52 protein-coding genes and 3 tRNA genes (1 of these 55 cut by a window edge) are annotated in these 57,331 nt (G+C 65.1%); 18 read left to right on the top strand and 37 right to left on the bottom strand.

What is annotated here, in order from left to right:
* The 9 genes from mmsB to OM977_RS00235 all read right to left on the bottom strand — a co-directional run.
* Positions 1–4, bottom strand: partial view of a multiple monosaccharide ABC transporter permease gene (gene mmsB / locus OM977_RS00275; protein ID WP_264355577.1) — the 5' end (the start) only. 1,283 nt of this gene lie to the left of the window's left edge; 4 of the gene's 1,287 nt are visible here — the first part of the coding sequence; the start codon lies at positions 2–4; its stop codon lies off the left edge, out of view.
* A gap of 5 nt (positions 5–9) precedes the next feature.
* Positions 10–1,539, bottom strand: coding sequence for a multiple monosaccharide ABC transporter ATP-binding protein (mmsA, locus tag OM977_RS00270; protein ID WP_264355576.1), 1,530 nt, complete (start codon positions 1,537–1,539; stop codon positions 10–12).
* Between the two features lie 106 nt (positions 1,540–1,645).
* Positions 1,646–2,770 (bottom strand): multiple monosaccharide ABC transporter substrate-binding protein, encoded by a 1,125-nt coding sequence (gene chvE, locus OM977_RS00265; protein ID WP_264355575.1) that lies wholly within the window; start codon positions 2,768–2,770, stop codon positions 1,646–1,648.
* A gap of 253 nt (positions 2,771–3,023) precedes the next feature.
* The gene (locus OM977_RS00260; RefSeq protein ID WP_264355574.1) at positions 3,024–3,920 is read right to left on the bottom strand and encodes an aldose 1-epimerase family protein; all 897 of its coding nucleotides are present in this window, start codon (positions 3,918–3,920) and stop codon (positions 3,024–3,026) included.
* Positions 3,917–5,437: an L-arabinose isomerase gene (gene araA, locus OM977_RS00255; protein ID WP_264355573.1), complete on the bottom strand. Its 1,521-nt coding sequence runs from the start codon at positions 5,435–5,437 to the stop codon at positions 3,917–3,919. Before araA ends, OM977_RS00260 begins: the two co-directional genes overlap by 4 nt.
* A gap of 84 nt (positions 5,438–5,521) precedes the next feature.
* Positions 5,522–6,232, bottom strand: a complete 711-nt coding sequence (locus tag OM977_RS00250) for an L-ribulose-5-phosphate 4-epimerase (RefSeq protein ID WP_264355572.1) — start codon at positions 6,230–6,232, stop codon at positions 5,522–5,524.
* Positions 6,229–7,944, bottom strand: coding sequence for a ribulokinase (araB, locus tag OM977_RS00245; protein WP_264355571.1), 1,716 nt, complete (start codon positions 7,942–7,944; stop codon positions 6,229–6,231). Before araB ends, OM977_RS00250 begins: the two co-directional genes overlap by 4 nt.
* A gap of 112 nt (positions 7,945–8,056) precedes the next feature.
* Positions 8,057–9,079: a LacI family DNA-binding transcriptional regulator gene (locus tag OM977_RS00240; RefSeq protein ID WP_264355570.1), complete on the bottom strand. Its 1,023-nt coding sequence runs from the start codon at positions 9,077–9,079 to the stop codon at positions 8,057–8,059.
* A gap of 200 nt (positions 9,080–9,279) precedes the next feature.
* Positions 9,280–9,513, bottom strand: coding sequence for a zinc ribbon domain-containing protein (locus OM977_RS00235; protein ID WP_264355569.1), 234 nt, complete (start codon positions 9,511–9,513; stop codon positions 9,280–9,282).
* 132 nt (positions 9,514–9,645) lie between these two features.
* Between OM977_RS00235 and OM977_RS00230 the strand changes: the two genes are divergently transcribed.
* Entirely contained in the window at positions 9,646–9,981 is a 336-nt protein-coding gene (locus OM977_RS00230) for a hypothetical protein (RefSeq protein ID WP_264355568.1), read from the top strand.
* Positions 9,982–10,000: 19 nt separating this feature from the next.
* Here OM977_RS00230 and OM977_RS00225 read toward each other — a convergent pair whose 3' ends face one another.
* Complete coding sequence (locus OM977_RS00225) at positions 10,001–10,753, bottom strand: LysR family substrate-binding domain-containing protein (protein WP_264355567.1); 753 nt, start codon at positions 10,751–10,753, stop codon at positions 10,001–10,003.
* Positions 10,754–10,833: 80 nt separating this feature from the next.
* Between OM977_RS00225 and OM977_RS00220 the strand changes: the two genes are divergently transcribed.
* A complete protein-coding gene (locus OM977_RS00220; protein ID WP_264355566.1) occupies positions 10,834–11,238 on the top strand; it encodes a DUF5997 family protein in 405 nt (134 codons plus the stop codon).
* A 45-nt stretch (positions 11,239–11,283) separates the two neighbouring features.
* Here OM977_RS00220 and OM977_RS00215 read toward each other — a convergent pair whose 3' ends face one another.
* Positions 11,284–11,667 (bottom strand): VOC family protein, encoded by a 384-nt coding sequence (locus tag OM977_RS00215; RefSeq protein ID WP_264355565.1) that lies wholly within the window; start codon positions 11,665–11,667, stop codon positions 11,284–11,286.
* Positions 11,668–11,801: 134 nt separating this feature from the next.
* Between OM977_RS00215 and OM977_RS00210 the strand changes: the two genes are divergently transcribed.
* Positions 11,802–12,437, top strand: coding sequence for a hypothetical protein (locus tag OM977_RS00210; RefSeq protein WP_264355564.1), 636 nt, complete (start codon positions 11,802–11,804; stop codon positions 12,435–12,437).
* Positions 12,434–13,072, top strand: a complete 639-nt coding sequence (locus tag OM977_RS00205; RefSeq protein WP_264355563.1) for an NADPH-dependent F420 reductase — start codon at positions 12,434–12,436, stop codon at positions 13,070–13,072. The genes OM977_RS00210 and OM977_RS00205 overlap by 4 nt, the downstream gene beginning before the upstream one ends.
* Before the next feature lie 52 nt (positions 13,073–13,124).
* On the opposite strand, the gene OM977_RS00200 is transcribed toward OM977_RS00205, so the two are convergent.
* The 3 genes from OM977_RS00200 to OM977_RS00190 all read right to left on the bottom strand — a co-directional run bounded on the left by OM977_RS00200 (position 13,125) and on the right by OM977_RS00190 (position 16,884).
* The gene (locus OM977_RS00200; RefSeq protein ID WP_264355562.1) at positions 13,125–13,607 is read right to left on the bottom strand and encodes a pyridoxamine 5'-phosphate oxidase family protein; all 483 of its coding nucleotides are present in this window, start codon (positions 13,605–13,607) and stop codon (positions 13,125–13,127) included.
* A 154-nt stretch (positions 13,608–13,761) separates the two neighbouring features.
* Positions 13,762–15,288 carry an APC family permease gene (locus OM977_RS00195; RefSeq protein ID WP_264355561.1) on the bottom strand — a complete coding sequence of 509 codons (1,527 nt, stop codon included), beginning with the start codon at positions 15,286–15,288 and terminating at the stop codon, positions 13,762–13,764.
* Between the two features lie 132 nt (positions 15,289–15,420).
* Entirely contained in the window at positions 15,421–16,884 is a 1,464-nt protein-coding gene (locus tag OM977_RS00190) for a flavin monoamine oxidase family protein (protein ID WP_264355560.1), read from the bottom strand.
* Between the two features lie 190 nt (positions 16,885–17,074).
* Between OM977_RS00190 and OM977_RS00185 the strand changes: the two genes are divergently transcribed.
* Positions 17,075–17,764 carry a TetR/AcrR family transcriptional regulator gene (locus OM977_RS00185; protein ID WP_264355559.1) on the top strand — a complete coding sequence of 230 codons (690 nt, stop codon included), beginning with the start codon at positions 17,075–17,077 and terminating at the stop codon, positions 17,762–17,764.
* Between the two features lie 70 nt (positions 17,765–17,834).
* Here the strand turns inward: OM977_RS00185 and OM977_RS00180 are convergent, their stop codons facing one another.
* The 7 genes from OM977_RS00180 to OM977_RS00150 all read right to left on the bottom strand — a co-directional run bounded on the left by OM977_RS00180 (position 17,835) and on the right by OM977_RS00150 (position 24,863).
* A complete protein-coding gene (locus OM977_RS00180) occupies positions 17,835–18,611 on the bottom strand; it encodes an SDR family NAD(P)-dependent oxidoreductase (RefSeq protein ID WP_264355558.1) in 777 nt (258 codons plus the stop codon).
* A 27-nt stretch (positions 18,612–18,638) separates the two neighbouring features.
* Positions 18,639–20,018 (bottom strand): MFS transporter, encoded by a 1,380-nt coding sequence (locus OM977_RS00175; RefSeq protein ID WP_264355557.1) that lies wholly within the window; start codon positions 20,016–20,018, stop codon positions 18,639–18,641.
* Between the two features lie 133 nt (positions 20,019–20,151).
* A complete protein-coding gene (locus OM977_RS00170; protein WP_264355556.1) occupies positions 20,152–21,120 on the bottom strand; it encodes a 3-hydroxyacyl-CoA dehydrogenase family protein in 969 nt (322 codons plus the stop codon).
* Positions 21,121–21,137: 17 nt separating this feature from the next.
* Entirely contained in the window at positions 21,138–21,605 is a 468-nt protein-coding gene (locus tag OM977_RS00165) for a ribose-5-phosphate isomerase (protein ID WP_264355555.1), read from the bottom strand.
* Entirely contained in the window at positions 21,598–23,382 is a 1,785-nt protein-coding gene (gene dhaL, locus OM977_RS00160) for a dihydroxyacetone kinase subunit DhaL (RefSeq protein WP_264355554.1), read from the bottom strand. The genes OM977_RS00165 and dhaL overlap by 8 nt, the downstream gene beginning before the upstream one ends.
* Positions 23,383–23,458: 76 nt before the next feature.
* Positions 23,459–24,463 carry a sugar phosphate isomerase/epimerase family protein gene (locus OM977_RS00155; protein ID WP_264355553.1) on the bottom strand — a complete coding sequence of 335 codons (1,005 nt, stop codon included), beginning with the start codon at positions 24,461–24,463 and terminating at the stop codon, positions 23,459–23,461.
* A 317-nt stretch (positions 24,464–24,780) separates the two neighbouring features.
* A tRNA-Leu gene (locus tag OM977_RS00150) sits at positions 24,781–24,863 on the bottom strand.
* Between the two features lie 420 nt (positions 24,864–25,283).
* On the opposite strand from OM977_RS00150, the gene OM977_RS00145 reads away from it, so the two are divergent.
* The 7 genes from OM977_RS00145 to pknB are packed head-to-tail and all read left to right on the top strand — an operon-like array spanning position 25,284 to position 34,947.
* Positions 25,284–26,033, top strand: coding sequence for an FhaA domain-containing protein (locus OM977_RS00145; RefSeq protein WP_264355552.1), 750 nt, complete (start codon positions 25,284–25,286; stop codon positions 26,031–26,033).
* On the top strand, positions 26,030–26,512 hold the full coding sequence (locus tag OM977_RS00140) for an FHA domain-containing protein FhaB/FipA (protein WP_264355551.1): 483 nt from the start codon (positions 26,030–26,032) through the stop codon (positions 26,510–26,512). The genes OM977_RS00145 and OM977_RS00140 overlap by 4 nt, the downstream gene beginning before the upstream one ends.
* Before the next feature lie 2 nt (positions 26,513–26,514).
* On the top strand, positions 26,515–28,263 hold the full coding sequence (locus tag OM977_RS00135) for a PP2C family protein-serine/threonine phosphatase (protein WP_264355550.1): 1,749 nt from the start codon (positions 26,515–26,517) through the stop codon (positions 28,261–28,263).
* Entirely contained in the window at positions 28,260–29,711 is a 1,452-nt protein-coding gene (locus tag OM977_RS00130; protein ID WP_264355549.1) for an FtsW/RodA/SpoVE family cell cycle protein, read from the top strand. The genes OM977_RS00135 and OM977_RS00130 overlap by 4 nt, the downstream gene beginning before the upstream one ends.
* On the top strand, positions 29,708–31,165 hold the full coding sequence (locus tag OM977_RS00125) for a peptidoglycan D,D-transpeptidase FtsI family protein (protein ID WP_264355548.1): 1,458 nt from the start codon (positions 29,708–29,710) through the stop codon (positions 31,163–31,165). The genes OM977_RS00130 and OM977_RS00125 overlap by 4 nt, the downstream gene beginning before the upstream one ends.
* On the top strand, positions 31,162–32,991 hold the full coding sequence (locus OM977_RS00120) for a protein kinase domain-containing protein (RefSeq protein ID WP_264355547.1): 1,830 nt from the start codon (positions 31,162–31,164) through the stop codon (positions 32,989–32,991). Before OM977_RS00125 ends, OM977_RS00120 begins: the two co-directional genes overlap by 4 nt.
* Positions 32,992–32,997: 6 nt before the next feature.
* Positions 32,998–34,947, top strand: coding sequence for a Stk1 family PASTA domain-containing Ser/Thr kinase (gene pknB / locus OM977_RS00115; protein WP_270103055.1), 1,950 nt, complete (start codon positions 32,998–33,000; stop codon positions 34,945–34,947).
* Between the two features lie 74 nt (positions 34,948–35,021).
* Here pknB and OM977_RS00110 read toward each other — a convergent pair whose 3' ends face one another.
* Together OM977_RS00110 and OM977_RS00105 are read right to left on the bottom strand one after the other, a co-directional pair.
* Positions 35,022–35,663, bottom strand: a complete 642-nt coding sequence (locus tag OM977_RS00110; protein ID WP_264355545.1) for an aminodeoxychorismate/anthranilate synthase component II — start codon at positions 35,661–35,663, stop codon at positions 35,022–35,024.
* A 171-nt stretch (positions 35,664–35,834) separates the two neighbouring features.
* Complete coding sequence (locus OM977_RS00105) at positions 35,835–36,629, bottom strand: class E sortase (RefSeq protein ID WP_442960737.1); 795 nt, start codon at positions 36,627–36,629, stop codon at positions 35,835–35,837.
* A 184-nt stretch (positions 36,630–36,813) separates the two neighbouring features.
* Here OM977_RS00105 and OM977_RS00100 point away from each other — a divergent pair, with 184 nt between their 5' ends.
* The 3 genes from OM977_RS00100 (at position 36,814) to OM977_RS00090 (ending at position 39,890) form a co-directional block, all read left to right on the top strand.
* Positions 36,814–37,068: a cell division protein CrgA gene (locus OM977_RS00100; RefSeq protein ID WP_264355543.1), complete on the top strand. Its 255-nt coding sequence runs from the start codon at positions 36,814–36,816 to the stop codon at positions 37,066–37,068.
* 164 nt (positions 37,069–37,232) lie between these two features.
* Positions 37,233–37,838 (top strand): DNA-3-methyladenine glycosylase I, encoded by a 606-nt coding sequence (locus OM977_RS00095; protein WP_264355542.1) that lies wholly within the window; start codon positions 37,233–37,235, stop codon positions 37,836–37,838.
* Positions 37,839–38,687: 849 nt separating this feature from the next.
* A complete protein-coding gene (locus OM977_RS00090; protein ID WP_264355541.1) occupies positions 38,688–39,890 on the top strand; it encodes a hypothetical protein in 1,203 nt (400 codons plus the stop codon).
* A 99-nt stretch (positions 39,891–39,989) separates the two neighbouring features.
* Here the strand turns inward: OM977_RS00090 and OM977_RS00085 are convergent, their stop codons facing one another.
* Positions 39,990–40,871 carry a rhomboid family intramembrane serine protease gene (locus tag OM977_RS00085; protein ID WP_264355540.1) on the bottom strand — a complete coding sequence of 294 codons (882 nt, stop codon included), beginning with the start codon at positions 40,869–40,871 and terminating at the stop codon, positions 39,990–39,992.
* Between the two features lie 9 nt (positions 40,872–40,880).
* The gene (locus OM977_RS00080) at positions 40,881–41,426 is read right to left on the bottom strand and encodes a peptidylprolyl isomerase (RefSeq protein ID WP_264355539.1); all 546 of its coding nucleotides are present in this window, start codon (positions 41,424–41,426) and stop codon (positions 40,881–40,883) included.
* 154 nt (positions 41,427–41,580) lie between these two features.
* On the opposite strand from OM977_RS00080, the gene OM977_RS00075 reads away from it, so the two are divergent.
* Positions 41,581–42,504 carry a hypothetical protein gene (locus tag OM977_RS00075; protein ID WP_264355538.1) on the top strand — a complete coding sequence of 308 codons (924 nt, stop codon included), beginning with the start codon at positions 41,581–41,583 and terminating at the stop codon, positions 42,502–42,504.
* Positions 42,505–42,695: 191 nt separating this feature from the next.
* Entirely contained in the window at positions 42,696–43,571 is an 876-nt protein-coding gene (locus OM977_RS00070) for a glycosyltransferase (protein ID WP_264355537.1), read from the top strand.
* 21 nt (positions 43,572–43,592) lie between these two features.
* Here OM977_RS00070 and OM977_RS00065 read toward each other — a convergent pair whose 3' ends face one another.
* Positions 43,593–44,507, bottom strand: a complete 915-nt coding sequence (locus tag OM977_RS00065) for a DMT family transporter (RefSeq protein ID WP_264355536.1) — start codon at positions 44,505–44,507, stop codon at positions 43,593–43,595.
* A 116-nt stretch (positions 44,508–44,623) separates the two neighbouring features.
* Here OM977_RS00065 and OM977_RS00060 point away from each other — a divergent pair, with 116 nt between their 5' ends.
* Complete coding sequence (locus OM977_RS00060) at positions 44,624–44,992, top strand: cupin domain-containing protein (RefSeq protein WP_264355535.1); 369 nt, start codon at positions 44,624–44,626, stop codon at positions 44,990–44,992.
* A gap of 75 nt (positions 44,993–45,067) precedes the next feature.
* Here OM977_RS00060 and OM977_RS00055 read toward each other — a convergent pair.
* From OM977_RS00055 to dnaA, 11 genes are all read right to left on the bottom strand, one after another.
* Positions 45,068–45,143, bottom strand: a tRNA-Ala gene (locus tag OM977_RS00055).
* Between the two features lie 72 nt (positions 45,144–45,215).
* On the bottom strand, positions 45,216–45,368 hold the full coding sequence (locus tag OM977_RS00050) for a DLW-39 family protein (protein WP_264355534.1): 153 nt from the start codon (positions 45,366–45,368) through the stop codon (positions 45,216–45,218).
* Positions 45,369–45,402: 34 nt separating this feature from the next.
* Positions 45,403–45,476 (bottom strand) — tRNA-Ile (locus OM977_RS00045).
* A 98-nt stretch (positions 45,477–45,574) separates the two neighbouring features.
* Positions 45,575–46,177 (bottom strand): DUF3566 domain-containing protein, encoded by a 603-nt coding sequence (locus OM977_RS00040; RefSeq protein WP_264355533.1) that lies wholly within the window; start codon positions 46,175–46,177, stop codon positions 45,575–45,577.
* A complete protein-coding gene (gyrA, locus tag OM977_RS00035) occupies positions 46,174–48,855 on the bottom strand; it encodes a DNA gyrase subunit A (RefSeq protein WP_264355532.1) in 2,682 nt (893 codons plus the stop codon). Before gyrA ends, OM977_RS00040 begins: the two co-directional genes overlap by 4 nt.
* A 59-nt stretch (positions 48,856–48,914) precedes the next feature.
* On the bottom strand, positions 48,915–50,999 hold the full coding sequence (gyrB, locus tag OM977_RS00030) for a DNA topoisomerase subunit B (RefSeq protein WP_442960674.1): 2,085 nt from the start codon (positions 50,997–50,999) through the stop codon (positions 48,915–48,917).
* 412 nt (positions 51,000–51,411) lie between these two features.
* Complete coding sequence (locus OM977_RS00025) at positions 51,412–51,975, bottom strand: DUF721 domain-containing protein (RefSeq protein ID WP_264355531.1); 564 nt, start codon at positions 51,973–51,975, stop codon at positions 51,412–51,414.
* Positions 51,972–53,177: a DNA replication/repair protein RecF gene (recF, locus tag OM977_RS00020; RefSeq protein ID WP_264355530.1), complete on the bottom strand. Its 1,206-nt coding sequence runs from the start codon at positions 53,175–53,177 to the stop codon at positions 51,972–51,974. Before recF ends, OM977_RS00025 begins: the two co-directional genes overlap by 4 nt.
* A gap of 26 nt (positions 53,178–53,203) precedes the next feature.
* The gene (gene gnd / locus OM977_RS00015; RefSeq protein WP_264355529.1) at positions 53,204–54,088 is read right to left on the bottom strand and encodes a phosphogluconate dehydrogenase (NAD(+)-dependent, decarboxylating); all 885 of its coding nucleotides are present in this window, start codon (positions 54,086–54,088) and stop codon (positions 53,204–53,206) included.
* A 103-nt stretch (positions 54,089–54,191) separates the two neighbouring features.
* Positions 54,192–55,316, bottom strand: a complete 1,125-nt coding sequence (dnaN, locus tag OM977_RS00010) for a DNA polymerase III subunit beta (protein ID WP_264355528.1) — start codon at positions 55,314–55,316, stop codon at positions 54,192–54,194.
* 593 nt (positions 55,317–55,909) lie between these two features.
* On the bottom strand, positions 55,910–57,331 hold the full coding sequence (dnaA, locus tag OM977_RS00005) for a chromosomal replication initiator protein DnaA (protein WP_264355527.1): 1,422 nt from the start codon (positions 57,329–57,331) through the stop codon (positions 55,910–55,912).

Genomic DNA, 57,331 nt, shown 5'->3' with positions numbered 1-57,331 from the left:
ACATGTTCGCTATTCCTTCTCTTTGGTCATGTAATGCATGAGGGTTTCCTGGGATGCTTCCGCGATCGGGACTTCACCGGTGATGTGCCCGGCGGACAGCGTGTAGATCCTGTCGCAGATTCCCAGCAGCTCGGGCAGCTCGGAGGAGATCACGATGACCGCCTTTCCTTCCGCCGCCAGCTTCGCGATGATCGTGTAGATCTCAAATTTCGCGCCGACGTCGATCCCGCGGGTAGGTTCGTCGAGGATGAGCACGTCCGGGTCGGAGAACATCCACTTGCTCAGCACGACTTTCTGCTGGTTGCCGCCGGACAGTTTGCCCGTGATGGCCGCGACCGACGGGGCCTTGATGTTCATGCTTTTCCGGTAGTCGTTGGCTACGACGGTTTCCTGGTTCTTGTCCACCCAGCCGCCCTTAACGAGCTTCCGGAGAGCGGCCATGGACACGTTTCGCTTGATGTCCTCGATGAGGTTCAGGCCGTAGCGTTTGCGGTCCTCGGTGGCATAGGCGATTCCGTGCTTGATGGCGGCGGAAACGGTCGAGGTGTTGATTTCAGTTCCGTGCTTGAAGACTTTTCCGGAGGTCGCCGTGCCGTAGCTGCGCCCGAAGACGCTCATGGCCAGCTCCGTCCTGCCGGCGCCCATCAGCCCGGCCAGACCCACCACTTCTCCCTTGCGGACGTTGATGCTTGCGTTCTTGACCACCATCCGGCTGTGGTCCTGCGGGTGCCGCACGGACCAGTCCTCGATTCTTAGGACCTCCTCGCCAATCCGGGGGGTCCGGTCCGGATACAGGCTTTCCAGGTCCCGGCCCACCATTCCGCGGATAATGCGTTCCTGGGTGATCTCGCCGTCGCCCAGGCGCAGCGTCTCGATGGTCTTGCCGTCGCGGATGATGGTGACAGCGTCCGCCACTTTGCGGATTTCGTTGAGCTTGTGGCTGATGATGATACTCGTGACGCCCTGGCCCTTGAGGTGCAGGATCAGGTCCAGCAGGTGGCCGGAGTCCTCATCGTTGAGGGCCGCCGTCGGCTCATCGAGGATGAGGAGCTTGACCTCCTTCGAGAGCGCCTTGGCGATTTCCACCAGCTGCTGCTTGCCCACGCTGATCTGTTGGACGGGGGTGACCGGGTTTTCGCTCAGGCCCACCCGGGCCAGGAGCTTCGCGGCCTCCAGGTTGGTTTTCCGCCAGTCCACCCAGCCGCGCGTGGCCTGTTCGTTGCCGAGGTAGATGTTCTCCGCAATGGACAGGTACGGGCTCAGCGCCAGTTCCTGGTGGATGATGACGATTCCGCGCTTCTCGCTGTCGCTGATGCTGGAGAAGTTGCAGGGTTCGTTTTCGAAGAGGATCTCGCCGTCGAAGGAATTGTGCGGGTAGACACCGGACAGCACCTTCATCAGGGTGGATTTTCCGGCGCCGTTTTCGCCGCAGATGGCGTGGACCTCGCCGCGGTTCACCTGCAGGGTGACGTCCTGGAGAGCCTTCACGCCGGGGAAGGTCTTGGTGATTCCTCGCATTTGAAGAATGGGTGTGTTCATCGCCAATTCTCACTGACTGGTAGTACCTGAGACCGCCTGCGGCTGCAGGGGGTCCACGGGAGGGGTGGCGGCCGGCCTCGACGGCGGCCGCCACCCCTCGTCGCAACTACTTGACGTCGGCCTCGGTGTAGTACCCGGAGTCGATCAGTTCCTTCTTGTAGTTCTCTTTGGTGATGATGACGGACTTGAGCAGGTAGGCGGGGACCACCTTGACCTTGTTGTTGTAGGTCTTGGTGTCGTTGACCTCGGGCTCCTGGCCCTTCAGCAGGGCGTCAACCATCTTCACGGCCTGAGCTCCGAGCTGGCGGGTGTCCTTGAAGATGGTGGAGTACTGCTCGCCCGCGGTGATGGACTTTACCGAACCCTTTTCGGCGTCCTGGCCGGTGACGACCGGCAGGCTTCCCTTGGCGTAGCCGCCCGTGCTGGTCAGCGCCGAGATGATGCCGATCGAGAGGCCGTCGTACGGGGAGAGTACGCCGTCGAGCTTGGTGCCGGAGCTGTAGGCCGCCGTGAGGATGTCCTCCATGCGCTTCTGGGCCACGGGTGCCTGCCAGCGCAGGATGGCAGCCTGCTCGAACTTGGTCTGGCCGCTGGGCACCTTAAGGGTTCCGGCGTCCAGGTACGGCTTGAGGGTGTCCAGCGCGCCGGTCCAGAAGAAGTTGGCGTTGTTGTCATCCGGGCTGCCGGCGAAGAGCTCCACGTTGAACGGGCCCTTGCCTTCCACCTTGTTGCCGCTGGCGTCGACGAGGCCCAGGCCGGTCAGCAGCGACGTGGCCTGCTGCACGCCCACCGTGTAGTTGTCGAAGGTGGTGTAGAAGTCGACGTTGGGAGTGCCGTTGATGAGGCGGTCATAAGCGATGACCTTGACGTTCTGTTCCTTCGCCTTGGCGAGGACGTCGGTCAGGGTGGTGCCGTCGATGGCGGCGATGATGAGGGCCTTGGCGCCCTTGGTGAGCATGTTCTCGATCTGCGCCACCTGGGTGGGGATGTCGTCGTTGGCGTACTGCAGGTCGGTCTTGTAGCCGAGCTTCGTCACGGACTCCGAGACGTTCTTGCCGTCGGCGATCCACCGTTCCGAGGTCTGGGTCGGCATCGAGATTCCGACGAGGGCGCCGGCAACGTCGGCGCTGGCGGACGGCGAGGCCGTGCCGGCCCGGCTGCCGCAGCCGGTGGCTCCGACAGTCACGGCGAGGACGACCGCAGCGGCGCCCAGGAGTTTCCTGATCTTCACAATTTTCTCCTTCCGCGGACCCGGGTCCGCGAAGTTTGCTCCTGATCGCAGTTCATCACGTCATTGTGTCCCCTGAGGGGCGGTAATAGCGGGAGGAATGCGGAGGTCTGGATGGAACGGGGGTTCAGCCTGCAGTGGGCTGCGGCTGATTGTTATCGCTAACAATATTGATAAAGATAGCTTCTTGTAACATGTGAGTCAACGCACATTCGGTGATTGTTCCTGCGGGCCGGGGCCGGCATCGTACGACCGGTCAGGCGGCATAGATGCGCCAGGACGCCTTGTGCGAGGCTCCGGGATCGAGCCGCACGAGGTCCGTGCCGCTGTTGAAGGCGTCCGGCGGGCAGGTCATTGGTTCCACGGCCAGCCCCAGCCGGTTGGGCAGCGGGGGTTCTTTGTCGCCGGTATAGAGCTGCAGCCAGGGAAGGCCCTGGTCCCAGGAGATCCCGGCGCCGGTGCCGCCCGGATCCCGGACGACGACGCTTGCCGGCCCGTCGCCGTCGAACACGATGTCCGTGAAGGCATGGTCGATCTCAGTGGAACCGATGGCGCGGGCGGCGCGGAAGTCGTATCCGTGTCCTGCGACGGGACGGGTGGCGAGCGGCAGCAGCCGGTCCGGCGTCACCTCAAGGAACGTCCATGCGGGGATTTTCAGGCTCCATTCGTCCAGCGGCGCAGGTCCTGCCAGCAGGTAGGGGTGCGGACAGACCCCGTAGGGCGCCGTCCGCTCGCCCACATTGGCTGCCGCGACGGTCGTGTGCAGACCGTCCCCGTCCAGCACATACGCGGCGGTGAGCGCCAGCGCAAACGGGTACCCCGGCGTCGGACCGATGGCGCAGGAGAGCACCAGGGCGGATTCCGTCCGGGAGTCCAGCTGCCAGTCCAGCTCCGGGGTGAAGCCGTGCAGGGCGCAGCCGCGGCCGGTTTCATTGACCGGCACCCGGTAGTCAACCCCGTCAAAGGTGTACTTGCCGTCCGGAATCCGGTTGGGCCAGGGTGCCACGAGAACGCCGCGAAAGTCCGGATTTGGCCCCCCGGCCGGGAACGGGACAACAAGATCCCGTTCCCGGTGCCGCAGTTCGCGGACGGCGGCCCCCCGGGCAGTGATGGTGGCGGCGTAGTCCCCCGCCCGGATGCCGTATTCGGTCACAGCCCGCTTGCCAGCTTGTAATAGGCAGCGTTCCAGGCCAGCTCCTTCTTGAACCCCCTGATGGTGGTGCCGTCGTCAATCGTCAACAGCTCCGTGCGGGCGATCTCGGCGAAGTCCTCGAAGACGTCCATGCCAACCGCGGTGGTCAGGACCGTGTGGTGGGCGGCCCCGGCCGTCAGCCAGGCGGCCGCGGAGGTGGTGAAGTCCGGCTTGGGCGACCAGAGCGCGCGGGCCACCGGCAGGTTGGGCAACGGCTCGTCGAGGTCCACGACGTCCACGGCGTTGGCCACGAGGCGGAAGCGGTCGCGCATGTCGGATAGGGCCACCACGACGCCGGGGCCGGCGTCAGTGTCGAAGACCATGCGGACGGGGTCTTCCTTGCCGCCGATGCCGAGCGGGTGGATCTCCACGCGGGGCTTGGTGGCGGTCAGGGAGGGGCAGACCTCCAGCATGTGCGCGCCAAGGATTTTCTCCTGACCCGGGACGAGGTGGTAGGTGTAGTCCTCCATGAGCGAGGCGCCACCGGGCAGTCCGGCGCCCATGACCTTGGCCGCCCGGACCAGGATGGCCGTCTTCCAGTCGCCCTCTGCCCCGAAGCCGTAGCCGTCGGCCATGAGCCGCTGGACGGCCATGCCCGGCAGCTGGCGGAGCGCACCGAGGTCCTCGAAAGAGGTGGTGAAGGCGGCGGAGCCGTTGGCTTCCAGGAAGCTGCGCAGGCCCAGTTCGATCCGTGCGCTGTAGCGCAACGACTCGTGGCGGGGCCCGCCGGCCTTGAGCTCGGGGGCCACATCGTAGAGCCGCTCATATTCAGCGACGAGGGTGTCGACGTCGGCCTCCGGGGCGCCGTGCACGGCGTCGGCGAGTTCGTTCACGGACCAGGTGTTCACCGAGACGCCGAAGCGCAGTTCGGCCTCGGTCTTGTCCCCCTCGGTGACGGCGACGTTGCGCATGTTGTCACCGAAACGGGTGAGCTTGAGGGTGCGGACCGCGGCCCAGCCGGCCGAGGCGCGCTGCCACGACCCGACCTGGCGGGATACCTCGGGGTTGGAGACGTGCCCGACGACGGTCTTGCGCGGAATGCCGAGGCGCGACTGGATGTAGCCGAACTCGCGGTCACCGTGTGCGGCCTGGTTCAGGTTCATGAAGTCGAAGTCGATATCCGCCCAGGGCAGTTCGACGTTGGCCTGGGTGTGCAGGTGCAGGAGCGGCTTGCGCAGCAGGTCCAGTCCCTGGATCCACATCTTGGCGGGGCTGAAGGTGTGCATCCAGGCGGTCACGCCGATGACGGAGTCGTCCGAGTTGGCCTCGAGCGCGGTGCGTCGGATGGCGTCCGCGTCGGTCAGCACGGGCTTCCAGACCAGCTTGACCGGCACCTCGGAGGAGGCGTTGAGGGCGGCGGCAATCTCCTGTGACTGCGCAGCCACCTGCTTGAGGACGTCCTCGCCGTAGAGGTGCTGGCTGCCCGTGAGGAACCAGACCTCGTACTGCTCAAGGGAGGTGTTGTTGGCGTTGGTCATGTTTTCTCCTGCGGAAGTTGAGGGGCGACGGCGGGTGGCGCGGCCTAGCGGCCGGTTGTTGGGCCTAGCGGCCGGCTGTTGGGCCTAGCGGCCGTAGACGTTCTGGTAGCGGGCGTACAGGGAGTCGATCTGGGCCTCGTCGATCGGCAGCGGTTCACCAAGCTGGCGGGAGACGTGGACCGTCCGGGCCACTTCCTCGCACATGACGGCGGCCTTGACGGCCGAGCGGGCGTCCTTCCCCACGGTGAAGGGGCCGTGGTTCTGCATGAGCACGGCCGGCGAGGTGGAGTTGGCCAGGGTCTCCACGATGCCGCGGCCGATCGAGTCGTCCCCGATCAGCGCGAAGGGGCCCACCGGGATGGGGCCGCCGAACTCGTCGCCCATCATGGTGAGCACGCACGGGATGGCTTCTCCGCGGGCGGCCCAGGCGGTGGCGTACGTGGAGTGGGTGTGGACCACTCCCCCGATCTCGGGCATGTTCCGGTACACGTAGGCGTGCGCCGCAGTGTCCGAGGACGGCGTGAGGTCCGGGTTGGTCCATGCGACCGTCGCGCCGTCGGCTCCGGCGGACAGGGAATTGACCGGGGTGCCGTAGAGGTCGGTGACCACCATCAGCTCCGGACGGAGATCGTCGTAGGAGACGCCGGACGGCTTGATCACCATGAGGTCATAGCCCGGGACCCGCGCGGACACATTCCCTGCGGTCCAGACCACCAGCTGGTAGCGCGTGAGTTCGGTGTGCAGGGCGCAGACCTCGCCGCGGATCCGTGCGATGGATTCCAGCAGCGCGCTCATGCGGACACCCCGGCGGGAAAGAGCGGGCGGACGGCGTCGCGCTGGATCGCCTTAAGCCGGTGCATGACCTCGTTGGTGCCCCTGCCGAAGTAGTCGTGGAGCGTCCGGTACTCGCGGAACAATGCCTCGTAGGCCGCGACGTTTTCCGGGACGGGGGTGAAGACGCCTCCTGGCTCGGAGCCCATCGCGGCGGCGGCGGCCCGAATGTCCGGGTAGTGACCGGCGGCCACGGCCGCGTGGATGGCCGAGCCCAGCGCCGGCCCCTGGCTGGAGCCGATGGTGGACAGCTGCAGGCCGGTGACGTCGGCGTAGATCTGCATCAGGAGCTCGTTCTTCAGCAGGCCGCCGGCGACGATGAACTCCTTGACGGGGACGCCGGCGTCGCGGAAGGCATCCACGATGGTCCGCGTGCCGAAGGCGGTGGCCTCCAGCAGCGCACGGTAGGTGTCCTCGGGCTTGGTCGCCAGGGTCTGGCCCACCACGATGCCGGAGAGCTCATGGTCCACCAGCACCGACCGGTTGCCGGAGTGCCAGTCCAGGGCCAGGAGGCCGTGTTCGCCGATGGCCTGGCCCGCGGCGAGCTCCGTGAGGTACTCGTGGATGCCGAGGCCCCGGGCGGCTGCGGCCTGATGGTATTCCGGCGGGACGCCATTCTGGGTGAACCAGCCGAAGATGTCACCCACTCCACTCTGCCCCGCCTCGTAGCCCCAAAGCCCGTCCACAATTCCGCCGTCCACCACACCGCACATGCCGGGAACTTCGTGCAGCTCGGCGCCATTCATCACGTGGCAGGTGGAGGTGCCCATGATGGCCACGAGCTGGCCGGGCTCCACGGCCCGTGCGGCCGGCGCCGTGACGTGGGCGTCAACGTTGCCGACCGCGACGGCGATGCCTTCGGGCAGTCCGGTCCACGCGGCAGCTTCGGCGGTGAGGTAACCCGCGGCGTCACCCAGCCGGCCGATGGTGTGCTGCAGCTTGGTGCTCACGAAGTCCTTGAACCGCGGGTTCAGCGCGGCCAGGAACTCCTCCGAGGGGTAGCGGCCGTCCTGGTAGATTCCCTTATAGCCTGCCGTGCAGGCGTTGCGGACGTAGTTGCCGCAGAGCTGCCAGACGATCCAGTCGGCCGCTTCCACCCAGTGGTCCATGGCGGCATAGCAGTCCGGGTCTTCCTCAAGGAGCTGAAGGCCCTTGGCGAATTCCCACTCGGAGGAGATCAGTCCGCCATAGCGCGGGAGCCAGGTCTCGCCCCTCTCGGCGGCCAGCGTGTTGATCCGGTCCGCCTGCGCCTGCGCGGCATGGTGCCGCCACAGTTTGACGTACGCGTGCGGCCGGCGGGCAAATTCCGTCACCTCGTTCAGCGGGGTGCCGTCAGCCTTGACCGGAACCATCGTGCAGGCGGTGAAGTCGGTGGCGATCCCCACGACCGCGGCGGGGTTGATGCCGGCGTCCGCGATGGCGGCGGGAACGGCGTAGCGCAGGACGTCCCGGTAGTCATTGGGCACCTGGAGGGCCCATTCCCCGGGAAGCCGGATGCCGGCGTCACCGGCAGTGTCCTCCGGCAGCTCGTCGGTGATAACGGCGTGGGGATACGCGAAGACGCCGCTGCCGAGCTCCTGGCCGTCCCGGACCCGGACGACGACGGCACGCCCGGACAGGGTGCCGTAGTCGACGCCAATGACAAAGTTTTCAGTTCCGTCCACTGAGACGTCCATCAAATCCTCCAATACGTTTCGCAGCGTTGCGAACCCCTATATTGTTAGCGCTAACAAACTGGCTGTCAAGAGCTGCCGCATCGTGCGTTTGCTCAGCAGGGCGTTTGGGCGCCTAAAGGTCCGGGGCTCGGGGTGAGGTACTGGCCCGAACCACGAGCTCGGGTTCGACCACCCGCGTGCCGCCGGCCGCACCCTCCTCGATCTGCGCGCGCATCAGGTCCATGCAGCGTTTACCGAGTTCCTCAAAGTCCTGGCGGACGGTGGTGAGCGGCGGCATGAAGAAGGCGGATTCGGGTTGGTCATCGAAGCCGACCAGCGAGACATCCTCGGGCACACGGACATCCTTTTCGCCGAACGCCCGCAGCAGCCCCAGCGCCATCTGGTCGTTGCTGACGAAGACCGCTGTGGCTGTGCGCTGTTCCGCCAGCTGCAGTCCGATCCGGTAACCGCTGCCCGCGCTCCAGTCGCCCTCCACCAGGAGGTCGGCGGTGAGGCCGGCATCCGTGAGCTCCTCGTGCCATCCGTCGACGCGGGCCTGGCCGTCGATCCAGTCCAGCGGCCCGGAGACATGGCCGATCCGCTGGTGGCCGAGGCTGATCAGATGGGCCACGGCCAGCCGCGCCCCGAGCTTCTGGTCAACCATGGCCCCGCTCAAGCGTCCCTCCCCGGCGCCCCCGACGACGATCACCGGAACACCCAGGTTCAGTTCCTCCAGCACCTGCAGCGTCCCGGCGTGCGGCACGATGACAATCATGCCGTCCGCGCCCTGGTCCGCCAGGTGGCGGACGGCATCGGAAATGGCGTCGGCTCCGGCCCCCTTGATGGCGGCGATGCTCACGAAATAGCCGGCCTCCCGGGCGGCCTGCTGGACCCCCAGCAGCGTATTGGCCGGGCCGTACTGCCCCAGCTCGGAGGCAAGAACGCCGATGGTCTGGGTCCGCCGGGTCACCAGGCTCCGGGCGGCGGTGTTGCGGCGGTAGCCGAGCTCGGCGATCGCCGCCTCGACCCGTTCCCGCGTCGGCTTGCTGACATTCGGGTGGCTGTTGATCACCCGGGAGACCGTCTGGTGCGAGACCTTGGCCCGGGCTGCGACATCCTCGAGTCGCGGCATTCGCCGGTCATTGCTGTTCCCCATGCGAGGCACCTTCCCTCCGTATGCGCGGACCCGCGTGGCATCGAGCTACCAGTCGTAGCCGCCCGACCGCGATTTACCCGCACCAGTTCTGTTAGCGCTAACGCTAGCGCATGTTGAGGCCTAGCGGACGTCTTCGGGGGTCAGGCCGAAGGGCATCTTGCCGCTGCGGCCGATGGTTCGAGGCGGTGCCTGAGGCGCCGCTACCGGCGGACCAAGGTGTTCTTCTGGCGGGCACTGATGCTGGACGTCCGCCCGCAGTTGGAGCACGCGATTCGGTAGGAACGGGAGGTCGTGAATACCGGGATGAAAAACACCGTTAACCTGGTGGACCGCTCCTCGAGGTGGTGGTGCGCGAAGGCATGGCAGTACTGGCAGCTCGCAGGCCGGCCCGGCAACTCCTTGGTTGTGGTCTTGAATCCGAAGAGTAGGAACATTTTCTGATGCCTTTCGGGGCCGGCCAGGATCGGTAAGTAAGCCTGCTTATTAGTTTACCCCAGCCTCCATCCACGCTCCCGTGACGCGTCCCCGCCGGGGTGACCTCCAGCTGCGCTTGTTAGGCTGGACGGATGAAACGCACCCTGACGGTCCTGTCCGCTGCAACCCTTCTGCTGATGCTGGCCGGCTGCGGCCAGGTGCAGGACGCCGCCAACAAGGCTGTAAGTGACGGTGCGTCCGCGGTCGCCACCACGGCAGCCGGCGAGGTCAAGAAGCAAGTGTGCGCCCTCGTGGAGGACGGCCTCGTCAGCATTAAGGACAAGGAACTCCTGGGCGGGCTGGTGGCCGGGGCGGAGACCGCCGGCGTCCCGACGGACATCACCACGCCGCTGCGGCAGATTGCCGCATCCGGTGATCAGGTGCCGGCCGAATCCGTCCAGGCCCTCCGGGATGCCTGCGCCGCATAGCTGAACCTGCCGGGCGGCTTTAGCGCTTGCCCTTTTTCCGTGATCCCTTGCCGCGGCCCTTGTCCGGGTTCGGCGCGTACCGCTGCGCCACCTTCGGCTTCTTGACCGCTGGGCCGCGCCGGTCCGGTTTCGGCTCCCGCTTGGGTTTCTCCTGCTGCGCGGAAGGCTGCCGGGAACTCGCTGCCGTCCGGCCCCGCACGATCCCGATGAACTCCTCGATCACCTCATCAGTGGTGTCGCTGGGCCAGGCCAGGGCAATCTCCGTGCCGGGCGCGCCGGTAAGCTTCCGGGCGACGGTGTCCTTGACGTTGAAGTGCCGCGCCACGGACATCGGCAGGATCACCAGGCCGGCGCCGGAGGCCACCACCTGCAGGGCCGTCTCTGGCCCACCCAGTTCCTGGACATCCAGCATGGTCTCCACGGACAGGTCGGCCAGCGCCACTTCCTCAAACACCGAGATCTCGTGGCCCTTCGGCGCAACGACCACTGGCTGCTCCTCGTACAGCGCGATGATGTTCAGGCCTTCGCGGTCCACCGGCAACCGGATGAAGCTGAGGTCCGCCGAGCCGTCGTGCAGCACCGCGAGCTGGGCGCCGTCGTCGGACATGAAGGAGCGCAATGGAACGTCCGGCATCCGCTCTTCCCACCGCCGGATCCACTTGCCGGGGGTCACACCGGGGACGTAGGCGAAGCGCAGCTCCCGTACCGCTGCCTCGGCCGGGGCGTCGGCGGTTTCGTCTGTAGTCTGGGGGGATTCATCTTCTGCGGACACAAGTTCACAGTACCGCCACAGCGGGCGTAGGGTTCCGCCGCTTGGTGTTCCGCCACCGCCGCGCCGGATACCCTTGAAGCATGACCTCTGCAAACTCCCAGTCCATGAAGCCGGCCACCGTTGCCAAGAAGCTTGGCATCTACCTGCCCGCAACACCCCAGGAGTTCCAGGATTCGGTCATCACCCGCGCCGATTTTGCCGAGCTCCAGGCCAACCCGCCGGAGTGGCTGGCGGAACTGCGCCGTAGCGGCCCGCACCCCCGCCCGGTGGTCGCGCAGAAACTGAACGTGTCCATCGCCGGCCTGGCCCGCGGCGGCGTCGAGGAAGCGCTCACGACGGCGGAAATCACCGCACTGCTGCAGGCTCCCCCGGCGTGGCTCGTGGCCGAGCGCTCCACCCACGCCGCCGTCCGTGCCGAGGCCCAGCGGGTCAAGGACGACGCCGCGAAGAAGGAAGCCAAGAAGGCTCGCGCCCAGGCCGAGTAGCCTTCCCGCGCCGCCGGCCCATCCGGACGGCCGCGCCGGACCTGCTTAGTCCTGGTGCAGTTGGACGAAGTTGCCGCAGCCGTCGTCCATCACTACGGACGTGCCCCCTGGCCCCTCGCTCGGTTCGCCCTGGAAGATCACGCCCTTTGCGCTGAGCCGCTTGTGCTCGGCCCTGACATCGGGAACACCAAAGACGATCGCGGGAATCCCGGCGTCGTGGAGGCCGTTCATGTAGGCCGCGCCGATCGGGTTGTCGCTGGGTTCCAGCAGCAGACCTGCCGACCCGCTCCCGGTACCGGGCGGATCCTTGACGATGTAGAGGTTGTGCTCGGGCAGGGCCATCAGGCTCTCAAAACCGAGGATCCCCGTGTAAAACTCGTGGGCGGCCGCGGGATCCTTGACGTGGATACTGCACATTTTCAGTCGCATGGGCCCAAGGCTACGCCGCGGCCGGCACTAGTGTGAAGCCGCCCTGTCGGCCCATTGACGGCCCGCCCGCCAGGGATTCCAATTGAATCAGCGGAATGCGCCCGCCCCGGGCAGCTTCCCTGGAGGTGTTTGGAATGCCGGCTCTCTTTGAATCCGCCCCCCTCGCGCTCTGGCAACTGCTTGGGCTGGCAATCCTCGTGGTTGGGACGGTTGCAGGCTCCGTGTATCTGGCACGTAAGCATCTGGCGTCCGACGCCGGGCTGCCGGACGCGGTGTTCTGGGACAGTTTCGCCGGGCTCGCGGTCGTCGTGCCGGCCGTAGTGGTGCCGTCCCTGGTTTCGCCGTGGGCCGGGCTGATGCTTGGGCTTCTCGCCGCGGGCACTGCCGGGGCGGCCTACCGATGGACTCCGCATCTGTTCAGCTGGCAGGATGCCCGCCGTTTGTCCCGGGAAACACTGGCATCAAATGAGGCGGCGGCCTCACGGCACCGCGAGGCCCTGGCCCGGTGGCGCCGTTATGAACTGGATCCCGGATACTGCATCGACTACCCCGCCATGAGTGATCCGGCCCGGCCGGAGACGGCGGCCCTGATCCGGGCAATGAAGGCAGCCGAGCAGCTCCGCGGCGGGTCCGAGGCCGGCTACGTCCCCGCCGTCGACCGGCTGGAGCGCGCCCTGGCCGAGGCGGAGCGTGCGGCCGGAGCAGCCGCAGTGTCCAGCCCTGATATTACCCAGCGGGCTCCGCGCATTTCAGCGGAGGGGTCACGATGACTGACATCACCATTATTGGCGGCGGCAACATGGCACGCGCCCTCGGGACCCGCGCCGTGGCCTCCGGACGTGCGGTCCAAGTTCTGGACCGCACGCCGGAGAACGCCGCCAAGCTCGCTGCTGAACTTGGCGGCGGCACTACCTCCGGCGGACTAAATGAAGTGCCAGCCGGAGATCTCGTGGTTCTGGCCCTGTACTTCGGGCCAGCCAAGGAGGTGGCCACCCATTACGGTGACACTCTCAGCGGTAAGACCGTGATTGAGATCAGCAACCCGGTCAATGCGGAGACATTTGACTCACTCCAGGTTCCCGCCGGGTCTTCCGCAGCCGAGGAGATCGCCGCCCTGCTGCCGGGCGCCTTCGTGGTGAAGGCCTTCAACACCACGTTCGCGGGACCGCTGACGGCGGGCACTGCCGGCGGCCTGCCGCTGGATGTCTTCATCGCTTCCGATTCTGCGAGGGCCCGAAGTGAGGTCGCGGCCTTTGCCGCAGCGGCGGGTCTGCGGCCGCTCCAGGTCGGAGGGCTCCACCACGCCAGGGAGCTCGAAGGCCTCCAGTTGCTCGTGATGGGACTCCAACTCAACCCCGAGTACGAGACTTTCAACTGGACCACGTCCTTGAAGGTCATCGACTGATCCACCCTCCAGTGAGCCTTTGGCCGTCCGGGGCTATCCGTCAGGGTCGGGCCTAGAGTTCGACGGTGCCGCTCTCGCCCACACTCATCCTGCTGTGCGTGACCTTCGACTTGATCCATTGCAGCACCGTTGCCGCGGTTCCGCCCGGGCTGGTCCAGTACTCGGCGGAGTCCGAGTCGACGTGGAGCAGGACAACTTCCGGGGTGTCGGGTCCGTCGGGGAACCAGGCTTCCACCACCTGGTTCCACATGTCGTGGATGAGTTGTCGGTCGGTGACGACTTCGGCGGTTCCGGCCACGGAGACCCATTCGGTGCGCTGACCGAAGGAGACGTTCACAGCCGGGTTGGCCCGAATGTGGGCCACCTGCGACGTGTTCGCCGATGTAAAGAACCACATGTCGCCGTCGTCCTTGACGTCCTGGACGGCCAGCGGCCGGCTGACGAGTGCGCCTTCTTCGTTGATGGTGGTGAACATTCCGATATGCGAATCGTTGATGATGTCCGTTACTTTGCTGATGCGTTCGGCGTCCGACATGCTGTCACCTCGTTCTCATTCCAACGGAGGAAGGTCCCCCTCCTGCCAGCCTATTGGTAAGTGTGCTTAGTTTCCAGTGCACAGTCACCCGGGCTGCCGGGAGGAGGACCTTGTTCGGCCCGCGAACGGTTCCGAAACGGCGGGCACGCCGCGCTCAGTTTCCCTTCGGGAGGACCTGCCCTTTGAAGAATTCCGGCCGGATCCTGGACATCACCAGCATGAGCACAACGCCCAGCAGGATGACGCCCATGCCAAGGACGAAGACGAGACCAAGGCCGCCGACGGATGATCCGGAGCCGTACTCCGGGTCCATCGAGTCATAGGCGGTCTTGAAGAACATCACCAGCAGGATGATGCCGCCCAGCAACGGTGCGAGGAACTTGAAGAAAAACGCCCGCGCCCCGCTGAACGCCTCGGCCCGGAAGAACCAGACGCAGGCCAGCGCCGTAATGCCGTAGTAGAAGCAGATCATCATGCCCAGGGCGGTAATGGTGTCCCAGAGTGCATTTTCCGAGGTGGTCCTGGTGATCACGTAGAACGCCGCGGCGGCTACGGCGGCTGCGATCGTGGCGTAGCTTGGGGACTTGTGTTTGGGGCTGACCCTGCCGAACTTGGGCGGCAGGGCACTGTAGTGGCCCATGGCGAGCAGCGTCCGGGCCGGAGACACAAAGGTGGACTGCAGTGAAGCGGCCGAGCTGCTGAGGATGGCCAGGGACATCAGGATGGCGAAGGGTCCCATCACCGGGCCGGCGAGGACGGCGAAGATGCTGCCCTGGTTCTCTGGGTTTCCGGCTCCCAGCCCTTCTTCACCGATGCCGGCGAAGGCCAGGGTGGAGAGTGCGACGGTCATGTAGATGACCACAATGACCAGCACCGTGACGGTGGCCGCGCGGCCCGGCGTCTTCTCGGGGTTCCGGGTTTCTTCGTTCATGGTCAGCGTGACGTCCCATCCCCAATAAATGAAGATGGAAAGCGAGACGCCGGCCGCGAAAGCCGAGAAGGAGCCGACCGCGAACGGATTGAACCAGTCCGGCGAGATCGCGGTGGCGTCGAAGGCCGTGCCGTTGGCGACGTGGCTGAAGGCCGCCACGGCAAACCACCCGAGCACCAGGAGCTGGAACGCCACCAGCACGTATTGCACGCCCTTGGTGGTCTCCATGCCACGGTAGGAAACCCAGCAGGCCAGCGCAATGAACACCAGCGTCGTGGCGATATTCAGCGGGAGGTTGGTGGACAAGTCGGCCAGTTCCGGATTCCCGAACAGCTGCGCCAGCATGAGGTAGAAGAAGTCCACCGCGACGGCCGCGAGGTTGGACAGCACGATGATGGTCGCAGCGATCAGTCCCCAGCCTCCCATCCAGCCGATCCACGGACCGAAGGCCCGGGAGGCCCAGGTGAAGGAGGTGCCGGCGTCGGGCATGGCGTTGTTCAGTTCGCGGTAGCCAAAGGCGACCAGCAGCATGGGGATGAAGCCGACGAGGAAGATCGCCGGAAGCTGGACCCCAACCTCGGAGACGGTGGGACCCAGGGCGGCGGTCAGCGTGTAGGCCGGAGCGATGCAGGACACCCCGATGACGACGGCGCCAATCAGCCCCACCGATCCGGCCTTGAGTCCCTTGGCGCTCAGTCCTTTGCGCTCTTCGTGGTGCGACGTCGGGGACGTTGCGTGGTCGGTGGTCATTTCTGTGCCTCTCCGCAGGTTAGTTCGACGCTGGATGTTCGACGCTGAATGGGTGGGTGCTTCAGTTCATAGCCGCCGGCTACAACGATCGGGGCACCGGCAGGACGCGCAGGAAGCGGGGCCGCCGGAAGCCTAGGGGGTGACGGACGAACGGTCCGCCGCGTTGACGATCCGGGCCGCGGTCTGGCGTCCCATCCGCACCGCGCCGTCGACATGCTGGTAGCCCTCGGCGGCAAGGTCGGAGGAGGACCAATAGATCGGCCCAACGGGGGCGTGCTGGTCCTTTCCGTAGCGGTGCAGGCCGCCCAGATCGTAGCTCGCGGCATAGGCGCCGCGGGTCCATTCCTCGGAGCCCCAGTCAGATTCGTAGTAGACCTCGGGCTCGAGGGCCTTCGGGCCGAGGAAGCCGCCGATCGATTCGAGGATGGCGCGACGGCGGTCCGCCGCGCTGAGCTCGAACACGGCGTCGGCCTTTTCGTCCGAGATGAAGCCGACCAGGGTGCCCCGCGGGTCCTCGTGGTTGGTGTTGTCATAAACCTCCTGGACCAGGGCGCCGGCACCAAAGCAGGTTCCGGACAGGCCGTCCTCCCGCCAGAACGGTGCACCGTAGACAGCGTGGACCTTGATGACCAGTCCAAGCGACTGGTGCTGGTGCATCTGGTGCTGGCGGCGCGGCAGCGGCGGATTGAAGGAGACCCGGGAGTAGAGGTTCGGCGGGACGGCCATGATGACGAACCGGGCGTGCACGGTGGCGCGTTCGGAAACGGCAGTCACCCGGTATCCTGCGTCGTTCCCGGCGGCATCTGCGGCGCTGTCGCCGGCGCCGTTTTCTCCTGTGCCGTTTTCTCCTGTGCCGCTTTCTCCTGCGGAGGTCTCCCAGTGGATCGTGCGTACCGGGCTGCCGAGGACGACGTCGTCGCCCAGTTCCGCGGCCATCAGCTGGGAAACCTGCTGCATGCCGCCGACGACGCGCTTGTCGAGGATGAAGTCTTCGTCCGTGAGGTGCGTGAACGACCCCGCGGACGCCGCCATCAACACGGCCTGCAGCGCCGAGAAGGCATGGGCCGGTTTGGTCAGCATGCCGCCGGCAATGAAGAGGCCGATGTTGTTGCAGGCTTCCTCATCGGATGAGTTCTGCCGGAGCCAGTGGTAGAAGGAAATGGTGTCCAGCTCGCGCGCCTTCGGGTGCGCCCAGGGCTCCGTGGGCCCGATTTCCGCGGCGAGGGCATCCAGCAGGACGGTGAGCTTGTCCATTTCCGCTGCGGTGGTTTCGCTGACAGGGAAGGTGTCCCCCGCGTACAGTGTGCGCTTGCCGTCAGCGCCGATGTAGACGGACTGGCCTTCGCGGTAGCGGGAGTATGTCTGCAGCCCCAGCTCGTCGAGCAGTCCGAGCAGTTCGGTCTGGTCCGGGGAAACCCACTGGCCGCCGATCTCGAGCATGGCGCCGTCAACGGTATCGGTCCAGGTCCGTCCGCCGACGCGGTCCCGCGCCTCCAGGACGGCCACGCTCAGGCCGGCCTTTTTCAGTTCCCGGGCTGCGGTGAGCCCGGTGGGGCCGGCTCCGACGATGACTACGTCGCGGTCAATTTCCAGCATGATGTCCTCTCTACGGCCGCTACAGTGATGCGGCCCACTAAATGAATGGCATTCATTTAGACATGACTATAGACCTTCGAGGGCGCGCGCGGAAGAGGGCGGCGGGAAGAAGTTCCCGCTGGAGGAAATGTGCCGGGAAGGAAGGCACAATGGAGTCACCCCTGCACACCGCCAGCAGAAAGGCCCAGGAATGCCGGCAGCCACGAGCGCCACCGCGGACCCCCAACGCCCCGAGGCCAAACCTCGCCGCCGGGTGGGGAGGCCGGCCGCCGCCGTACTGGACCAGGACGGGATCACCTCGGCGGCCCTCCAGCTCATCCGGAAGAGCGGCTACGACGGTTTCACCATGGCCGCCCTCGCCCGGACGCTGAATGTCGCGCCATCCGCGCTCTATAACCACGTCTCATCCAAGCGGGACGTGCTGGTCCTCGTCCAGGACCACCTGACCTCGTTCGTGGATGTCTCCGCCTTCGAGGCCGAGCCCTGGGACCGGGCCGTGCGGGACTGGGCCTGGAGTTACCGGGACGTGTTCTCCAAGCACACGCCCCTGATCCCCGTCATCGCAGTGTTGCCCGTGACCGATGCGCCCAAGACGCTGGCCATGTACGAAGCCGTCAGCGCCGGCTTCAGCCGCGCGGGTTTCCCGCCCGAGCGCATTGTCTCGGCGATTGTGGCGCTGGAATCCTTTATCTTCGGATCAGCCTATGACGTCACGGCACCGGCAGACATCTTCGATTCGGGCAGCATGGCAGCGTCGACGCCGAACTTCACGGCCGCGGTCGACCGCCTAGCGGAGCAGCGCTTTGAACGACCGGCCGATGTTGCCTTCAGCTTGGGACTCGAGGCGCTGATCGCCGGTTTCGACGCACTTCGGACTTAACGGTCGCAACACTTAGCGGGCGCCGGAGGGCGTTCCGGGGCTGACCGGAAAGTCGAGCAACTGACCGGCGTCAGGAAATCTGCAGTCCCCCGTTGATGTCGTACGTGGCGCCTGTGATGAAGCCGGCGTCCTCGCCCAGCAGGAACACCATCAGCGCGGCGATGTCCCGCACGGTTCCCACCCGGCCCACCAGGATGTCGGCTGACATGGCCGCCTTGCGCTCATCCGTCAGCGTTCCACCCATGATGTCCGTGTCCACGGGACCCGGAGCCACACAGTTGACGGTGATTCCGTGCTGGCCCATTTCCCGGGCCAATGCCCGGGTGAAGCCGATGATGGCAGCCTTCGAGGCGCTATAGGCCACCTTGGAGTATGTGCCGCCCCCGCGCTGGGCGGAGATCGACGAGACGCTCACGATCCTGCCGAGCTTCCGCTCGATCATGCCCCGGAGCACGCGCTGGGTGACCAGGAACGTGCCGGTCATGTTGATTTTGAACACCCGCTCCCATGCCTCGAGCGTCTCGTCCATGAACTCCGTGGGTGAGCTGATCCCCGCCAGGTTGGCCAGGCCAACGATCGGCGGCAGCGCGGATTCGACCTCGTCTATGGCGGCGTTGACGGTTGCCTGGTCGGACACGTCAGAGCCTACCCCAATCGCCTGAACCCCGTAAATGTCAGTGATTTCCTCGGCGGCCTTCCGTGCCGCGTCGCCGTCGATATCCAAAATCGCCACCGCCCAGCCCTGGCTGGCAAGCATCTCCGCCGTCGCCCTTCCGATGCCGCGCGGAGAAGCGGCGCCGGTCAGCACCGCCGACCGCTCAATCGGGAACGCTTCTGAAGGAGTCATGTCCGTTGGCCTCCCGTTGCCTGATTGTCAGTTCCTGATGTCGAACTCGTCGGCAGCTACAGCTTCCTCTCCGACCGCAGCTGGCGTACCCGGCTTCACATGTCCCTCCGGGCGGTGGCGTGCGTAGAGGAAGGTGGCGACGGCCGTTACGGCGAGGCAGGCGGCGAGGAACACGAGGCCGGACCGGTTGTCTCCGGTGGCGTCGTTAAACAGCCCCACGGCGTAGGGAGCCACGAACCCGCCCAGATTACCGAGCGAATTCACCATGGCGAGCCCGGCTGCCGCGGCAGCGCCCACCAGGGCCGTCGAGGGCATGGCCAGGAATGGCGCAATGGCGGAGTAAATACCCATGGCCGCCAGCGTCAGGGCCATCAGCGCCAAGACCGCGTTGACCTGTACCAGGTAACCGGCCGCCAAAAGGCCAACGGCGGCCATGACCATGCTGATGCTCGCATGCATGACACGGTTACCGGTGCGGTCGGAGCGACGGCCCCAGAAGTACACAAAGACAGCCGCGATCGTGTACGGAATGGCCACGATGAAGCCGACCTGCGTGGTGGTGAACTTGCCCAGTGCGGCGACGATAGTCGGCATCCACAGGCCGAGGCCGTAGATGCCGCAGACCAGCCCGAAGTACAACGCCGAGTAGGCGATGGTCCGCGGGTCCTTGAGTCCTGCGAGGAAGTGGTGGGGCTGGCCCTTCTGCTTGTGGGCAAGCTCCTCGTCCATGGTCTTGGTCAGCCATTCACGCTCATCGTCCGCCAGGAAGTGTGCGTGGCTGGGGCGGTCGGTCATCAGGAACGGGGTCAGTATTCCGAGGAGGATGGCCGGTATGCCTTCAATGATGTAGAGCCATTGCCAGCCTTGCAGGCCCATGATGCCGTCCATCTGCAGCAGCAGACCCGAGACCGGGGCACCCAGTGCATTGGAGATAGGCTGCGCAAGGATGAAGATGCCCAACACCGTGACGCGCTGCGCGGCAGGGAACCACAGCGTCAGATAGAACAGGATGGCCGGAAAGAACCCCGCCTCGGCCGCACCCAGCAGGAACCGGATGATGTAGAACGTGGTCTCGCCGTTCACCAGCGCCATGGCCGTTGCAAAGATGCCCCACGAGATGAGGATCCGGGCGATCCATTTGCGGGCACCGAACTTGTACATCCCGCCGTTGCTTGGGATTTCCAGTAGTGCGTAGCCGAGGAAGAAGATGCCGGCGCCGAGGCCATAGGCCGAAGCACTCAGGCCGATGTCCTCGCTCATGGTCAGCTTTGCGAAGCCGACATTGTTCCGGTCCAGATACGCAATGAAGTAGAGCAGGACTATCAGGGGCATAAGGCGGTTGCGCACCTTGCGCAGTGTCCGCTGGCCCAGCTCGTCGAGTTGATTGGCAGGATTCATGGAAGTCATCGTGCACCTCGCTGTGAGTAACGAGCCCGCCGGGTTCCGCAGCGGAACAGTTCAGGTTTACCACCCAGAAACGCAATAGTCACGATGTTTGACGGCTTCAGTACTGTCAGGCAGCACCTCCAATTAAGGCGGTTCAGTTGATGGGGGCGGGGCCGAGCTCGTTGAGGAGCTTCTGCATGGCCACGTAGGCCTTGTTGCGGTAGGCGATGAGCTCGGGGGTGCGTTCGGCGGGGACGTTGAGGAAGCCGGCTCCGGTCTTGGTGCCCAGCTTGCCGGCCTGGACCAGGTCGCTGAGGATTTTCGGGGTGGCGAAGCGTTCCGGGAAGTCGGTCTGCAGGGACTTGTAGCAGAAGTTGTAGACGTCCAGGCCGGCCATGTCGGCGATCGCGAACGGCCCGAAGAACGGCAGCCGGAAGCCGAAGGTGGTGCGGACCAGGGTGTCGACGTCCTCCGCGGTCGCGATTTCCTGTTCCACCAGTTGGGCGGCCTCGTGGAAGAGGGCGTACTGGAGCCGGTTGAGCACGAAGCCGGTGACGTCCTTGACGACGGCGGTCTGCTTGTTGGCCGCGTGCACGAGGTCGCGGACGGCGCCGACCGTGGCCGCCGAGGTGCCGGCGTGGGGAATGATCTCGACGCCCGGGATGAAGGGCGAGGGGTTGGAGAAGTGCACGCCGAGGAACCGTTCCGGGTTGGTCACCGGCTCGGACAGGTCGGCGATGGAGATGGTGGAGGTGTTGGAGCCGATGATGGCGTCGGGACGGGCGGCGGCGCTGATCCGGGCCAGTGTCTCGTGCTTGATGGCGATGACCTCGGGGACGGCTTCCTCGATGAAGTCGGCGTCCGCGACGGCTTCCTCGATGTTTTTGGCCGCCCAGAGGTTTTGCCGCAAAATCTGGGTGGCACCTTCCGGGAACAGCCCGTCGGCGACGAAATGATCGGATTCCGTGAGGAGACGCTCATAGTTCTTCTGGGCTACTTCGGCGGACACGTCCGCGAGTGCGACCCGGGCCCCGCCGAGTGCCAGGACCTGGGCGATGCCGCCGCCCATGTAACCGGAGCCGACGACGGCGATCTTGCCCGCAGTGTTGGGGGTTTCCGTCATGGTTACTCAGCCTCCGTTCAATCGGCTTCGTAGGAGTGGATGGCGTCCACCTTGGCGGCGGAGGAGGAGTTTTCGTCGAAGCGGTGGCTGAGCCATTCGCCGACGAGCTTCTTGGCCAGTTCCAGGCCGATGACGCGCTGGCCCATGGTGAGGACCTGGGCGTTGTTGCTCAGGACCGAGCGTTCCACGGAGTAGCTGTCGTGCGCGGTGACGGCCCGGATGCCGGGGACCTTGTTGGCCGCGATGGCCACGCCGAGCCCTGTGCCGCAGATCAGGAGCGCCCGGTCCGCGTCGCCCTCGGCGACCTTCCGGGCGGCGTTGACTGCCAGGTGGGGGTAGGCGGTGGAGTCGTTGGCGCCGACGCCGATGTCCACTACGGAGGCGACGCGGGGGTCGGCTTCGAGCAGGGCTTTCAGGGCGTTCTTGTATTCGACGCCTGCTTCATCGTTGCCGATGACAATGCGCCAACCTTCGGGGTTAGTCATTTTGTGCTCCCTGTCCGGCCGCTTGGGCCTTGTCTGATGTGGCCGGTTCTGGCCGAGCCAGCTCAGCCTTGATGTGTTGGGCGATCCGTTCGCTGATCAGTGCGAAGGAGACAGCGCCGGGGTCGGGGTGTCCGAGGCTCTTTTCCGCGAGGGGACGGGCGCGGCCTTTGAGCGGGCGGAGATCGGCCGTCCGGTCCGCGGCTGTCTGCGCGGCGGCAGCCGCGGCGGCGAGCGAGTCAGCCACTGAGGTGCCGGCGTCGAGCTCGTTGAGGAAGGTTTCCCGGAACGGCAGGAGGGCATCCACCATGGTCTTGTCCCCGGCTTCGGCCTTGCCGAGCTCGGTGATCGCGTCGACGAACGCGGTGGCGGCGGCGGCGGCGTCCCCGCCGGAGTAGCTGTCGCGGTTGCCCAGCGCGAGGCCGGCGGCGATGACCGCCGAGCCCCAGAGCGCGCCGGAGGTACCGCCGGCGCGTTCGCTCCAGGCTTCCCCGGCTGCGGTCAGGACCCGCGACGGCGACGCGCCGCCTTCCTGTTCCAGCGCGTGCCGGGCGGCGGCGACTGCCGCGTCCACGCCGCGGCGCATCCCGATCCCGTGGTCCCCGTCCCCGGCGATCGCGTCCAGGTTGCCGAGTTCCTCCTCATGCTCAATGATCACGTGCTGCACCTGGCCGAGCAGGTCGGCCGCCAGCCGGCCGACGGCGGCCGCCGCTGCGGTGGTGTGTTCAAGCTCCTCGGCGGCGGCCTCGTCGGGGCCGGTGAGTTCGCGGCGGGCCCGGGGGGCGAGGTTGCCCTTGCGGAACGCCGGGGTGTCGGCCGGGGCGGCCCAGTACTGCTCGAGTTCCGCATCGAGCCAGAGCAGGGTCAGGGAGAGCCCGGACATGTCCAGGCTGGTGACCAGCTCCCCGCATTCGGGCTCCACCACGGTCAGACCGGCGGCGTCGAGGAGCTTTTCGATCTTGCCGAAGAGCAGGAACAGTTCGTCGTACTTGACCGTGCCCAGGCCGTTGACGATCGCCACGACGCGGGTGCCGGCGTCCTCCGGCTTGTCCTCGAGCAGCCGGCTGACCAGAAGGGCGGCGAGTTCGGAGGCGGTCGGCATCGGGTGTTCGGAGATGCCCGGTTCGCCGTGGATGCCCAGGCCCAGCGACATCTGCCCGGCCGGGACGGTAAACAGCGGCGCGTCCGCGCCCGGCAGGGTGCAGCCGCCGAACGCCACGCCCAGGGAGCGGGTGCGGTGGTTGGTTTTGACGGCGAGCCGTTCGACGTCGTCCAGGCTGAGCCCGGCCTCGGCGGCGGCGCCGGCGATCTTGAAGACCGTCAGGTCCCCGGCGATGCCGCGGCGCTTCCCGATCTGCTCCGCCGGGGCGGAGGCGATGTCGTCGGTGACCAGCACCGTGCGGGTCTCGATGCCCTCGGCGTTCAGGCGCAGCTGGGCCTGGCCGAAGTGCAGCACGTCCCCGGCGTAGTTTCCGTAGCTCAGCAGCACCCCGCCGCCGGCGTTGGCGGCCTTCGCCACCCGGTAGACCTGCCCGGCCGCGGGCGAGGCGAACATGTTCCCGCACGCCGAGCCCGCGGCCAGGCCCGGCCCGACCAGGCCGGCGAAGGCCGGGTAATGCCCGGAGCCGCCGCCGACCACCAGGGCCACCTGCCCGGCCGGGACCTCGGTGGAGCGGACCACGCCGCCGTCCACCCGGGCCACATAGCCGTGGTTGGCCGCCACGAAGCCGTCCAAAGCCTCATCCGCGAAATCAGCGGGATTGTCGAAGATCTGGGTCATGGTTCCTCATTGAATCCGTGTTGAAATCGTCGCTTTCGGGTGGGTCCGGGCCCGGTGCACTTGGGGCGCCGTCGGTTCAGGAGCTGGCCGGTCCGGTGCTGGTGGGCTGCTGCCGGCCCTGCGCAACTTTGCTCGTCCCCAGGGCGTAGCCATCCGTCTTAGGGAGAACGTGGCGGCGCAGGTAGTCCTGGTTGCTGGCCGTCACGGACAGGCCGTCGCCGCCGTAGTGTTCGGTGCAGATGATGCCCTGATAACCGGCTGCGATGGCTACCTTGAATGCCTCGCGGTAGTTGATCAGGCCGCTTTCCATCGGGGCCGGCATGGCAACGTAGCTGTTCCGGGCCACGTCTTCGTCGCGGATGTAGTTCTTGACGTGCCAGTAGTTCGAATACGGCAAGGTCTTGGCCATCATTTCGCGCCAGTCCTCGATCGGTCGGTGCAGCCGGACGAGGTTTCCGATGTCCGGGTTGAGGCCGACGTTGGCCAGGCCGATGTCCTGGACCAGCTGGACGGACTGGTCCGCGGTGCCGAGGTAGGTGTCCTCGTACATTTCGAGCGAGAGCAGCACGCCCACTTCGGCCGCGTGCTGGCCGAGTTCGCGCAGGCGTGTGACGGCCTTGCCCCAGGTTTCCTTGTCCCCCACCGGGTCCTTGTGGCCTTCAACCGTCCAGAACCAGAGGTGCTTCTGCTGCTCGGCGGTGATGGCCTGGTGCAGTCCGAACGAGACCACCTCGCAGCCCAGTTCGGCCGCGGCGTCGATGGTGCGGTGGCTGTAGGTTAGGTTGGCTTCCCAGTTTCCTTCCTCGATGACGCTGCGCCGGATCGCGGAGATGACGGGAATGCCGATGCCCACGTTGTCGGCGGTCTGCTTGAACTCGGCGAGCCGGGCGGCGCTCAGGTCGCCGGGGCGGACCCAGCTGTCCGTGAGGTCGGCGTCGGAAAAGCCGGCTTCCTTGACCTCGGTGAGGACCTCGGCCCACGCGGAGGCGTCGGCGTCGTTAATAGGGGTGCCCTGGGCGTCGGTTCCCGGGAACTGCAGCAAAGCAGCGGTGATGGGCCAGTTTTCAGCTGTGTAAGCCATGGGTACTTCACTCCTTCGTGAATCCTGTTCCGATAATCACCGTCCCGGCAGAAGGCTGTCAGGTCCACAAGGGCTATCCTCGGACACTCAAAAACCTATCGGGACTGTTGACGCTTTGGAAGAGGTCACTGCCTCAGCGCGGTGCAAACGGGCAAGGACTTCGCGGACAGGCGTGACGACACATAGCCATCGGGGGCTGCACCGTCGACGCCGACGCCGACGGCGGCGCTCGGGTTCGCATCCGCTCCGGGCAGAGCTTCCCCGGGCACACAAAAAAGAACCCCGGGAAATCATCGATTTCCCGGGGTTCTAGTGCGTGCGCGAGGGGGGATTTGAACCCCCACGCCCTTTCGGACACTGGCACCTGAAGCCAGCGCGTCTGCCGTTCCGCCACTCGCGCGCAACTTCTTCTACCCGGATAGCGACCCGTTTTGCGGACCGCCAACCTCGTAAAAGCAGCGAGATCAAGCATAACGGACAACCGCGGAAAAACACCAATCGAGCTGCCGCGGCACCGTACAGCCGCAGATTCCGGGGCCTGGCGGCCAGCCCGGATCGCTCCGGGAACGGCTGCTTACTGCCTCTTGGGACCCGCCCCGCGGCGGTTCAACCCGTCTCCGCCAGGGAGGCATCACCCCATGTCAGCGCCGAGCGGCCAGAATTTTTCGGCAGGTGGTGGCGGCGTCCGTTAAGGCCATTCCCAGACTCGCCCAGTAGTATCTGATGTAGGAGTGCCCATCCACGGTGGGCTTCTGCAAATGTTGGAAACCGAGTTCCGGAACGAACACTGCCCCGCAGTCGTCAGGAAAGGAGAAGGACCATGGGATTGCTGGACAAAGTCGAGCGCGGCATCGAAAAGGCCGTCCGCGGAGTCTTCTCCACCGGTTCTCGCGCCCAGGTTGAGCCCGTCGAGATCGCCAGCCACCTCCGCCGCGAAGTCGACAACAAGGCCCTCACCATCGCAGCGGGACGCACCCTTGCCCCCAACGTTTTCGACGTCCTTCTAAGCGACGACGACTTCCAGCGGGCCCAGGAATGGGGCACCCCGCTCGCAGAAGAGCTGTGCGACGTCGTCATCAATCACGTCCGCAGCCAGGGCTACACCCTGCAGGGGCCGGTCCGCATCAGCTTCCGACGCGACGAAGAACGCCGTGCCGGGGATTTTGAGATCAAGTCGCGGACCGAGAAGGCCTCTGCCCCCACTGCTCCAGCGCAGCCCGCAAGCTACGGCGCCATGCCTGCCGCGCCGACGCGCCAGCCCTCGCGGCTCCAGCCGGTGCTGGACATCGACGGTCAGCGGTACTCGCTCAATGCAGCATCCGTTGTGCTCGGGCGGTCCTCCGAGGCTGACATCCTTATCGATGACACAGGAGTTTCCCGCCGGCATCTGGAAGTCCGGACCGGGCCGGGTACGGCACAGGCCGTCGACCTCGGTTCCACCAATGGCAGCTACGTCAACGGCCACAAGATCGTGGGGAGCTCGGAGCTCACGGACGGCTCCACCATTATGATGGGACGGACAAAAATCACCTTCCGCCTTCTGCCCGCCAATCCAGGCGGCCGCCCGTGAGTGAACTGACAATTACCGCCCTTCGCTTCGGGTTTCTGTTGCTCCTTTGGGTCCTAATCTTCAGCATCGTCGCCGCTATGCGCCGTGACCTGATGATCGGACGCAAGGCAGCGGCGGGCGCACCCACCGCCCGGCAGGTACGTAAGAACCCCGCCCTGGCCGAGCCAGCCCCCGCCCCTGTGAAACAGCAGGCCCGCCAGTTGGTCGTGACCGAGGGTCCGCTCAAGGGAACTACCATCCCCCTGGCGGCGAGTCCCATCCTGCTCGGTCGCGCACAGGAAGCCACGCTCGTGCTGGAGGACGACTACGCGTCCGGCCGGCATGCGCGCTTGTTCCCGCAGGGCAGCCGCTGGTTCATCGAGGACCTGGGCTCCACCAACGGCACGTATCTGGCAGACCAGCAGCTGACCCGGGCCCTCCCCGTGGAGCTCGGTGTCCCCGTGAGAATCGGCAAGACGGTCATCGAATTGAGGCCGTAGCCATGGCTGCCCCCGACATTCCCGCAGACAGGGCCGACGGCAAAGCAACAGCCCCGAAGCGGCCGCTCATCATGCGTTACGCCGCGCGTTCGGACGTCGGCCGCGTGCGCGCCAAGAATGATGACTCCGCCTATGTGGGGCGGCACCTCGCCGTGGTCGCGGACGGCATGGGCGGCCACGCCGGGGGTGACGTCGCGTCCGCGGCCACCGTGCTGGACATGATCCACCTCGATCACGACAACTACGAGGGCGACGCCGGAACGGTGCTCGCCGACGAGATCCAGACCGCGAACTCGCTGCTGTCGGAGCTCGTCCACATCAATCCCAAGCTCGCCGGCATGGGCACCACAGTCACGGCACTGCTCCTCGCCGAGGGCAAACTCCATTTCGCCCACATTGGCGATTCCCGTGCTTACCGTTTGCGGAACGGTGAATACGAACAAGTCAGCGTGGACCACACTTTCGTCCAGCGCCTCATCGATGAAGGCCGGCTGCGTCCCGAAGAGGCGGAAACCCACCCGCATAAGAACGTCCTCATGCGCGTCCTGGGGGACGTCGACGCGAGCCCGGAGTTGGACCTCGCCACCCTCGACGTTGAACCGGGTGAGCGCTGGCTGCTGTGTTCTGACGGCCTGAACTACGTGGCCGGACACGTCGTGGAACGCACGGTCCGGGAAACCAAGGATCTGCGCGAATGCGTCGAAGAGCTCGTTGATCTCACGCTCGAGGCAGGATCGCCGGACAATGTCACCGTTGTCATGGTGGACATCGCCGAAAGGACGCCCGACGACGTCCGGACCGCCGCCGTCGAAATCGTCTCGACGCCCGTGGCTGATGCAGTCGCTGCGACCGTCGCCGCCGCCGCGCCGCAGGCCGGCAGCACCTACGGTGCGGCCGGTATTTCCGGATTCCAGAATCGGGAGGCCGGAAAGCCCACGAATTCCGCAGTCCCCCCTCGCGAATCGGATGCCGAAGCTGGCCCTGGCGGGAAATCCACAGATTCATCGGACGCCGGCGGTGGCAACGCGGCCGACAAGCCAAATGATCCGGCTGCGGACGGCATTGAGCCCGAACCCACTACCGACCCCCACCTCGGCGAGCACCTCTCTGCCGAAGTGCTGCGCGAGGAACTCTCCACCCGTCCGCACGAACTCGTCGGGGCAGCCGCTTCCGCCGCGGAGTCAGGGTCCATTCCGACCATTGCCGGACGCACCGTGGCGCGCCGGGCGGCGACTGTCCTGACGCACAAGTCCGAACAGGCCCGCGAGGACGCCGAGGAATACCGGACCGTCCCCCGACCGCGGCGCTGGCTGACTGTCTCCATCGCCGCTGCCATCGTGGCCGTGCTTACCGTCGGGCTCTGGCTCGGCTACGCCTGGACCCAGACGCGGTATTACATCGGCGAACACGACCAGCATGTCGCCATCTACAACGGGGTTTCCCAACGCCTGGGCCCCATCCAGCTTTCCACGCTCGAAGCGGTGACCGATATCCGGATGTCAGACCTGCCCGAATTCTCCCAACAGCGCGTGCGCCAGACGGTGCCCGCGCGCGACCTCTACGATGCGCAGCGAATCGTGAAGAACCTGGAGCTCACCGGCACTACCTCCCCGGCGGACGAGTGCCTCACGCCCTCCCCGTCAGCTCCAGCCAGCGCAGCCGCGACCCCCAGCCCGGATGCCAGCGCCACAGCCCAGCCCAGCGCTACGCCCACCCCCACGACAACGCCGACATGCGAGGCGGGCGAATGACACAGATCGAATCGACGCCCAAGCCGCGGCGCAACGTGGAACTCGTCCTGCTGATCCTCGCCCTTGCCGTGGGGATTGGAGCCAACGCCCTCGTCGGCGTGGACCGGGAAAAGGCCTTCGACACGGACTTCTGGTTCCAGTCCGGCCTTCTGACTGCGGCGGCGCTGGCATTCCACCTGGTCCTTCGGATCCGGGCCAAGTATGCCGACCCGGTAATACTTCCCCTGGTGGTGGCCCTCAACGGTTTGGGCTTGGCCATGATCCACCGCCTGGACCGGGTCGGGGAAGACACCGGCAACAACCAGCTGCGCTGGACCCTCGTGGCCATGGCAGTGGCAATCGCCGTCATCTGGTTCCTCAAGGACCACCGGATCCTCCGCCGCTTCACGTTCATTTCCCTGGCCGTCAGCGCCGGGCTGCTGATCCTGCCCCTGGTTCCCGGCATCAGTGCCGGCGAAATCCTGGGTGCACGAGTCTGGATCAGGATCGGCTCGATGACGTTCCAGCCCGGCGAGATCGCCAAGATCACGCTGGCAATATTCTTCGCGGGGTACCTTTCCTCTAACCGGGACCTCATCCTGCTGGCCGGGCGCAAGATCGGACCCCTGCAGTTCCCGCGCTTCAAGGACATGGGCCCCATGATCGCCGCGTGGCTCGTGAGCATCGGCGTGCTCATCTTCCAGCGAGATCTCGGTTCCTCGATCCTGTTCTTCGGCCTGTTCCTTGTCATGATCTATGTGGCAACGAGCCGGATCAGTTGGGTGATCATTGGCGTAGTCCTCATCTCCGCCGGCGGCTTCGTGGCCTCCCGGGTCTTTTCCCACGTGGCCCTCCGGATCGACGGCTGGCTCAACGCCTTCACCGATGAGGTCTATGGCCGCGAGTTCGGCGGCAGCCTGCAGATTGTCGAAGGGCTGTTCGGCATGGCCAACGGCGGGCTCGTCGGCACCGGACTCGGCCAGGGGCGGCCGAATCTTGTTCCCTTCGCGAACAGCGACATGATCATCGCCTCGTTCGGCGAGGAACTGGGATTGATCGGGCTCTTCGCCATCGTCCTGATGTATCTGTTGCTGTTCACCCGAGGATTCCGCGCCGCGCTCGGCACCCGGGACGCATTCGGGAAGCTGCTGGCATGCGGCCTTTCCTTCGCGATCGCGCTGCAGTGCTTCGTAGTAATCGGCGGCGTTACCAGGTTGATTCCGCTAACCGGACTCACCACGCCGTTCCTCGCCGCCGGCGGTTCCTCGCTGCTCGCCAACTGGATCATCGTGGGCCTGCTGCTGATGATTTCGCACACCGCGCGCGGCCCGGTGGACACCACGCCGCTGCCGCCCGGCCAGGAACCGGGAGCCCGGAAGGACGTCCCCGCAATGCCTTTGAAGCCCACCGCGGCCCCCGGCGCCCGCACGAGTCCCGACGCACCTACCGAGGCGGTGAAGCAGCTGTGAACCAGGCCATTCGTAATGCGTGGATCGCCGCCATCGCCATGTTCGCCCTGATCTTCGGGGCGCTCAGCTATGTGCAGGTTGTCGGTGCCGACGAGCTCAAAGCCAACGCTTGGAATAAACGCACCCTCTTGCAGAATTACTGCAACGACCGTGGTGCGATCATCGTCGGCGGCGCCCCGGTGGCCGAGTCCGTCCCTGCCACAGAGAGCTGCAAGTTCCAGCGCACCTACACCCAGCCGGAGCTGTACGCCGGAATCACGGGGTATTTCTCGAGGAGCTACGGCGTGACCGGCCTGGAGAAGACGCTGAATGAAACGCTGGCAGGCAGTTCGGACCAGCAATTCCTGGACCGGATCGGCCAGCTGTTTCTCGGCAACCAGCCCAAGGGCGCCTCGGTGGAGCTCACCCTGGATCCGGAGATCCAGAAACTCGCCTACGACCTCATTCCCGATGGCCAGCGCGGCTCGATCGTGGTGACCAACCCGAAGACCGGCGCCATCCTCGCCATGGTTTCCAAGCCGTCCTATGATCCGAATCTGATCGCCACCCAGGATCCGGTCGCCGAGCAGGCCAACTTCAACGAACTCAACAAGCTCCCCGGAATCAACCTCAACCAAAGCGTCAGCGGGCCCACCGGCGCTTTGCTCGCCCCGGGATCTGTCTTCAAGCTCGTTGACACCGCCGCCGCCCTGAGCTCAGGCAAGTACAACAAGGACAGCGAACTGCCCAACCCGGCGGAAATGCCCTTCCCCGGCATCCAGTACAAGCTCCCCAATTACGCCGGCGGCAACTGCTACACCCGCGACACGGCGTCGTTCGCGTTCGCCCTGCAGCAGTCCTGCAACACACCCTTCGCCAGGATTGCGCTGGATCTGGGGCAGAACGCCATCGCTGACCAGGCGGAGAAGTTCGGCTTCGGTCAGGGCTTTGGCGAACAGCTGAAGCTGGACTCCGCCCCGAGCCTCTTTCCGAGCGAGCCGCTGGACGAGGCCGGGCTCGCGCAGTCGGCGATCGGCCAGCGGGACGTCCGGGCTACGCCGCTTCAGATCAACCTGATGACGGCGGCAATCGCCAACGGCGGAGTCCAGATGCAGCCGAACCTGATCAAGGCGGTACGTTCACCGGACCTGCGGGTGCTCGACGAGCCCAAGCCCGAGGCGCTGAGGACGTCCACGACGCCGGAGATTTCGCGCCAGATTACCGAATGGATGACCAGCGTCGTAAGCGAAGGTATCGGCCGCGGAGCCGCTGTCCAGGGCGTCCAGGTGGCCGGCAAGACCGGTACCGCGGAGCTGGGCACCGGGTTGAACAATTCATGGTTTACCGGGTTCGCCCCGGCGAATGACCCGCAAGTGGCTGTCACCATCGTCATGCAAGGCGTGGACATCACCACCGGAGCAAAGCTAACCAGTCCGAACGCGAAGAAGATCTTTGAGGCGGTGTTGAATAAGTGAGGCCTACATCGGGAATCACCCTCGGCGGCAGATTCCAGCTGACCACGCGCATTGCGATTGGCGGCATGGGAGAAGTCTGGAAAGCCAAAGACCTGATCCTTGGCCGCATTGTCGCCATCAAGGTGCTGAAGGAGGAGTACACCGGGGACCCGGGCTTCCTCCAGCGGTTCCGCGCTGAGGCACGCCACACCGCGCTACTGAACCATGTCGGAATCGCCAACGTCTTTGATTACGGCGAAGAGGAAGGTTCTGCCTATCTCGTAATGGAGCTCGTGCCCGGCCAGCCGCTGAGCAGCATCATCGAACACGAGCAGGTGCTCTCCCCGGACCGCACACTTTCTATGATCGCCCAGACCGCCCGCGCCCTCTCGGTCGCCCATGCGCAGGGGCTCGTGCACCGCGACATCAAGCCGGGCAACCTGCTCATCATGCCGGATGGACGGGTCAAGGTCACCGACTTCGGCATTGCCCGCCTGGCCGACCAGGTTCCCCTGACGCAGACCGGACAGGTGATGGGCACCGCCCAGTACCTGGCTCCCGAGCAGGCCACCGGCCAGACCGCGACCGGCGCCTCGGACATCTACTCGCTCGGCGTGATCGGTTACGAATGCCTCACGGGGCACCGTCCGTTCTCCGGTGAGTCGCAGATCGCCATCGCCCTCGCGCAGGTCAACGACGCACCCCCGCCGTTGCCTGAGACGCTTCCCAAGCCGGTCCGGGCCCTGCTGATGTCGATGCTCGCCAAGGACCCGAAGAACAGGCCGGCCGACGCCATCAAGCTGTCCGACGCCGCCGAAGCCATCCGCAACGGCGACATTGCCGCCGCCCACGCCGCGGTCCCGGGCATGCTGCTGTTCGAGGCAGCCACCGGGCCCATCACGGCACCGGTGGACGTCCCTACGGCGGCGACCAACGTCATCGGTGCCAGTCCCGCGGAGGACCGGACGACGTCGGCAACCTCTGCGCTGCCGGTGGTCGGTGCGGCCGGGGCGGGTGCCGCCGCCGGGCTGGCAGCCGGCGCCGCCGCCGCCAGCGCCTACGGTGCGCGGAACACGCTTTCCCGTGCCGACGCCCTGGCGGCCGAACGGCAGTGGGTCCAGGAGGACGATGACTACGACGAGCCCGTCGATGAGCCGGCACGCCGCGGCCGGAGCCCGTGGACGTGGCCGCTGATCGCCTTGATCCTGCTGGTGCTCTTTGCCCTCGTCGGCGTCATCCTCACCCAGGCGGGCATCCTGTTCCCGACGCAGGCGCCCTCAAGCAGCAACGCCGTGGTCACCAGTTCCAGCCCCACCAGTTCAAGTCCCACCACCGCGCCCACCTCGCAAAGCCCGAGCCCCACCACCAGCTCGGCGACGCCCACCCAGTCCACTCCGGCGGCGATCAACCTGCTCCCGGACGCCTACCGTGGCAGGCAGTACAACGAGGTGCGCAACGAACTCAACGGCCGGGGACTGCAAGTCACCGGCGTCGAGGTCTTCAACGCCGCAGCCCCCGGAACGGTCATCGACATCGATCCTTCCGGACCGGTTGAACCGGGCTCCACCATCACCGTGAGCTACTCCAAGGGGCCGGAGATGGTCTCGGTGCCCGCTATCCCCTCAGGCGCTTCGGAAGCAGAAGTACAGCAGGCCATCGAGGGGGCCGGCCTCCGCTGGGTCAAGGGCGCGAACGTCAAACCAAGCAACAAAAATGAGGACCCGGGCACGTTTGTCAGCTCGGAGCCTGCCCAGGGGCAGAAGGTGGCAGCCGGGTCCGTGGTGACCTATCATCTAGCGACAGAAGTGGCCGCCACCTCGTCGCCAACCCCTTCGAAGCGACCGTAGGCCACCGTGTCCACTTCACCCCGCACCCCGTCGCACAGGGAGGACCGCGGACCCGTGAACACACAGCGCGTCCTCAGTGGGCGCTACGAGCTGGGTGAACTGATCGGTCGCGGAGGCATGGCCGACGTGTTCCGAGGCATGGACACAAGGCTGGGCCGCACAGTTGCCGTCAAGCTGCTGCGGCCCGACCTGGCCCGGGACCCCCAGTTCCAGGCCAGGTTCAAGCGCGAGGCGCAGGCCGTCGCCGCGCTGAACCACCCTGCGATCGTCGCTGTCTATGACACCGGCGACCATGCGGTGCCCGGTGATCACGACGACAGTGTGCGCGTCCCGTATATCGTCATGGAGTTCGTTTCCGGAAAGACCATCCGGGACCTGGTCAGGGCCAAGGAAGTCAGCATCGACCAAGCCATCGACTTCACCCTCGGCGTCCTGTCAGCCCTCGACTACAGCCACAAGGCCGGAATCGTGCACCGGGACATCAAGCCGGCCAACGTGATGTTCTGCCCCGATTCCAACGGCATCAAAGTCATGGACTTCGGCATCGCACGGGCCATGGCGGACTCCTCGGCAACCATGACGCAGACTCAGGCGGTGGTGGGCACGGCGCAGTACCTTTCGCCTGAGCAGGCCCGCGGCGAAACCGTCGATGCCCGCAGCGACCTGTACTCCGCCGGCTGCCTGTTGTACGAGATGCTGACCGGCCGGCCGCCCTTCGTCGGCGACAGCCCTGTTTCCGTTGCCTACCAGCATGTGCGCGAGATCCCGGAACTGGCCAGCAGCCTGAACCCGGAAATTTCAGATGCCCTGGACAGCGTGCTGATGAAGGCTCTCCAGAAAAACCGCGCGGACCGTTTCCAGGATGCCGCCGCGTTCCGCCGCGCCCTCCGGGCGGCGCGCAACGGGGTGGGAGTGGTCCCGCTAGCAGCCAGTGAGGCTCCGACAGATCCGAACGACACGGTACCTACACCCGACAACACTCCGACGGCGGCCTTCCCGATGACGGGTGCCAGATTCCTCGATGACGTGCCCGGCGGCAGGCTGCGCCCCAGCCAGGGCATCCCCGGTCAGCAGGATGCCCTGACGGCCCAGGCCGCCGACACCTACGGCTCCACCGACACGGGCAGCCTTCCCCTGGTCCTGCCGGTCGAACGCGAACACACCATCCGGCAGAAGTCCCGCCGTCGAACCTGGATCGCCACCCTGATGGTCCTAACCGTTCTGGTGCTGTCGGGCGGCGGGCTATGGCTTTTCAACATCATGAACCAGGCACCGCCTCCGGTGGTCAGGGTCGATGTGCCCTCCGTGGCCTCCCTGACAGAATCCGAGGCGCTCCAAAAGCTTTATGACGCGGGCCTCAAACCCCGCATCAGCCGGATCCAGCACGAAATCGTTGCCAAGGGCACCGCCATTGGTACGGTGCCGACGTCGGGCACGTCCCTGGAACCCAATGCGGAGATCACCCTCAACATCTCCGACGGCCCAAGCGCCGTGGCCATCCCTGCGGACCTGCCCGGCCGTACCGAGGCGGCCGCCCGGGATGTACTGCGCCAGAAGGGCCTGGTGGGTGCTCCGACCACCATTATGAATAACAGTCCCACCGTGCCCGCCGGCATCGTCATCACCACGAAGCCCGCTCCCGGCCAGCCCGTCGCGGTGGGTAGCACGGTCGAACTCGTTGTATCCACCGGCAAGGTCGCCACGCCACAGCTCATTGGGCTGCCGCTGGCCGAAGCTGACGCTGCCGCGAAGGCCCTCGGACTGACGCTCAGCGTGACGGAGGTGGAGAACTCGCAGGTCGAGCCGGGGAAGGTCACGGCGCAGGGTGACGCGCCGGAGGCATTGGTCGAACAAGGCAAGGTCATCGCTGTCACCGTAGCCAAGGCTCCGCCGCCCCCGCCCCCGCCGGCACCTTCACCGAGCCCCACCCCGACCACCACGAAGAGTCCGAAGTAGGGCCGGACCGCCGCGCGGGGACAGTCCCCCCGTAGCGCGGCCCGGCCGGTTCCGCCGGGGGGATCAGCGGGGCATCAGTGCTTGATGAGCGGGCTCAGTGCCGCCGCGCGCTGGGCCGCGCCCGCCATGCCCAGGATCTCCAACCAGTTGCCAAGCATCTGGTAGCCGCCCTCGGTGAGTACCGACTCCGGATGGAACTGGACACCGCACAGGGGGGCGTCGCGATGTTGCAGCCCCATGACGACGCCGGTGGCGGTCTCCGCGGTAATCTCCAGAACCTCCGGGATGCTCCCGCGAACGGCGGCCAGCGAGTGGTAGCGGGTCGCGGTGAACGGGGAAGGGATACCGGCGAACACGCTGGATCCGTGATGCTCCACGAGCGAAGTCTTGCCGTGCATTAACTCCGGCGCGTGAGTTACCGTGCCGCCGTAGGCCTCGGCCAGCGCCTGGTGTCCCAGGCATACGCCCAACATCGGCTTGCTGCGGCTGCCGCACCACTTAATCAGCTCAATGCACACGCCGGCATCCGCAGGGGCTCCCGGCCCCGGAGAGATGAGGACGCCGTCGCGCGCTTCCGCCATCTCAATGGCCTCGGCAAGGGTCACATCGTCATTGCGGACGACTGTCGTCTCCGCGCCGAGCTCCTGGAGGTACCCCACCAGGGTGTAAACAAAGCTGTCATAGTTGTCGACGACGAGGATCTTCGTTGTGCTCATGGGTGACTTGCCGAACCAATCGTTGAATCAGTGAACTGGGTGAATTGTGCCATCCAGGGAAAAAGGAACTGAACCATCAATACCAGCCCGCCGGCGACCAACACCAGCGCGGCTGCAACCCGGAGCCACAGGGGACCGGGAAGATGGCGGAAAATCCATGCGTACAAAGGCTCAACCTTCCCGCGTGGTGCGTTGGACCTGGGCTGCTATTTCCGCCGGCGGGCCAACCGTTCCCGGTTGCCAGTGCTCCAGCCGGGCATAGGCTACGAAGCGTTCCTGGGAACCGAAGCGTGGATTGCAGCTGGTCATGGTGAGGTAGCTTTCAGTGGGGGCGGCCGCCGGCTGCGCGGGCACGGGCAACAACACCTCCGTGCGGTCGGGCAGGACGATCTCGCTGTTGCGGAATACATACACGTAGAAGCCGTCCCGGGTCTGGACATAGATTTTGTCGCCGGGAACCAGGGCGTCGATGTTGTCCAGCACCGCACCATGGGTCTGTCGGTGTCCGGCAACTGCGAAATTTCCGGCCGCGCCGGGCATGGCGGTCCCGTCGTAGTGCCCGATCCCCAGGGAGTCCAGCACTGCCGGACCCGTCCCCTGCACGATCGGCCGGCTGTAGTCCGCGCCAAACCTCGGGACATACAGAATGCCGATCGTCGCACCGGCGGCCGGTTCAGGCGCGACGGTTGCGGGGCCGTGGTCCGCCTTAAGGCCGGGCGACGGCGCCGCTGGACTTCCCTGGACAGTCGGACCGTCACCCTGGACGGACGAGGCGTTGTACTGCCGGGCAAAGTCCTTGACGACTTCCCGCTGCGCCGCGGCGGATTCAACGTTTGTCCACCAGAGCTGCCATCCCAGAAATAGAACGAGGACAACTCCCGCCGTGAGAAACAGCTCTCCCAGCAGGGTGATGCCAGCGGAGGTACCGGTACCGCGGGCCCGGCCGTGCGCGGCTTTGTCCTGCAGCAGCACCGTGACTTCCCCCTCCCGGATGGTCGCGCCGGACGCAGGCGCGGCCTGAAGTACAGCTAGAATTGGCTGCGAATAAGATTTCAAACCTAACCAAGAGCGCGTAGACCGCTGGCATTTTCCTTCTTGCAGGATATCAAGCCGAGGTGCCGCTCCTGGTCCAGCCCGCCAAGGAGGACCCGTGCCCGAGTCGAAGCCGCGAAAAAAGATCGCCCGCGAGCCGCAGCAGGCTTCTGCCGTGGATCGCAACAAGCCCAACGCCGTCTGGTTCAAGCCAGTCATGTTCGGCCTGATGATCATCGGGCTCCTCTGGATCATCACCTTCTACATCAGCGAAGCCGCCTTCCCGGTCGGCGCATGGGGGTCCTGGAACATCGTGGCGGGCTTTGGCATCGCGATCGTGGGGTTCCTTATGACCACCCGCTGGCGCTCCTGAGCCGGAACGGCCACACCAAATCCGCCTGAGGGCCGGTACACCCCAGGGTGTGCCGGTCCTTTGTGTTTCCGCCGCCCCAACTGACGGCCCCGAGCCACTTTGGCGCCGCCGCCGCGCGGGTGCACGATAATGCTGGGAGCAGCCAACCCCAGAGAGGACGTCAGATGACTCCCGGTGCCAGCAATACGATCATGGGCGACGACGGACTCGCGCGCCCGCCCTGGGCGGCAGCCGACCCGATGCTGCGTGAGTACTATGACACGGAGTGGGGCCTGCCGGTCCGCGACGAACAAGGCCTCTACGAGCGGATCAGCTTGGAGGCGTTCCAGGCAGGGCTGTCCTGGGCCACTATTCTTCGGAAGCGTCCGGCCTTCCGCGCGGCTTTTCGGAACTTCGACCCCGATGCTGTCGCCGCGTTCGGACCGCCGGACGTGGAACGCCTAATGTTGGACGCGGGCATCGTGCGGAATCGGCTCAAGATCCAAGCGGCCATCACCAACGCCCGAGCCACAATCGCCCTCCGGGACGACGGCGGCCTGGTCGATTTCGTCTGGCAGTTCCAGCCGCAGTTGACGCCGTCGCCAACCTCGCACGAGCAGATCCCCACCACGTCCCCGGAGTCCATCGCGCTATCGAAGGCGTTGCGGAAAAGGGGCTTCGCCTTCGTTGGACCCACCACCATGTTCGCCCTGATGGAAGCCATAGGCATGGTGGACACCCATCTGGTCGACAGCCACCGGCGCGGCAGCTCCGGGGTCTGGCCGCGCTAAGGGTTGTGCACAACGTGCCCTGAGTTTTCCACAGTGTTGATAACTCGCCGCTGCACATAGTACAACAGGGCCACTCCGCGTCCAGGCGCCCCTCCACCGGCCTCAGCCGCCCACTTCGACAGCAAACCGCGTTCGCCTACGTTATTAACACTGTGGATTCCTTGTGGATAACTTCGCGGTGCGATGCCGCCGCCTGGCCGACACCAGATCCTTCGTTTTGCGCTGTGAGGTTGGCCTCTGTCGTCCGCGGCAGCACCTCGTTCAAGAGTTATCCACTTAACAACATTCAACTACCCACAACTTATCCACAGCTGGGGATAAACGGATCTGCAATCAGCAGGACCCCCGATCTGACGGCCCGACCGGGGGATGTCCGCCAACCGGGCGCAGTTCCCGGGTTTATTAACACTGTGCATAAAGCTGTTGAAATCCGGCACCGCCGTGCGGAACGCCTCTGAACCTGCCCTCCGATGTTCGCCGCATTCACGGATTGCGGCTGTCCTCGCCCCGGCCCGCCCTCCCACGGCGGGAGTTTTCCACTTAACCACAACCCCGACCATCCGGCTTATCCACAATTGTGGAGAGCTTGACCGCTTGGCATGGGCAAAACGCCAGCTGGGGCGGTCAGATCGGGGCCGGTTGCGCTGAACTACAGCAATGTAAGTTACCAACAGTGTGGATAACCCCTGTGGACAAGTTTCGGAATTGACGCGGACGGCGCCAGGCTCAGGAAAACATTCATGAAAGTTTCTTCATGACCGTTTCATCCGTGCCTCATTGTTGTAGCTCATGCTGGACACACGAAGGGGGGCTTGTGCCTGACGAGCCTCAGGATCGGGAGGATAGGGCATGGAGAGTCAGAGCATGGCTGTCCACTCTTCGGTGGGGGCACGGGAAGCCTGGAACGCGGCACTCCACAGCGTCCCAGCACCGGCCGGCGCCTACCCGGAACCCGGAATTGATTCCAGAGACTGGCCCTCGCCCATTCCAGCGTCTGCCGACGACGAAACCGGCACATCCTGGCTGATTCAGCGGGCGTGGCCAGACGAGACGCCAGGAGCATTTGTACTGGAGGTCCTGACTCCGGGACAGCCCGGCGTCAGGGGAGGCCATCTGCGCAACGGGCACTTCGATCTCATCCCTTTGGACGATCCGGGAATGCCGGCCTTGCGGGGCGCAGCGCAGCAAGGGGAATTGATTTCGTATTGGCCCCACCGCCAGGCGGTCGTCCGGGCGGAGGGCTGCTATATAAAGGTCTTCGAACCCGGCGGCGCGGTGGTTCCGGCCGAGCGCTGCGCACAAATGGACGTGCTACTGGACGCCGGCAACTTCACAACACCCAGAATCCTCCATGAGAGCTCACAGGTCATCGTTTTCAGCGCCATCGCGGGACCAACTCTGAACGAGCTGGGCCGGGAGGAAGCTGCCGTTGGCGATGAAACGTTCGCCAGGGCATGGGAGAAATGGTCGCGCGCTTGGGTCTCGGAACTGGCTGGCTCCTACGGTCCCGCAGCACAAAGCGTTCTCGACAACCTTCCGCTCCGGTCACCAGAGTGGGAAGCCACGAAGATGTGGCGACGGGTGAACGACTGGCTGCGGCACAATGTAAATCTCCCGGAGTTGTCGTCTCAACGCGATGCCTTGCGCGCCGCTGCAGAGCAGGTGGCCACCAACCTGCTTCGGATGGAACCGGATCCGCTGGTATGGTCCCACGGAGACCTTTACGACAAGCAAATCATCATTCCCGACAGCGACATCCCACCCGGATTGCTGGACTTCGACAGTACGGCCCGGTCCGAGGCCGCCCGGGATCTGGCCGGCGTGGACGTCCGCCTGGAGCTTCATCTACGCAATAACCGAATGACGGCCGCACGGTATCGAACGGCTCACACGCAGGTGCTGGCCGCCGCCGAGGAACTGCACGTCACTCCGGGCCGGTTCGATGCCTATTCGGACGCCTTCTGGCTCCGTCTGGCACTTTCCCCGTTACCTGGTCGCTTTTCCCTGGCCATCGCCGTCCTCGCGGAACGCGCGCAGGAGCTAAGACAGTGAGCCGCCAAACTGTGGAAACCTCGGAACCCGCCAGGAGTCGGGGGCCGCGCAGGAGCAACGCCGCTCTGGGCCGGGGAAGCCTGACGGTACCGGTTCCGGTCAGGTGTTGGCGACTCGGAGGGCGCTGACGGCCACCAGCAGCACAAGAACCAGCATCAGGCCGGCTGCCTGCAGGAGCCCCTGCCGCGGGCCTCGGGGGGTATAGGCGATAGCGGCTGCACAAAGCGCGCCGGTCACCAGTCCGCCCAGGTGGGCCTGCCAAGCAATCTGCGGCACGAGGAATCCGATGACGCCGTTAATGGCAATCAACACCCAGAGTTGGCGGGTATCACCGCCGCGGTGGCGCTGGACCACCAGCATGGCGCCAAACAGGCCGAAGATGGCGCCGGAGGCACCGACCACGCCGCTCACCGGCTGGCCCGGGATGTAGTTGGCAGTCAACAGGAGGTAGCCGACGGATCCGCCGAAGGCCGAGAGCAGATACACCGCCAAGAACCGGAGCCGGCCCAGAAGGGGTTCCAAGGCCTGCCCGAACATCCACAGCATGTACATGTTGAGCGCGATGTGAAGGATGAAGCCCTGCGAATGCAGGAAGGCGGACGTCAGCATCCGCCAGGGTTCGAACACCCCGAACTCCGGGCTGGCATAGACAGTGGCAAACGCCAGATTCTGATAGATCCCGTCATCAGGGACCAGCCACTGGAGTACGTAGACCAGGGCGCACAGCCCGATGATGAGGAAGGTAACCATCGGACGGCCGGTAGACACGGCACCGCCGTAGACAGTCCTGACGCTCGGCGTCGTACTTCTTGATTCGTTGACACAGTCAACACATTGGAATCCGACGGCGGCCGCCCGCTGGCAGTCGGGGCACGCAGGGCGCCCGCATCGCTGGCAGCGCACATAGGCGGGCCGGTCCGGGTGCCGGGGGCACACGGGGATCTGCGCGGACGGCTCTGCCGCCGGAATTCCGTAGCTCATGGCTTGGGCTTAGAGCTTTTCGACGTCAATGCTGTTGATGGTGACGTCCTCGACGGGTCGGTCGCCCATGCCAGTGCGGACACCCTCGATGGCGTCAACAACCTTCTTGGATTCATCGTCGGCCACCTCACCGAAGATGCTGTGCTTGCCCTGCAGCCAGCCGGTGGGGATGGTGGTGATGAAGAACTGCGAACCGTTGGTGCCCTTCCCCATCTGGATGCCGGCGTTGGCCATGGCCAGCTTGTAGGGCGCGTTGAACGTGAGTTCCGGGTGGATCTCATCGTCGAACTTGTACCCGGGTCCACCGACACCGCGGCCCAGGGGATCGCCCGCCTGAATCATGAAGTCCTTGATGATGCGGTGGAAGATGGTGCCGTTGTACAGCGGAGTGCCCGTCTTGTGCTCCCCAGTTTCGGGGTGCGTCCAAGGCTTCTCACCGGTGGCCAGCCCGACGAAGTTTTCAACGGTCTTAGGGGCATGGTTACCGAAGAGGTTCACGACGATGTCGCCCAGGCTCGTGTGGATGGTTGCTTTTGCAGTTGCGATGGCAGTCATGGGTTTATTCTTCCACGACGGGCCAATACACACAGGGCCGGTCCGCCAGTTCCGCGCTGGGTGAAATCCGGCCGAAATCGGACTGAAGAATAGCCGGTGAGGGCTGGGACACGTAGGCTAACTCCAGAACCGTCACATTAATCGGGAGGTAGTTGTGAAGAAAACGGATCGTATTGCCCGCGAGCTGGAGCAGTCAGTCAGCACCGGGGTAGAGAACGCCAAGGACTGGGCTGCACCGCGGGTTGAGGCAGCAGTCAACTGGGCCGTTCCGCGCCTGCAGCAAGGCCTGGATACCGCTTCTCCCAAGATCCAGGAGGGGCTCAAGTCGGCGGCCCACAATCTCGCTGGCGGCGTTGCCACGGTAACCCCGCGCCTCCAGGACGGACTGGCGCAGCTCGCACCTAAAATCCACGACGCCGTTGAAGGCGCCACCCCGCGACTCCACGAGGCGCTGGACAAGGCGACGCCGGTGATCGCGAATGCACGGGACCGCGTCGTCGTGGAATACCTGCCCAGGCTTTCGGACCAGATCGGCTATGCTTCCGAGGCCGTGCACCGGACGCTGGAAAGCGCCCCGGCCCACGTCGACGCGGTCGCGCAGAAACTCGGCGATGTGGGAATCATCCACGTCGTCCAGGAACAGGCGAAGGCGGCCAGCAAGGCCGTCAGCGGCGAACTTGCCGCGCCGCAGAAGCCCAAGCACCGCGGTCTGCTCATCTTCGGTGTGATCGCCGCTGCCGTCGCCGCGGGAGTCGCCGCTTGGAAGGCCTCTCAGCCGGTCGAAGATCCGTGGAAGACCCCGGCGCCGGTTACGCCGGCTCCGGTTGCTGCCACTACTGTCAACGAGGCCAAGGACGCCGCCGACACAGCTGCAGCGGAAAAGTCCGCGGATGATTCGAGTAGCGACTCGCCGGTCACCGTAATCGGCGGTGCCTCGGATACTGCCAAGCACGCGGCGGTGGACGCGGCAGAGGACAGCAAGGACGGCTCCGCCGAGGTTGCCACGGATGCCAAGACTGCAGTCCGGAACATTGCCGCTAGCCGTAACAATGACGCGGACAAGAACGCCGGTAAGTAAGGCGGATTTACGGGCCGTTTTTGGGCGGCTCAGCAGGGGAGGGATACCGCCAGCGGCGGCGTCCCTCCCTTTTGTTTTGTGTCCCCAAGTGCATTCCTGCGGAACTGGTTTAACCGCCGCAGCTTGATTGCCTCCCCCGAGCACTGCCGCTCCCGGGAGGAAAAATCGGTATCGGTGCTAAATTTGAGGTGATGTCACCCGATAGATCCTCCGAGGATGCTTTAGACGATGCCGTGGCGCCACCGGCCATATCCATTGTTATCCCCGCGTACAACGAGGAAAGCGTTATCCGGCAGTGCCTGATCGCAGCGGTTTACCAGTCTGTGCCGGCCCACGAGATCATCGTGGTAGATAACATGTCGAAAGACCGCACCGCCGGAATCGTCCGCCAGATGCAGCTGGAGTATCCCGAGAGTCCGATTATCCTGCTGAGCCAGGACCGGGACCAAGGTTTGATTCCCACCCGCAACTTCGGCCTGGACCACGCCACGGGCGACATCTTGGGCCGGATCGATGCCGACTCCGTTCTTGAGCCGGACTGGGTGGAGCAGGTCCAGCAGGCGTTCGCGGACCAGTCCGTGCACGCCGCCACGGGTCCCGTGGTCTACTACGACATGCCGATGCGGCGCTTTGGCCTCAAGGCGGATGACAAGATGCGCCAGCTCATGCTCAAGCTGGCCAAGCACCAGTACCACTTCCTGTTCGGATCGAACATGGCCCTGCGGCGTTCCGCCTGGGAAGCGATCCGCGCCGAGACCTGTCGGGATGAAAAAGACGAGATGCACGAGGACATCGATCTTTCGCTGCATCTGGCCGACCATGAGCTCCGGATCCAGTATTGGCCCCAGATGGTCTCCGGGATGTCCGCGCGCCGGCTCGAAGATTCGCCCCGCGACTACCGCTACTACGTGACGCGCTTCGACCGCACATACAAGGCTCACAACGTCAAGAAGATGGCCCTCAAGGCGCCCATGGTGGTGTTCTTCTCGGTGTATTTCCCTGCAAAGCTGCTGCGCGCCATCCACACTGTAAACACCGCCCAGCCCGCACGCCGCGGCGGCCAGTAGCGCCGCAGTAAGGGCGGCGCCCTAATCGGCCCCGAGCTCCGCGAGCCGACCCGTGTCGCGGCGCTCCGCCCGCGAACTGCGCTGTCCCAGAACGACGACGGCGAGCCCCACCAGGATCATGCCAAGTCCCGCGTAGGTTCCCGCGGGCAGCGTCTCGGACAGGAAGGCCGCAGCGAGCAGGGCGGCCCCTGGGATCTCCAGCAGAATGATCATGGACACGAGCAGCGGGCTCATCGTGGCCAGCAGGTGGTTGAACGCCGTATGGCCGATCAGCTGGGCGCACACGGTGATGGCAAAAATGCCAAGCCAGCCGGCGGCATCGAATCCGGCCAGCGGCTGCCGGGACACGAGTGCCAGCACGGCCACGACGGCTGCACACATGCCGTAGCACAGCGTCGTGTAGACCCCGGTTCCCATCGTCTGGCGGGCCTTTCCGCCGGCCAGAGTATAGATTCCGGCGAGGGCTCCGCCCGCGACGGCCAGGAGATCGCCCAGAAGCGCATCGGGGGAGGTCCCCATGTCGAACCCGGTGATTGTCACCACGCCGCCAAAGGCCATGCCCAGGCCCACGAGGACCTGCCAGCGGTGCCGCACACCCCTAAACAGCTGGAACACGGCGATCCAGCCCGACTGGAGGCAAACCAGGGCAGTGGCCGCTGCCACCGAGGTCAGCTGCAGGGAGGTGATGAAGCAGGCAAAGTGAAGGGCCAGGGCAACCGCGGCGGCCAGGGACCAGCGGAACTCCGTGCCGGTAACTCGGGAAAACTGGCGTGGCTGACGGACCAGGACGGGTCCGGCCATCACGGCCGCTCCGATAGCATTGCGCCAGAAGGCGATGGCAAGAGCGCTCACGGTCGTGGCACCCAGCGTAGCGGCGATGAGGGGCCCGGAGGACGCCACGCCCAGCACGCCGAGGGCGGCAAGGAAGAAGTTCACGGTCCAACAGTAGTAGGCCCGTGAGAATGGCTAGGGACGCCCCGGGCATCCTTGACCGCCGCACGGCGCGGTGCCACGCTTAAATCCGGTCTCATCCACCCACAAAGGAGACGACAATGGCGTCTATGATCCGAAAAAGCTTCGACCAGCCGGAGGAGACCCGGCCAGTCAAGGACGGAATGGGCCAGGTTGAACTCGTCAATCTCGACGCCGGCGCCGTAGGACGGGCGACATTTTTGCCGGGATGGAAGTGGTCCCAGCACGTCAAGCCGATCGCCCAGACGGACAGTTGCATGGCCTCCCACGTCGGTTACACCGTGTCCGGGAGGCTCAAAGTCGTTATGGACGACGGCGAGGAGATCGAATTCGGACCGGGCGACTTCGGCGTCATTCCGCCGGGCCACGACGCCTGGGTCGTCGGAGACGAGCCCTACGTCTTTATCGACTGGCAAGGCATGGACGATTACGCCAAACCCAAGCAGTGAGGCTGGGCCGCTCAGCTGAGTGCTTTCGGACATGCAAAAGCCCCGGCCCGCTTTCGCGGTCCGGGGCTTTTCTTATGGTGGAGGCACGGGGACTCGAACCCCGAACCCCCTGCTTGCAAAGCAGGTGCGCTACCAATTGCGCCATGCCCCCATAAGAAGCAACCCGTCAATCATACCCTAGTTCCGGAGAGCAGCTTTCGCCCTTCCGGACCGGGAATCCGGGCTAGTCAACCGTATCGGTTGATTTACTCCAGACATTCTTCCGGGCTTCGGACTCCTGCACTTTCCTGTAGAGCAAGACGCCTGCAATCGTAGCTGCAACAACGAGCAACTTCTTCACACGCACCCCGTTCCGGTCCCGGCTACCCCGGACCATCACCAAACCTCTACGGAAATCTGTACAGATTCCGTGGGCGTACCAGGACTTGAACCTGGGACCTCTTCGTTATCAGCGAAGCGCTCTAACCGCCTGAGCTATACGCCCCGATACCTCATCGGGCCGAGATATGACTGTACAGCACATCCCGGCCCGATCTCAAATCGAGGAACTTCCCGCGAAAATATCCGGGAAACGGGCGGGAATCAGTCGTCCGTCAGGGTGACGCCGATGCCGCCCACCAGCGTGGCGGAGATGTTGTACAGCACGGCTGAAAGCATCGAAAGTGCGGTCAGCAGCACAACATTGATCACCGCAATGATGACGGCAAAGGATGCCACCTGACCCAGCGAGGCCACCTTCTTCAGTTCAAAGCCGCCGCCCTCAGACCCCGCCAAGGTACCCAGAAGGCTGTCGACCTGGTCAAAGATGCCGGTCAGGTCCAGAACAGTCCACAGCACGATAGCGGCCACTACGGTCACGATGCCCAAAGCCACCGAGAGCAGGAAAGCCATTTTCAGGACGGACCAGGGTTCGACCTTGCTGACCAGCAACCGGGCGCGACGCACCTTGGCCTTGGGGGCCGGCTTGATCAGGCCGGTAGGGTTCTGGCCGGGACGCTGCCCCGGTGCCGTCGGCCCGCCCTGCGCGGGGCGCTGACCGGGTACCTGGGGACGCGGCCCCGCTCCGGCGCCGACTGGAACGCCCGGGCGCTGCTGGGGACGTGTCGGCGCGCTCACGCCCGGCGCGGATGCCGGTTGGCGCGGGCCGCCGTTGTTCGGCGTGGAATATGAGTCGGAATTACTCACTCGTTACCTCCGGTGTTGTCTTCGTCCAGCTCGGCATTGCCTGATGACTCATCTGACTCCGGGGCCGGTACTGATTCTGCCTCTACGGACCCGTCGTGCGATCCGGTATCTCCAGCCAACGTTACGTCATCGGGCTCGGATGCCGGACTTTCTTCCTCGGTGTCCAGGCCGCGTTCGCTGTTGCGCGCGACCTCAATGATGCGGTCGTTCTTGTCCGGCTTTGCAAAAATCACGCCCATTGTGTCGCGTCCCTTGGCAGGAACTCCGGTCACGGAGGACCGAACTACCTTGCCGCCTTCCATGACGACGAGGACCTCATCCTCTTCCTGGACAATCAAGGCACCGACGAGGTGCCCGCGCTCCTCCTGGTACTTCCCGACCTTGATGCCGAGGCCGCCGCGGCCCTGGAGCCGGTATTCCTCAACGGCGGTGCGCTTGGCATAGCCGCCCTCCGTGACGACGAACACGAACGAGCCGTCCTGGACGACGTCGGCGGCAAGCAGTTCGTCATCCTCACGGAACTTCATGCCCGTTACGCCGGAGGTTGCCCGGCCCATCGGGCGCAGCGCCTCGTCCGTCGCGGTGAAGCGGATGGATTGCCCCATCCGGGATACCAGCATGAGGTCATCGCTCTCAGAAACCAGCTGGGCGGAGACCAGTTCGTCGCCGTCGCGCAGGTTAATCGCGATCACACCCGCGGAACGGTTCGTGTCGTAGTCCTCGAGCCGGGTCTTTTTGACCAGGCCGCGCTTGGTGGCGAGGACCAGGTACGGCGACTGCTGGTAATCGCGGAGGTCCAGCACCTGCGCGATGTGCTCGTCGGGCTGGAACGCGAGCAGGTTGGCCACGTGCTGGCCCTTCGCGTCGCGTCCGGCCTCCACGAGCTCATAGGCCTTCGCCCGGTATACGCGGCCGAGGTTCGTGAAGAACAGCAGCCAGTGGTGCGTCGTGGTGACGAAAAAGTGCTCCACGACGTCGTCGCCGCGCAGTTGCGCTCCCTTGATGCCCTTGCCGCCGCGCTGCTGTGAGCGGTAGTTGTCACTGCGAGTGCGCTTCACGTACCCGCCACGGGTGATGGTGACTACCATTTCCTCTTCCGGGATCAGGTCTTCCATCGACATGTCACCGTCGAAGCCCAGCAGGACCTTGGTGCGGCGGTCATCGCCGTGCTTGGCGACAATTTCGCCAAGCTCGGTGCTGATGATCTCGCGCTGCCGTTCCTCGGAGGCCAGGATCGAGTTGTACTCGGCAATGAGGGCTTCGAGTTCGGAGTGGCGGTCCTGGATTTTCTGGCGTTCCAGGGCTGCCAGCCGGCGAAGCTGCATGTCCAGAATGGCGCGGGCCTGGAGCTCGTCGATGTCGAGCAGCTGCATCAGTCCGTCGCGAGCCGCTTCTGTGGTGTTGGAGGCCCGGATCAGGGCGATGACCTCGTCAAGTGCGTCCAGCGCCTTGAGCAGCGCACGCAGGATGTGCGCCTCTTCTTCAGCCTTGCGGAGGCGGTAGCGCGTCCGGCGGGCGATGACGTCCATCTGGTGGGTGACCCAGTGGCGGATGAACGCGTCAAGGCTCAGGGTGCGGGGCACCCCGTCAACGATGGCCAGCATGTTCGCAGCGAAGTTGTCCTGCAGCTGCGTGTGCTTGTAGAGGTTGTTCAGCACCACCTTAGCGACGGCGTCGCGCTTGAGCACGATCACGAGGCGCTGGCCGGTGCGGCCGGACGTCTCGTCCCGCAGGTCGGCAATGCCGGAGATCTTGCCGTCCTTGACGAGCTCGGCAATCTTGATCGCCAGATTGTCCGGGTTGGCCTGGTACGGCAGCTCGGTGACCACCAGGCAGGTGCGGCCCTGGAGCTCCTCCACGTTGACCACCGCGCGCATGGTGATCGAGCCGCGCCCGGTGCGGTAGGCGTCCTCGATGCCTTTGTGGCCAAGAATTGTGGCGCCGGTCGGGAAATCGGGGCCCTTGATCCGCAGGATCAGCTCTTCGAGCAGTTCCTCACGGCTGGCGGTCGGGTTGGCCAGATACCACTGGACACCGTCGGCAACCTCGCGGAGGTTGTGCGGCGGAATGTTGGTGGCCATGCCTACGGCGATGCCGGATGAGCCGTTGACGAGCAGGTTCGGGAACCGCGCCGGCAGGATGGTGGGTTCCTGGTTCTTGCCGTCGTAGTTGTCCTGGAAGTCGACGGTTTCCTCGTCGATGTCGCGGACCATTTCCATGGCAAGGGGGGCCATCTTGGTTTCGGTGTACCGCGGAGCGGCTGCGCCGTCGTTGCCGGGCGAGCCGAAGTTACCCTGCCCAAGGGCCAGCGGGTAGCGCATGGTCCAGTCCTGGATGAGCCGCACCAGCGCATCGTAGATGGCCGTGTCGCCGTGCGGGTGGTACTGGCCCATGACTTCGCCGACCACGCGGGCACACTTGTTGAAGGATCGCTCCGGGCGGTAGCCGCCGTCGAACATCGCATAGAGCACGCGGCGGTGCACCGGCTTGAGGCCGTCGCGGACGTCGGGGAGGGCACGGCCGACGATAACGGCCATGGCGTAGTCCAGGTAGGACCGCTGCATTTCGGTCTGCAGGTCCACCTGTTCAACGCGGTCGGTCAGCACGTCGCTGTCCAGGACCGTGCCTTCGAGTACGGGCTCGGTGCCGGCCGGTACCTCGGGTGTTTCGTCACTCATAGTCTATATTTTCCGTTTCAGGTATATATCGGCTTAGGAATATCTGGCCTGAAGGGCCGCTAGATATCCAGGAACCGAACGTCCTTGGCGTTCTGCTGAATGAAGTTTCGGCGCGATTCAACGTCCTCGCCCATCAAGGTGGAGAAGATCTGGTCCGCGGCCAGGGCGTCGTCCATGGTGACCTGCAGCAGGGTCCGGTGGTCCGGATCCATGGTGGTGTCCCAGAGTTCGGTGTAGTCCATCTCACCGAGGCCCTTGTAGCGCTGGATGCCGTTGTCCTTCGGGATGCGGCGGCCCGAAGCCTGGCCGGAAACCAGCTTGGCGTCGCGTTCCCGGTCGCTGTAGACGTAGTCGTGCGGAGCGTTGGACCACTTGATCCGGTACAGCGGCGGCTGGGCCAGATAGACGTAGCCGTTTTCAATCAGCGGACGCATGTAGCGGAACAACAACGTCATCAGCAGGGTGGTGATGTGCTGGCCGTCGACGTCGGCGTCGGCCATAAGGACGATTTTGTGATAGCGCAGCTTGGCGAGGTCGAAGTCCTCACCGATGCCCGTGCCGAACGCCGTGATCATGGATTGGACTTCGGCGTTGCCGAGGGCCTTGTCCAGCCGTGCGCGTTCAACGTTCAGGATCTTTCCGCGCAGCGGCAAAATGGCCTGGGTTTCCGGGTTGCGCCCGCGCTTGGCGGAACCGCCGGCGGAGTCGCCCTCCACAATGTACACCTCACACTTGGCCGGATCCTTGGAGGAGCAGTCCGAGAGTTTCCCGGGCATGCCGAAGGATTCCAGCGGACTCTTGCGGCGTGCGTTGTCGCGTGCCTTGCGGGCGGCCATGCGGGCTTGGGCCGCCGAAATGGCCTTCCGGATGACATCGCGCGCGGGGCCGGGGTTGCGCTCCAGCCAGTCACCGAGCCCATCGGTGACGACGCGCTGGACGAAGCCCTTTACCTCGGAGTTGCCAAGCTTGGTCTTCGTCTGGCCTTCGAACTGCGGTTCGGCAAGCTTGACCGAGATGACGGCGGTGAGACCTTCACGGATGTCATCGCCGGTGAGGTTGTCGTCCTTTTCCTTGATGATGCTCTTCTCACGCGCGTAGCGGTTGATCAAGGAGGTCATCGCGGCGCGGAAACCCTCTTCGTGGGTGCCGCCTTCGTGGGTGTTGATCGTGTTGGCGTAGGTGTGAACGCTCTCGGAGTACGCGTTGGTCCACTGCATCGCCATTTCCAGGGCGATGTGGCGTTCCGTGTCCTCGGTCTCGAAGGCGATGACGTCCTCGTGGACCACATCGACCTTTTTGCCGGAGTTCAGGTGCTTGACGTAGTCCAGCAGTCCGTCGTCGTACTGGTAGACGACCGTGTGGAATTCCGCGGGGACTTCACCTTCCGTCGGAATGACGTCGAGGTCAAGGTCGTCGTCCTCGGAAGCGTCCTTCGCGGCCTGGCGTTCGTCGGTCAGGGTGATGCGCAGACCCTTGTTGAGGAAGGCCATTTGCTGGAAGCGGGCGCGCAGGGTCTCGAAGTCGAATTCCGTGCTTTCGAAGATGCTGGCGTCCGGGTAGAACGTCTGCGTCGTGCCGTTCTCGTCGGTTTCCTCGCCCTTGACCAGGCCGCCCTGGGGCTTGCCGCCGTCGGCGAAGGACATCCGCCAGACGTGGCCCTGGCGACGGACTTCGGTGTCGACCCGGCTGGAAAGCGCATTGACCACGGAAATGCCGACGCCGTGCAGACCGCCGGAAACGGCGTAGCCGCCTCCACCGAATTTGCCGCCCGCGTGCAGGATGGTCATCACAACTTCCACGGTGGGCTTGTGCTCGGTGGGATGCATGTCGACCGGGATTCCCCGCCCGTTGTCGACCACCTTCACACCGCCGTCGGCCTGCAGGACAATCTCGATGTGGGTGCAGTAACCGGCCAGGGCCTCATCGACCGAGTTATCCACTACCTCATAGACCAGGTGGTGCAGGCCGCGCGGCCCGGTTGAGCCGATGTACATGCCGGGGCGCTTCCGGACCGCTTCGAGGCCCTCAAGCACCGTGATGTCGCTGGCACCGTAACCGTGGCGGGTATCGGCTTCAGCCGGGGTGGCTGCTGCTTCCGCCGCTACTTCTTCCACTTCGGCAATTTCTGCATTGTCGTTAGCCACAGGCGCTGTCGACTCCTCTAAGTTCGTTGAAGGCCGGCCGTTGCCGATCCGGAAGGATGGCTTCTGCCAACGGGCACGTCACTGATCCCACCGTCGAAATCTGCTGAGCCGAGGAGCCGTCCGCCGCACGCAGACGTTGCGTCGGAAACGGACTCAGTCAACGTTTCACCGGCGCCCAGTTATCTACCATGATTCTACCGTGTCGAAGTGCGCAAACCCGCATTCTGAGGGGTCAAACCGGAAGGAAAAGGCCGCTGGGAGGCCGTGGGCTCCGCCTGCAAGCGTCCCGCTGTCCCCGTCTAGGGTTCCTATACGGCCCCCGGCTACTGAAGCGCCCTACACGCCGTCTGCGGATTTTTCAATAGTTTTTGCAAGGAGTGCTTCAGATCCGGCGGCCCTTCCGACTCCGGAACTATCCGTAGGTGTCCCGCGGCCCGCGCCCGTTGACGGTCCGGCCGCCTTTCCGCCAACTCGGCGCCGCCGGTCCGAGCACCTGGATCTTCGTCACGACTCCGTCGCCAAGTTCCGCCCGGAACTTCTCCAGCAGACTGAAACTCAACAGGCGAAGTTGCGTGGCCCAGGCGGTGGAATCGCAGCGGACGTGCAGCGTGGTGTCTTCGAAACTCTCCGGGGTGCAGTGCGCGGAAATCTCCGGGCCCACCAACGTTGCCCATTCCGCCATCACCGATCCCACGGCCACCGGGGAGGACCAGCCACGTTCGGCCACGAGGCGCCCAACGACCTTTCCCAGGCCGAGGGGGTCCCGACCGGTGCCGTGGAATTGGCCGAATCCGCGGGTTCCACCCGCGCTGCGGCCGGGTTTGGGGGCGGCGGTGCCGGCCCTCGGCGGAGCCTTCCGCCGGATCTCACCCCGCGCTGCGGCGGCCTCGCGCATTCTGTTGAGCGCAGACTGGGCAGCGTCGATGTCGTCGGGATCGCGGCCTGGTTGCAGCCCGCCGTCGGTATCCTTATTCATCGATCTGCCGGCTCATCGATTCCTCCCGGAATAACCTTCACCCGCCGTCCGGCCAGTTCCGTGGGAATGTCATCCTCGACGGCGGCCGTCACCAGCACCTGCTCGGCGCCGGATACTATTGCCGCCAGTTTACGCCGCCGCTGAACGTCCAGCTCGGCAAAAACATCGTCCAGGATCAGAATGGGAGCCGACCCGCCGGTACGCGCATCATCCAGCATCACGTAGTACGAGGCGAGCCGCAGGGAAAGACACATGGACCAGGTTTCGCCATGCGAGGCGTAGCCCTTCGCCGGGGCCTGTCCGAGCACCAGTTCGAGCTCATCCCGATGCGGCCCGACGAGGGAAATGCCGCGTTCCAGCTCCTTGCGGCGCGATCCGGCGAAGGCCTGGACGTAGCGTTCGGTGAGTTCGGCGACAGACAAGTCGCGTAGATCCTCAACGGGTGTGCCACCAGGTGCCGTGATGGCTGCCGCGCCAACGGCGCCGTCGTCCTCGACTGCACCCTGGAGCGTCGAACGGTAGACGGCGCCGGCCTCTTTGGACCCGTCGGTGAGCTGGGCATAGGCGCTCTGTAGGTGCGGGCGGAGCCGTTCCACAAGTTCGAGCCTGGCGTGCAGGAGTTCGGCACCGGCCCTGGCCATGTGCTGATCCCACACATCCAGGGTTGCTTCGTGGCCCGCCGTGAACTTGCCGGTGCGCGAGGATTTGAGCAGGGCGTTGCGCTGCTTGAGCACCCGGTCATAGTCACCGCGCGTCGCGGCGTGGCGGGGCATAAGACTGACCAGCAGCTCGTCCAGGAAGCGACGGCGGCTGGAGGGATCGCCCTTCACCAGGGCCAGGTCTTCCGGGGCAAAGAGCACCGTCTGGCAGATCCCCAGGATGTCGCGGGCGCGGACAGGGTTGCTGCGGTTGATGCGGGCGCGGTTGGCCCGGCCCGCATTGATTTCGAGTTCCAGCACCGTCGACTGCTCACCGCGGACCAGCCTGGCCCGGATCAGGGCCCGTTCCGTGTCGAAGCGCAGCAGTGGCGCGTCCGAACTGACCCGGTGCGAACTGAGCGTGGCAAGGTAGCCGATGGCTTCCATCAGGTTGGTCTTGCCGATGCCGTTGGATCCCACCAGGACGGTCACGCCGGGCTCCAGGCTGAGGTCCACCTGGGCGTAACTGCGGAAATCAGTGAGCGAGAGTTGTTCTAGGTACACGCCGGCTTCAGGATTTCAGGGCAGGACTATTTAGCCGGACGGGTGGCATGCCCGCCGAACTGGTGGCGCAAAGCGGAAACCATCTTCATGGCCGGCGAGCTGTCCTCGCGGGATGAGAACCGGGCAAATAGCGCTGCCGTAATGGCCGGCGCGGGAACGGCGTTGGCGATGGCCTCTTCCACGGTCCAGCGTCCCTCGCCGGAATCCTCGACGTAGTCATCGATCGACACCAGTCCGGGATCCTCGTCCAAGGCCTTGACCATAAGATCCAGCAGCCAGGAGCGGACAACCGTGCCCTTTTGCCAGGCCCGGAACGTTCCCGGAAGGTCGGTGACGATGTCCTTGGCCGCGAGGAGTTCGTAGCCTTCCGCGTACGCCTGCATCAGGCCATACTCGATCCCGTTGTGGACCATCTTGGCGTAGTGCCCGGCACCGACGCCGCCGACGTGGACGAAGCTGTCCGCCCGGTCGCCTTCGGGGCGCAGCGCATCGAAAACCGGCAGGGCCCGTTCGATGTCGGCGGGATCGCCGCCGGCCATCAGTCCGTAACCGTTCTGGAGGCCCCAGACGCCGCCGGAAACTCCGCAATCGGCAAAGCGGACGCCCTTTTCGGCCAGGGCTGCGCCGTGTTTCTGGTCCTCGGTGAAGCGTGAGTTCCCGCCGTCGATCACGAGGTCGCCGGCGTCGAGTTTGGTGCCGAGCTCGGTGATGACCGCATCGGTGATCTCGCCGGACGGGACCATGACCCAGATCAGACGGGGCGCCGGAACGGCGGCGATCAGCTCATCCACGCTCGCGACATCGGTTACGTCCGGGTTCCGATCAAAGCCGGTAACGTCGATTCCACCCGCGCGCAGCCGTTCACGCATGTTGAAACCCATTTTGCCAAGGCCGATAAGTCCGATGTGCACGGTGTTAACTCTTTTCTGCGCTGTCTGCTTCAGGTGGTCGTCGTCACCCAACTGACTCGCGTTTGTAGTCGTTACGAGGGCGCATAACGACTACCGCTGCGAGCTAGTTGGGCAGGCGGACCGGCATGACGAGGTAGCGGTAATCGCCCTGATCTTCGCCGTCGGCGTCGTGCTGGGCGGTGATCATGGCCGGCTTGGGCGCCGAGGTAAAGGAGAACCGGACGTACTTGGTTTCGATCACGCTCAGGCCCTCCACCAGGTAGTGCGGATTGAAGGCCACGGTGATGTCTTCCCCCGTGAGCTGGGCCTCAAGTTCTTCCGAGGCCTGGGCGTCTTCACCGGTGCCGGCATCGAGGTGCAGCTGGCCCTGGGTGAAGGCAAGACGGACCGGGGTGTTGCGTTCGGCCACGAGCGAGACGCGCCGCACGGCGTCGACCAGTTCCTGGGTCTGTACCGTCGCGTGGATCGGCGTGGAATCCGGGAAAAGCGAGCGGATCTTAGGGTAGTCGCCGTCGACCAGAAGCGAGGTGGTGGTACGGCCACCGCTCTCAAAACCGATGAGCCTGCTGTCGTCGTCAGCGAGGGCGAGGTTGATCTCCCCGCTGCCGCCGAGAGTCTTGGCTACTTCATTGAGGGTTTTGGCTTTCACCAGGGCACTCGTGGAAATTCCGGGGGTGACTGGTTTCCAGGGCACTTCGCGCATCGCCAGCCGGTAGCGGTCCGTCGCGAGGAGGGTGATGAGATCGTCTTCGATTTCCATCCGCACGCCGGTGAGAATCGGCAGGGTGTCGTCCTTGCTGGCGGCGATGATCACCTGGGAGACGGCCTGCGCAAACGAGTCCCCGGGAACCGTGCCGCTGATCGGAGGCAGTGCCGGCAACGGCGGGTATTCAGCTTCCGGCATCGTCGCGAGGTGGAAGCTGCTCCGGCGGCAGGTCAGCGTGACTTTGTTGCCGTCGGTCTCGACGTCCACCGGCGCTGAGGGCAGGCTGCGGCAGATGTCTGCAAGGAGCCGCCCGGACACCAGGATGGTGCCTTCGGTGGTGATGTCAGCGCCGATTTCCAGCCTGGCCGACGTTTCGTAGTCGAAGCTCGAGAGACTCACGGTTCCGGCTTCGGCCTTCAGGAGCAGCCCGGAAAGTACCGGTACGGGCGGCCGCGGAGACAACGACCGGGCGGTCCAGGTCACGGCTTCTGCCAGGACGTCCCGTTCGACTCTGAACTTCACGGAAGGGTGCCGCCTTTCATTACTGCTGTCATCGCTAAATCGCTGGGCTGTCGCGGCGTTCAGCGGGGTGGCCGAACTCCGTCAACAAGAGACGTGCCTGCTGCCCGGGGCCACGGCCAGCTGGGACCACGAATGAAGCCCGGGACGGACGCACTGCAGACAGCTTAGCCCCAAGGAACGCGTTTCTCCCATCCCCGGGTTACATCAGTGTGGTTCAGCTCGGCGGCCCGTAGCCCGGTTTGCGCTCCTGGTCCGGGACGGGCCTGGCCAGCTCGAGGGGGCGGATCGAAACTGTTATTTGAGGGAATTTCATTTTCTTGGGATTAGTAGTGTTAATAACTGCTGTGGAAACTGTGGATAACCCCGTATCGCGGTGCGGTTCCGCGGTTCAGCCCTGTTCATGGACTGTGGGTGAAGCAGGTTTTAAACACCCTGTGGATGGGGATAACATTTTCGGCCTGCCGGTTGATCCACAGCTGCCTTAAGGGTTTTAAGCCCATTAACCGCGGTTGTCCCCTTAACTATCCACAGGGTTGTCCACAGGCCCCTGTTAATAAGGTAAGAGTGCGCGGCCGGTTAGGCCAGGAATCAGATCAGGAATTGCGCTGCTGTTGCTTGATCCTGTTGGTCAGCTCGGTGACCTGGTTGTAGATCACACGCCGTTCGGCCATCAGCTCACGGATCTTGCGGTCCGCGTGGATCACCGTGGTGTGGTCCCGGCCTCCGAGCTCCTGCCCGATCTTCGGTAGGGACATGTCGGTGAGCTCGCGGCAGAGGTACATGGCGATCTGCCGGGCGGTCACCAGCGTCCTGGTCCGCGACTTGCTGCAGAGCTCTTCCATGCTGAGCTTGAAGTAGTCGGCCGTCTGGGTGAGGATCTGCGCCGAGGTAATTTCCTGGGCTCCGTCATCGGTGATGAGGTCCTTGAGCACCATCTCGGCCAGGGCCACGTCGACGGGCTGGCGGTTCAGGCTGGCAAAGGCCGTGACGCGGATCAGGGCCCCTTCGAGTTCGCGGATGTTGCTGGAAATCTTCGAGGCAATGTACTCCAAGGCGTCGTCCGGGGCGGACAGGCCTTCGCTGAGGGCCTTTTTCCGGAGGATGGCGATACGGGTCTCAAGTTCCGGCGGCTGGATGTCGGTCAGCAGGCCCCACTCGAAGCGTGATTTCATCCGGTCCTCGAAGCCGGCCAGCAGCTTGGGCGGCTGGTCCGAGGTGATGACGACCTGCTTGTTGTTGTTGTGCAGGGCGTTGAACGTGTGGAAGAACTCCTCCAGCGTCCGGTCCTTGCCGGCCAGGAACTGGATGTCATCGATCAGCAGCACGTCGACGTTGCGGTAGGTGGTCTTGAAGCTGGTGCCCTCATCGTCGCGGATGGAGTTGATGAAGTCGTTGGTGAATTCCTCGGAGTTCACATACCGGACCCGGATGCCGCTGTAGAGCCGTCGGGCGTAATGCCCGATCGCGTGCAACAGGTGGGTCTTGCCCAGGCCCGAGTCGCCGTAGATGAAAAGCGGGTTGTAGGCCTTGGCCGGCGCCTCGGCCACTGCCACGGCAGCGGCGTGGGCGAACCGGTTGGACGAACCGATCACGAAGGTGTCGAAGACATACTTCGGATTGAGCCGGCCAAATTCGTGGGAAGTGCTTGGCAGCATCGGCTGCGGCTTCAGTTCGACGGTCGGGTCGGCCGCAAGGGTGAGTTCGACGGCGGGCTCCGGCTCGGTGTGCAACGGAACCAGATCGGTGTCGACATCGATGGCGCAGCGGATCTCATCCGAGAATACGTTGCGGAGGGCGTCGTCGAGGGCTTCCTTCACCTGGGTCTGGAGTACCTCACGGGTCAGCTCATTCGGAACCGCTACCAGGAGGGTCGAACCGATCAGTCCCTGCGCCTGGGCGAGGATGACAAAGCCGCGCTGCCGAGGTGTTACACGGTGGTCGTTCTCGAGGAGACTCACTACCCGCCGCCAGGAACTTCCGACAGTGTTGGCTTGGTTGGCTTCGTCTACTGTCAT

The sequence above is a fragment of the Pseudarthrobacter sp. MM222 genome (assembly GCF_947090775.1).
Taxonomy (GTDB): Bacteria; Actinomycetota; Actinomycetes; order Actinomycetales; family Micrococcaceae; genus Arthrobacter.
The sequence above is the reverse complement of the archived record's forward strand: the minus strand, read 5'-3'. Positions and strand labels throughout refer to the sequence as shown.

Excerpts from the sequence above, each read along its gene's own strand:
- mmsA (WP_264355576.1), bottom strand. The coding sequence starts at position 1,539 with ATGAACACACCCATTCTTCAAATGCGAGGAATCACCAAGACCTTCCCC.
- araA (WP_264355573.1), bottom strand. The coding sequence starts at position 5,437 with ATGACCAACGCCAACAACACCTCCCTTGAGCAGTACGAGGTCTGGTTC.
- OM977_RS00250 (WP_264355572.1), bottom strand. The coding sequence starts at position 6,232 with ATGAGCGCGCTGCTGGAATCCATCGCACGGATCCGCGGCGAGGTCTGC.
- araB (WP_264355571.1), bottom strand. The coding sequence starts at position 7,944 with ATGGACGTCTCAGTGGACGGAACTGAAAACTTTGTCATTGGCGTCGAC.
- OM977_RS00240 (WP_264355570.1), bottom strand. The coding sequence starts at position 9,079 with ATGGGGAACAGCAATGACCGGCGAATGCCGCGACTCGAGGATGTCGCA.
- OM977_RS00235 (WP_264355569.1), bottom strand. The coding sequence starts at position 9,513 with ATGTTCCTACTCTTCGGATTCAAGACCACAACCAAGGAGTTGCCGGGC.
- OM977_RS00230 (WP_264355568.1), top strand. The coding sequence starts at position 9,646 with ATGAAACGCACCCTGACGGTCCTGTCCGCTGCAACCCTTCTGCTGATG.
- OM977_RS00220 (WP_264355566.1), top strand. The coding sequence starts at position 10,834 with ATGACCTCTGCAAACTCCCAGTCCATGAAGCCGGCCACCGTTGCCAAG.
- OM977_RS00215 (WP_264355565.1), bottom strand. The coding sequence starts at position 11,667 with ATGCGACTGAAAATGTGCAGTATCCACGTCAAGGATCCCGCGGCCGCC.
- OM977_RS00210 (WP_264355564.1), top strand. The coding sequence starts at position 11,802 with ATGCCGGCTCTCTTTGAATCCGCCCCCCTCGCGCTCTGGCAACTGCTT.
- OM977_RS00205 (WP_264355563.1), top strand. The coding sequence starts at position 12,434 with ATGACTGACATCACCATTATTGGCGGCGGCAACATGGCACGCGCCCTC.
- OM977_RS00200 (WP_264355562.1), bottom strand. The coding sequence starts at position 13,607 with ATGTCGGACGCCGAACGCATCAGCAAAGTAACGGACATCATCAACGAT.
- OM977_RS00195 (WP_264355561.1), bottom strand. The coding sequence starts at position 15,288 with ATGACCACCGACCACGCAACGTCCCCGACGTCGCACCACGAAGAGCGC.
- OM977_RS00190 (WP_264355560.1), bottom strand. The coding sequence starts at position 16,884 with ATGCTGGAAATTGACCGCGACGTAGTCATCGTCGGAGCCGGCCCCACC.
- OM977_RS00185 (WP_264355559.1), top strand. The coding sequence starts at position 17,075 with ATGCCGGCAGCCACGAGCGCCACCGCGGACCCCCAACGCCCCGAGGCC.
- OM977_RS00180 (WP_264355558.1), bottom strand. The coding sequence starts at position 18,611 with ATGACTCCTTCAGAAGCGTTCCCGATTGAGCGGTCGGCGGTGCTGACC.
- OM977_RS00175 (WP_264355557.1), bottom strand. The coding sequence starts at position 20,018 with ATGACTTCCATGAATCCTGCCAATCAACTCGACGAGCTGGGCCAGCGG.
- OM977_RS00170 (WP_264355556.1), bottom strand. The coding sequence starts at position 21,120 with ATGACGGAAACCCCCAACACTGCGGGCAAGATCGCCGTCGTCGGCTCC.
- OM977_RS00165 (WP_264355555.1), bottom strand. The coding sequence starts at position 21,605 with ATGACTAACCCCGAAGGTTGGCGCATTGTCATCGGCAACGATGAAGCA.
- dhaL (WP_264355554.1), bottom strand. The coding sequence starts at position 23,382 with ATGACCCAGATCTTCGACAATCCCGCTGATTTCGCGGATGAGGCTTTG.
- OM977_RS00155 (WP_264355553.1), bottom strand. The coding sequence starts at position 24,463 with ATGGCTTACACAGCTGAAAACTGGCCCATCACCGCTGCTTTGCTGCAG.
- OM977_RS00145 (WP_264355552.1), top strand. The coding sequence starts at position 25,284 with ATGGGATTGCTGGACAAAGTCGAGCGCGGCATCGAAAAGGCCGTCCGC.
- OM977_RS00135 (WP_264355550.1), top strand. The coding sequence starts at position 26,515 with ATGGCTGCCCCCGACATTCCCGCAGACAGGGCCGACGGCAAAGCAACA.
- OM977_RS00130 (WP_264355549.1), top strand. The coding sequence starts at position 28,260 with ATGACACAGATCGAATCGACGCCCAAGCCGCGGCGCAACGTGGAACTC.
- OM977_RS00110 (WP_264355545.1), bottom strand. The coding sequence starts at position 35,663 with ATGAGCACAACGAAGATCCTCGTCGTCGACAACTATGACAGCTTTGTT.
- OM977_RS00095 (WP_264355542.1), top strand. The coding sequence starts at position 37,233 with ATGACTCCCGGTGCCAGCAATACGATCATGGGCGACGACGGACTCGCG.
- OM977_RS00090 (WP_264355541.1), top strand. The coding sequence starts at position 38,688 with ATGGAGAGTCAGAGCATGGCTGTCCACTCTTCGGTGGGGGCACGGGAA.
- OM977_RS00085 (WP_264355540.1), bottom strand. The coding sequence starts at position 40,871 with ATGAGCTACGGAATTCCGGCGGCAGAGCCGTCCGCGCAGATCCCCGTG.
- OM977_RS00080 (WP_264355539.1), bottom strand. The coding sequence starts at position 41,426 with ATGACTGCCATCGCAACTGCAAAAGCAACCATCCACACGAGCCTGGGC.
- OM977_RS00070 (WP_264355537.1), top strand. The coding sequence starts at position 42,696 with ATGTCACCCGATAGATCCTCCGAGGATGCTTTAGACGATGCCGTGGCG.
- OM977_RS00060 (WP_264355535.1), top strand. The coding sequence starts at position 44,624 with ATGGCGTCTATGATCCGAAAAAGCTTCGACCAGCCGGAGGAGACCCGG.
- OM977_RS00050 (WP_264355534.1), bottom strand. The coding sequence starts at position 45,368 with ATGGTCCGGGGTAGCCGGGACCGGAACGGGGTGCGTGTGAAGAAGTTG.
- gyrA (WP_264355532.1), bottom strand. The coding sequence starts at position 48,855 with ATGAGTGACGAAACACCCGAGGTACCGGCCGGCACCGAGCCCGTACTC.
- OM977_RS00025 (WP_264355531.1), bottom strand. The coding sequence starts at position 51,975 with ATGAATAAGGATACCGACGGCGGGCTGCAACCAGGCCGCGATCCCGAC.
- dnaA (WP_264355527.1), bottom strand. The coding sequence starts at position 57,331 with ATGACAGTAGACGAAGCCAACCAAGCCAACACTGTCGGAAGTTCCTGG.